Annotated in this window: 55 protein-coding genes, 1 tRNA gene and 1 pseudogene (2 of these 57 cut by a window edge); 31 read left to right on the forward strand and 26 right to left on the reverse strand. The window is 60.5% G+C overall.

Features of this window, described 5'->3' with window-relative positions; genetic code table 11:
- Positions 1–1492 carry the 5' portion of a xylulokinase gene (locus CLAC_RS08530; RefSeq protein ID WP_211255352.1) on the reverse strand. The gene continues 110 nt to the left of window position 1, outside the view, so 1492 of the gene's 1602 nt are visible here — the first part of the coding sequence; its start codon is at positions 1490–1492; the stop codon falls past the left edge of the window.
- Between the two features lie 21 nt (positions 1493–1513).
- Complete coding sequence (locus tag CLAC_RS08535) at positions 1514–2230, reverse strand: TetR/AcrR family transcriptional regulator (protein WP_053412548.1); 717 nt, start codon at positions 2228–2230, stop codon at positions 1514–1516.
- Between the two features lie 224 nt (positions 2231–2454).
- On the opposite strand from CLAC_RS08535, the gene CLAC_RS08540 reads away from it, so the two are divergent.
- From CLAC_RS08540 to CLAC_RS08555, 4 genes are read left to right on the forward strand one after another with little or no spacing between them, the layout of a single operon-like run.
- A complete protein-coding gene (locus tag CLAC_RS08540; RefSeq protein WP_053412549.1) occupies positions 2455–3912 on the forward strand; it encodes an aspartate aminotransferase family protein in 1458 nt (485 codons plus the stop codon).
- On the forward strand, positions 3909–5030 hold the full coding sequence (locus CLAC_RS08545; RefSeq protein WP_053412550.1) for a class II aldolase/adducin family protein: 1122 nt from the start codon (positions 3909–3911) through the stop codon (positions 5028–5030). Before CLAC_RS08540 ends, CLAC_RS08545 begins: the two co-directional genes overlap by 4 nt.
- Before the next feature lie 52 nt (positions 5031–5082).
- Positions 5083–6033 (forward strand): FAD-binding oxidoreductase, encoded by a 951-nt coding sequence (locus CLAC_RS08550; protein WP_053412551.1) that lies wholly within the window; start codon positions 5083–5085, stop codon positions 6031–6033.
- A 15-nt stretch (positions 6034–6048) separates the two neighbouring features.
- On the forward strand, positions 6049–7296 hold the full coding sequence (locus tag CLAC_RS08555; RefSeq protein WP_053412552.1) for a glutaminase: 1248 nt from the start codon (positions 6049–6051) through the stop codon (positions 7294–7296).
- Positions 7297–7338: 42 nt separating this feature from the next.
- Here the strand turns inward: CLAC_RS08555 and CLAC_RS08560 are convergent, their stop codons facing one another.
- Positions 7339–8103, reverse strand: coding sequence for a CPBP family intramembrane glutamic endopeptidase (locus CLAC_RS08560; RefSeq protein ID WP_053412553.1), 765 nt, complete (start codon positions 8101–8103; stop codon positions 7339–7341).
- Between the two features lie 189 nt (positions 8104–8292).
- Between CLAC_RS08560 and CLAC_RS08565 the strand changes: the two genes are divergently transcribed.
- Together CLAC_RS08565 and CLAC_RS08570 are read left to right on the forward strand one after the other, a co-directional pair.
- Positions 8293–9165, forward strand: a complete 873-nt coding sequence (locus CLAC_RS08565) for a patatin-like phospholipase family protein (RefSeq protein WP_053412554.1) — start codon at positions 8293–8295, stop codon at positions 9163–9165.
- Positions 9166–9271: 106 nt separating this feature from the next.
- Complete coding sequence (locus CLAC_RS08570; RefSeq protein ID WP_156324805.1) at positions 9272–10183, forward strand: hypothetical protein; 912 nt, start codon at positions 9272–9274, stop codon at positions 10181–10183.
- A 91-nt stretch (positions 10184–10274) separates the two neighbouring features.
- Here the strand turns inward: CLAC_RS08570 and CLAC_RS08575 are convergent, their stop codons facing one another.
- From CLAC_RS08575 to CLAC_RS08590, 4 genes are all read right to left on the reverse strand, one after another.
- Entirely contained in the window at positions 10275–10769 is a 495-nt protein-coding gene (locus CLAC_RS08575) for a 2'-5' RNA ligase family protein (RefSeq protein ID WP_053412556.1), read from the reverse strand.
- A 103-nt stretch (positions 10770–10872) separates the two neighbouring features.
- Positions 10873–11241 carry a hypothetical protein gene (locus CLAC_RS08580; protein WP_156324806.1) on the reverse strand — a complete coding sequence of 123 codons (369 nt, stop codon included), beginning with the start codon at positions 11239–11241 and terminating at the stop codon, positions 10873–10875.
- A 109-nt stretch (positions 11242–11350) separates the two neighbouring features.
- The gene (locus CLAC_RS12660; RefSeq protein ID WP_156324807.1) at positions 11351–11812 is read right to left on the reverse strand and encodes a hypothetical protein; all 462 of its coding nucleotides are present in this window, start codon (positions 11810–11812) and stop codon (positions 11351–11353) included.
- A gap of 96 nt (positions 11813–11908) precedes the next feature.
- A complete protein-coding gene (locus tag CLAC_RS08590) occupies positions 11909–13063 on the reverse strand; it encodes an alpha/beta hydrolase (protein WP_082313277.1) in 1155 nt (384 codons plus the stop codon).
- Between the two features lie 146 nt (positions 13064–13209).
- Between CLAC_RS08590 and CLAC_RS13045 the strand changes: the two are divergent.
- Together CLAC_RS13045 and CLAC_RS13050 are read left to right on the forward strand one after the other, a co-directional pair.
- Positions 13210–13641, forward strand: a pseudogene (locus tag CLAC_RS13045) (amidohydrolase family protein); the annotation flags it as partial.
- Between the two features lie 118 nt (positions 13642–13759).
- Positions 13760–14545: an amidohydrolase family protein gene (locus tag CLAC_RS13050; RefSeq protein WP_281175537.1), complete on the forward strand. Its 786-nt coding sequence runs from the start codon at positions 13760–13762 to the stop codon at positions 14543–14545.
- A gap of 54 nt (positions 14546–14599) precedes the next feature.
- Here CLAC_RS13050 and ychF read toward each other — a convergent pair whose 3' ends face one another.
- On the reverse strand, positions 14600–15679 hold the full coding sequence (gene ychF / locus CLAC_RS08600; RefSeq protein WP_053412560.1) for a redox-regulated ATPase YchF: 1080 nt from the start codon (positions 15677–15679) through the stop codon (positions 14600–14602).
- Positions 15680–15823: 144 nt separating this feature from the next.
- Between ychF and CLAC_RS08605 the strand changes: the two genes are divergently transcribed.
- The 4 genes from CLAC_RS08605 (at position 15824) to CLAC_RS08620 (ending at position 20241) form a co-directional block, all read left to right on the forward strand.
- The gene (locus CLAC_RS08605) at positions 15824–17299 is read left to right on the forward strand and encodes an AI-2E family transporter (protein ID WP_425388820.1); all 1476 of its coding nucleotides are present in this window, start codon (positions 15824–15826) and stop codon (positions 17297–17299) included.
- Positions 17300–17403: 104 nt separating this feature from the next.
- The gene (locus CLAC_RS08610; protein ID WP_156324808.1) at positions 17404–18537 is read left to right on the forward strand and encodes a DUF6542 domain-containing protein; all 1134 of its coding nucleotides are present in this window, start codon (positions 17404–17406) and stop codon (positions 18535–18537) included.
- A gap of 94 nt (positions 18538–18631) precedes the next feature.
- Positions 18632–19867 (forward strand): exodeoxyribonuclease VII large subunit, encoded by a 1236-nt coding sequence (gene xseA, locus CLAC_RS08615; RefSeq protein WP_053412563.1) that lies wholly within the window; start codon positions 18632–18634, stop codon positions 19865–19867.
- A gap of 95 nt (positions 19868–19962) precedes the next feature.
- Positions 19963–20241: an exodeoxyribonuclease VII small subunit gene (locus CLAC_RS08620; RefSeq protein ID WP_053412564.1), complete on the forward strand. Its 279-nt coding sequence runs from the start codon at positions 19963–19965 to the stop codon at positions 20239–20241.
- Here CLAC_RS08620 and CLAC_RS08625 read toward each other — a convergent pair.
- Positions 20222–20788, reverse strand: a complete 567-nt coding sequence (locus tag CLAC_RS08625) for a DUF4245 domain-containing protein (RefSeq protein ID WP_156324809.1) — start codon at positions 20786–20788, stop codon at positions 20222–20224. The genes CLAC_RS08620 and CLAC_RS08625 overlap by 20 nt on opposite strands.
- 274 nt (positions 20789–21062) lie before the next feature.
- Here CLAC_RS08625 and glpX point away from each other — a divergent pair, with 274 nt between their 5' ends.
- The 3 genes from glpX to CLAC_RS08640 all read left to right on the forward strand — a co-directional run bounded on the left by glpX (position 21063) and on the right by CLAC_RS08640 (position 25145).
- A complete protein-coding gene (glpX, locus tag CLAC_RS08630; protein ID WP_053412565.1) occupies positions 21063–22088 on the forward strand; it encodes a class II fructose-bisphosphatase in 1026 nt (341 codons plus the stop codon).
- Between the two features lie 131 nt (positions 22089–22219).
- Positions 22220–23620, forward strand: coding sequence for a class II fumarate hydratase (locus CLAC_RS08635; protein ID WP_053412566.1), 1401 nt, complete (start codon positions 22220–22222; stop codon positions 23618–23620).
- 229 nt (positions 23621–23849) lie between these two features.
- Complete coding sequence (locus CLAC_RS08640; protein WP_169750337.1) at positions 23850–25145, forward strand: TIGR01777 family oxidoreductase; 1296 nt, start codon at positions 23850–23852, stop codon at positions 25143–25145.
- Here the strand turns inward: CLAC_RS08640 and CLAC_RS12975 are convergent.
- Positions 25142–25294 (reverse strand): hypothetical protein, encoded by a 153-nt coding sequence (locus tag CLAC_RS12975; protein ID WP_342669452.1) that lies wholly within the window; start codon positions 25292–25294, stop codon positions 25142–25144. The two genes, CLAC_RS08640 and CLAC_RS12975, sit on opposite strands and share 4 nt — an antisense overlap.
- Here CLAC_RS12975 and CLAC_RS13090 point away from each other — a divergent pair.
- The 4 genes from CLAC_RS13090 (at position 25220) to CLAC_RS08660 (ending at position 31217) form a co-directional block, all read left to right on the forward strand.
- Positions 25220–26629, forward strand: coding sequence for a cryptochrome/photolyase family protein (locus CLAC_RS13090; RefSeq protein WP_342669469.1), 1410 nt, complete (start codon positions 25220–25222; stop codon positions 26627–26629). The two genes, CLAC_RS12975 and CLAC_RS13090, sit on opposite strands and share 75 nt — an antisense overlap.
- 100 nt (positions 26630–26729) lie before the next feature.
- A complete protein-coding gene (locus CLAC_RS08650; protein ID WP_053412569.1) occupies positions 26730–28865 on the forward strand; it encodes an MMPL family transporter in 2136 nt (711 codons plus the stop codon).
- 67 nt (positions 28866–28932) lie between these two features.
- Positions 28933–29622, forward strand: a complete 690-nt coding sequence (locus tag CLAC_RS08655; protein ID WP_053412570.1) for a TetR/AcrR family transcriptional regulator — start codon at positions 28933–28935, stop codon at positions 29620–29622.
- Positions 29619–31217 (forward strand): MDR family MFS transporter, encoded by a 1599-nt coding sequence (locus CLAC_RS08660; RefSeq protein ID WP_053412571.1) that lies wholly within the window; start codon positions 29619–29621, stop codon positions 31215–31217. Before CLAC_RS08655 ends, CLAC_RS08660 begins: the two co-directional genes overlap by 4 nt.
- A gap of 12 nt (positions 31218–31229) precedes the next feature.
- Here CLAC_RS08660 and CLAC_RS08665 read toward each other — a convergent pair whose 3' ends face one another.
- Positions 31230–31862: a GNAT family N-acetyltransferase gene (locus CLAC_RS08665; RefSeq protein WP_053412572.1), complete on the reverse strand. Its 633-nt coding sequence runs from the start codon at positions 31860–31862 to the stop codon at positions 31230–31232.
- Positions 31863–31925: 63 nt separating this feature from the next.
- Entirely contained in the window at positions 31926–32747 is an 822-nt protein-coding gene (locus CLAC_RS08670; RefSeq protein ID WP_053412573.1) for a LysR substrate-binding domain-containing protein, read from the reverse strand.
- Positions 32748–32787: 40 nt separating this feature from the next.
- Between CLAC_RS08670 and CLAC_RS08675 the strand changes: the two genes are divergently transcribed.
- The 5 genes from CLAC_RS08675 to metS all read left to right on the forward strand — a co-directional run bounded on the left by CLAC_RS08675 (position 32788) and on the right by metS (position 37881).
- The gene (locus tag CLAC_RS08675; RefSeq protein WP_245621846.1) at positions 32788–33195 is read left to right on the forward strand and encodes a DUF5997 family protein; all 408 of its coding nucleotides are present in this window, start codon (positions 32788–32790) and stop codon (positions 33193–33195) included.
- A gap of 66 nt (positions 33196–33261) precedes the next feature.
- Positions 33262–34074, forward strand: a complete 813-nt coding sequence (locus CLAC_RS08680; protein WP_053412575.1) for an alpha/beta fold hydrolase — start codon at positions 33262–33264, stop codon at positions 34072–34074.
- A 567-nt stretch (positions 34075–34641) separates the two neighbouring features.
- Positions 34642–35814, forward strand: coding sequence for an acyl-CoA dehydrogenase family protein (locus CLAC_RS08685; protein ID WP_053412576.1), 1173 nt, complete (start codon positions 34642–34644; stop codon positions 35812–35814).
- A 258-nt stretch (positions 35815–36072) separates the two neighbouring features.
- Positions 36073–37710, forward strand: a complete 1638-nt coding sequence (locus CLAC_RS08690) for a sodium-dependent transporter (RefSeq protein ID WP_053412577.1) — start codon at positions 36073–36075, stop codon at positions 37708–37710.
- A gap of 3 nt (positions 37711–37713) precedes the next feature.
- Positions 37714–37881 (forward strand): methionine/alanine import NSS transporter subunit MetS, encoded by a 168-nt coding sequence (gene metS, locus CLAC_RS08695; RefSeq protein WP_053412578.1) that lies wholly within the window; start codon positions 37714–37716, stop codon positions 37879–37881.
- Positions 37882–37888: 7 nt separating this feature from the next.
- Here the strand turns inward: metS and CLAC_RS08700 are convergent, their stop codons facing one another.
- Positions 37889–38665 (reverse strand): enoyl-CoA hydratase/isomerase family protein, encoded by a 777-nt coding sequence (locus CLAC_RS08700; protein ID WP_053412579.1) that lies wholly within the window; start codon positions 38663–38665, stop codon positions 37889–37891.
- Between the two features lie 79 nt (positions 38666–38744).
- Here CLAC_RS08700 and CLAC_RS08705 point away from each other — a divergent pair, with 79 nt between their 5' ends.
- A complete protein-coding gene (locus tag CLAC_RS08705; protein WP_053412580.1) occupies positions 38745–39278 on the forward strand; it encodes a GNAT family N-acetyltransferase in 534 nt (177 codons plus the stop codon).
- A 3-nt stretch (positions 39279–39281) separates the two neighbouring features.
- Here the strand turns inward: CLAC_RS08705 and CLAC_RS08710 are convergent, their stop codons facing one another.
- Positions 39282–40049 (reverse strand): anaerobic ribonucleoside-triphosphate reductase activating protein, encoded by a 768-nt coding sequence (locus CLAC_RS08710; RefSeq protein WP_053412581.1) that lies wholly within the window; start codon positions 40047–40049, stop codon positions 39282–39284.
- Positions 40042–41862: a ribonucleoside triphosphate reductase gene (locus CLAC_RS08715; RefSeq protein WP_053412582.1), complete on the reverse strand. Its 1821-nt coding sequence runs from the start codon at positions 41860–41862 to the stop codon at positions 40042–40044. The genes CLAC_RS08710 and CLAC_RS08715 overlap by 8 nt, the downstream gene beginning before the upstream one ends.
- A gap of 298 nt (positions 41863–42160) precedes the next feature.
- Here CLAC_RS08715 and CLAC_RS08720 point away from each other — a divergent pair, with 298 nt between their 5' ends.
- The gene (locus CLAC_RS08720) at positions 42161–43342 is read left to right on the forward strand and encodes an HNH endonuclease signature motif containing protein (RefSeq protein WP_245621847.1); all 1182 of its coding nucleotides are present in this window, start codon (positions 42161–42163) and stop codon (positions 43340–43342) included.
- A 68-nt stretch (positions 43343–43410) separates the two neighbouring features.
- Here CLAC_RS08720 and glyA read toward each other — a convergent pair whose 3' ends face one another.
- Entirely contained in the window at positions 43411–44712 is a 1302-nt protein-coding gene (glyA, locus tag CLAC_RS08725) for a serine hydroxymethyltransferase (protein ID WP_053412583.1), read from the reverse strand.
- A 147-nt stretch (positions 44713–44859) separates the two neighbouring features.
- Here glyA and coaA point away from each other — a divergent pair, with 147 nt between their 5' ends.
- The gene (gene coaA, locus CLAC_RS08730; protein ID WP_053412584.1) at positions 44860–45795 is read left to right on the forward strand and encodes a type I pantothenate kinase; all 936 of its coding nucleotides are present in this window, start codon (positions 44860–44862) and stop codon (positions 45793–45795) included.
- Between the two features lie 3 nt (positions 45796–45798).
- Here coaA and CLAC_RS08735 read toward each other — a convergent pair whose 3' ends face one another.
- The 4 genes from CLAC_RS08735 to mca form a co-directional block, all read right to left on the reverse strand.
- Positions 45799–46584 carry an isoprenyl transferase gene (locus CLAC_RS08735; RefSeq protein ID WP_053412585.1) on the reverse strand — a complete coding sequence of 262 codons (786 nt, stop codon included), beginning with the start codon at positions 46582–46584 and terminating at the stop codon, positions 45799–45801.
- Positions 46585–46644: 60 nt separating this feature from the next.
- Positions 46645–47736 carry a 3-deoxy-7-phosphoheptulonate synthase gene (locus CLAC_RS08740; protein ID WP_053412586.1) on the reverse strand — a complete coding sequence of 364 codons (1092 nt, stop codon included), beginning with the start codon at positions 47734–47736 and terminating at the stop codon, positions 46645–46647.
- A gap of 310 nt (positions 47737–48046) precedes the next feature.
- Positions 48047–48346: a hypothetical protein gene (locus CLAC_RS08745; RefSeq protein WP_053412587.1), complete on the reverse strand. Its 300-nt coding sequence runs from the start codon at positions 48344–48346 to the stop codon at positions 48047–48049.
- A 27-nt stretch (positions 48347–48373) separates the two neighbouring features.
- The gene (mca, locus tag CLAC_RS08750) at positions 48374–49228 is read right to left on the reverse strand and encodes a mycothiol conjugate amidase Mca (RefSeq protein ID WP_053412588.1); all 855 of its coding nucleotides are present in this window, start codon (positions 49226–49228) and stop codon (positions 48374–48376) included.
- 134 nt (positions 49229–49362) lie between these two features.
- Here mca and CLAC_RS08755 point away from each other — a divergent pair, with 134 nt between their 5' ends.
- Both CLAC_RS08755 and greA read left to right on the forward strand, forming a co-directional pair.
- The gene (locus CLAC_RS08755; protein WP_053412589.1) at positions 49363–49809 is read left to right on the forward strand and encodes a DUF4307 domain-containing protein; all 447 of its coding nucleotides are present in this window, start codon (positions 49363–49365) and stop codon (positions 49807–49809) included.
- 111 nt (positions 49810–49920) lie between these two features.
- A complete protein-coding gene (greA, locus tag CLAC_RS08760; protein WP_053412590.1) occupies positions 49921–50433 on the forward strand; it encodes a transcription elongation factor GreA in 513 nt (170 codons plus the stop codon).
- Position 50434: 1 nt separating this feature from the next.
- On the opposite strand, the gene CLAC_RS08765 is transcribed toward greA, so the two are convergent.
- The 3 genes from CLAC_RS08765 to CLAC_RS08770 form a co-directional block, all read right to left on the reverse strand.
- On the reverse strand, positions 50435–50782 hold the full coding sequence (locus CLAC_RS08765) for a hypothetical protein (protein WP_245621848.1): 348 nt from the start codon (positions 50780–50782) through the stop codon (positions 50435–50437).
- A complete protein-coding gene (locus tag CLAC_RS12985) occupies positions 50703–50930 on the reverse strand; it encodes a hypothetical protein (RefSeq protein ID WP_245621849.1) in 228 nt (75 codons plus the stop codon). The genes CLAC_RS08765 and CLAC_RS12985 overlap by 80 nt, the downstream gene beginning before the upstream one ends.
- Positions 50931–51008: 78 nt before the next feature.
- Entirely contained in the window at positions 51009–51836 is an 828-nt protein-coding gene (locus CLAC_RS08770) for a Bax inhibitor-1/YccA family protein (protein ID WP_053412592.1), read from the reverse strand.
- 135 nt (positions 51837–51971) lie between these two features.
- Between CLAC_RS08770 and CLAC_RS08775 the strand changes: the two genes are divergently transcribed.
- Both CLAC_RS08775 and CLAC_RS08780 read left to right on the forward strand, forming a co-directional pair.
- The gene (locus CLAC_RS08775; protein ID WP_053412593.1) at positions 51972–52298 is read left to right on the forward strand and encodes a hypothetical protein; all 327 of its coding nucleotides are present in this window, start codon (positions 51972–51974) and stop codon (positions 52296–52298) included.
- 56 nt (positions 52299–52354) lie between these two features.
- Entirely contained in the window at positions 52355–53935 is a 1581-nt protein-coding gene (locus tag CLAC_RS08780) for a succinic semialdehyde dehydrogenase (protein ID WP_053412594.1), read from the forward strand.
- Between the two features lie 57 nt (positions 53936–53992).
- Here the strand turns inward: CLAC_RS08780 and CLAC_RS08785 are convergent.
- From CLAC_RS08785 to CLAC_RS08795, 3 genes are all read right to left on the reverse strand, one after another.
- Positions 53993–54066: transfer RNA gene (locus tag CLAC_RS08785), tRNA-Leu, on the reverse strand.
- A gap of 60 nt (positions 54067–54126) precedes the next feature.
- A complete protein-coding gene (locus tag CLAC_RS08790) occupies positions 54127–55110 on the reverse strand; it encodes a Ppx/GppA phosphatase family protein (RefSeq protein ID WP_053412595.1) in 984 nt (327 codons plus the stop codon).
- Positions 55107–55381 carry the 3' portion of a DUF501 domain-containing protein gene (locus tag CLAC_RS08795; protein ID WP_053412596.1) on the reverse strand. Its footprint extends 265 nt past the window's final position, so only the last 275 of its 540 coding nucleotides appear in the window; its start codon lies off the right edge, out of view; its stop codon occupies positions 55107–55109. The genes CLAC_RS08790 and CLAC_RS08795 overlap by 4 nt, the downstream gene beginning before the upstream one ends.

Raw genomic sequence — 55381 nt, forward strand, 5'->3', positions numbered from 1 at the left:
ATTTCTCCACGGTAATGAGTTCGTCCGCGTCCTCCACCGATTCGATGAGCCCCATTCCGGTCGCCACCAGGATGGCCGCACCGACGGCTCCGACGTCCTGCGGAGTATCCACGACGTCGACTCCACGCTGAAGCACATCGGCGAGAATCTGGGCGGTGGTATCCGACAGGGCTCCGCCGCCCACGAAGCGCACGCGCTGGGAGGGCGTGACGTGGCGGTTTCGCTCATGTGCCTCCACGAACCATCGCATGTGTAGGCAGACGCCCTCGACGACCGCGCGAAGCATCTCAGTCTTTCCGGACTCCAGAGAGATATTGAAAAACGCGGCCCTGACCAACGGATCTTCAAAGGGGCTGCGATTGCCGTGCAGCCACGGGGCGAAGAGCACTCCCCCGCTGCCGGGCTCGGCTTTCGCGATGACATTCGAGAGGTAGTCGTAGAGGGATGCGTGGGCACTGTTAGTTCCCTGGGCGACATGGCGCTGATCTAGGAACACGTTGATCTCGTCAAGTGCGAGGTGGTCGCGCACCCATTCGAGGCATTTGCCGGCTGTCTCCAGCTCTGCGAAGTAGTTGAAAGTCTTGGGGTCCGCGCCCACAATCGCCGCCATCATCGAGGTCAGGTCTACGGTGTACTTGTCCGTCACCGTCGACACCCATCCGGACGTGCCCATGTAGACATGGGTCTCGCCGACTCCCACTGCGCCAGCGCCTACGCCGATCAGCGAGGCATCGCCGCCTCCCGCGTAGACGGGAATCTTCGCCTTGAGGCCTAGCTCCGCCGCCTGTTCCTTCCGGAGCTTGCCGACGATATCCCCTGACCTGACAATTGTGGGCATATGGTCGGCGTTGATGCCCAGCTTCTTCATGACGACTTCGTCGAAGGCCGGCTTATCAGTGTCTTTCGCGAGGAGCATCGTTGCGAAAGCCGAGTCCCGCGACATGACGAATTCGCCGGTCATGCGGGCAATCATTGATTCCTTGACATCCAGCCACTTGTGTGCGCGGCTGAAGGCTTCCGGGTCGTTTTCTCGGACCCAGTGGTACTTCCAGACCGGGTCCTTGACGCTCGCTGGGACGACTCCGGTGCGACGCAGGCAGGTGGCCGCTTTGAACAGATTGAGTCCCGCGAAGGTTGGGAACCCTCCGATGACTTTGTTCATCTGCGCTCGGGCGCGCTGGTCCATGTAGTTGAGCGAGCGGTGCACCGGCCGGGCGTCTTCGTCTACAAGCACGAGGGACTGCATTTGCGCGCAGAAACTAATTCCCGACAGGAGTTCTACCTCCTCGGGATTGCGCTCGGCGATCTTGCGAGTTGTTGAGACGATTGCGTCCCACCAGTCCTCGGGGTCCTGCTCCGCACCGCCGCCGGGCATGATATGGAGCTTGTAATTCGCCGAGACTGAATCAATCCGCTTTACCCTGTCGCCGATGGAAAAGAGGCAGGTCTTCACGCCAGTCGTACCCAGGTCGTAGGCCAATACATTAATCATCGCGGCTCGTCCTTGAGTCTCTTAACTAGATTGTTTAGTCGCATTGTCGGCTGCGATGGCGCTTCTGATAAACGCCATGGTTTCGCCTATCAGCGCTTCAGCGGGCTTGTCTCCGAGATAGAGCTTGTGGCGTTGCGCGAAGTAGTCGCTGGAAAACGAGTACTGGAAATGCATGAAGATGTCGTCGATCAGCCAGGCGATAGTCTCTGCAGAAATATCAGCCCTAACTTCGCCCGTCTCTTGAGCGCTCCTAGCCATGGCCACATAGGCCTGAGAGGTGAATCTCTCCAGCTCGTGCGCAACATCGCGCGGGACCATGTTGTTTCCCGGCGAGGTCAGAAGGTGGTACATACTGACCGCCTCCGGGTGCTCCTCGCTCGCCTGCACGGTGAGGTGCAGGAGCTGCTCAATCGTGTCGAAGATGCCTCCCGAGGCCTCGAGTTTCGGGGCAACGCTGGATTCAATCAGTTCGGCGCCGCGGGCCGTGACGTGGGAGAAAAGGTCCGCCTTGGTCGGAAAATACTTAAACAGTGCCCCGACACTGACCCCTGCTGCCTCGGCGATGCGATTCGTATTGGCCTTTTCATAGCCGTTGCCGGCGAACTCCGCTATCGCAGCCGATTCAATCCGCTGCTGCTTTTCGGCAGCCAGGTTGCGGAAACGCTCGGTCGCCCCCGGCCCCTCGGCACCGGATCTACGCACGACAGACGAGCGCTCCAGCAAGCCTTCTCGCTCCATACGCACTCTCCTTTTGAAGGACCCGACTAAGTGTCAAACAAACAGATACTGTGAGCCATGACTCACTTTTAACCGGATTTTAACATGGACCACAGCAATTCTTGTTAAAATTTCGCCATAGATGAGTCACCACTCACCTACTAGATCGAATATTCCAACGATGCAGGACCTTTCCTCTAAAGGTTAAGCCAGATTTGTACACAGCGTTCACAGGAGCCCCTCTCATGGACATCAACCGCCCCGGAACTGCACAAGTAATCCGCGAACTCGACGACTTGATTAAGCGACCGATTCATTCGATTTCGCCCGAGTACCTTAAAAAGGTCGAAACTGAGCACTTCGACGGCAAGTGCACTAAGTCCAAGGAAATGGTGGAACACGCAGGCAAGGTGATTCCTGGCGGGGTCCAGCACAACCTGGCGTTCAACCACCCGTTCCCCCTCGCATTCGACTCCGCGAAGGGCGCGAAGCTCTACGATGTCGACGGCAACAAGTACCTGGACTTTCTCCAGGCCGGCGGCCCGACGGTGCTGGGCTCAAACCCAGACTCGGTGCGCGAGAAGGTTGAGGAACTGCTCGATCACTGTGGCCCGTCGACGGGACTTCTTCACGAGTACGAGGTCAAGCTAGCACAGCTGATCGTCGACCTCGTTCCCAGCGTCGACAAGTTCCGCATGTTTAATTCCGGCTCCGAGGCTTGCTCCGCGGCAGCCCGCGTCGCCCGCCTGGCCACCGGCAACAAGCACATCCTCAAGATGGGTGGCGCTTACCACGGCTGGTCGGATCAGCTGGCCTTCGGCATCCGCATCCCGGGCTCGAAGTTCACCCAGTCCAAGGGCCTGCCGCTGTCGAACTTCGTGTTCACCGAGGAGTTCTTCCCCGGCGATCTGAAGGCTCTGGAGCGCAACTTAAAGCTCAACAAGCTCCGCGGTGGAACCGCAGCGATTTTCCTCGAGCCAGTCGGCCCCGAATCCGGCACCCGTCCAATCAGCGCCGAGTTCGTCCAGGGCGCCCGCGAGCTGGCCACCAAGTACGGCGCCCTGCTCGTATTCGACGAGGTTGTCACCGCATTCCGCCTCTCCCCGCACGGAGCCCAGCACCTCTACGGCGTCACCCCGGACCTCACTGTCTTTGGCAAGGTCATCGCGGGTGGATACCCCGGTGCCGGCGGCCTCGGCGGCCCGGACAAGTACATGCAGTACCTGGCCGCCGGCATCCACGGCGATACCAAGATCAAGAAGGCCCTGGTCGGCGGCACCATGGCCGCTACCCCGCTGTCGTCGCTGGCCGGCTACTACACGCTGAAGGAAATCGCCGAGACCGGAGCTTGCGAAAAGGCCTCCGCCATGGGCGACCGCCTTACCGACGGACTGCGCGAAATCATCGCGCGCCGCCGCCTGCCCTTCGTCGCGTTCAACCAGGGCTCCATCTGCCACCTCGAAACCGTCGGAACCATGCACTTTGCTCTCGATTGGTCCAAGCCGTGGGAGATTCCGGACGTTATCAAGCAGACCTCGGCCCGCAAGGCGGAGATGGAACACATGGGGGCCGCCTACATGGCGGAGGGAATTGTCACCCTGGCCGGTTCTCGCCTCTACACCTCTGCGGCCTACACCGAGGAACTCATCGACGAGGCCCTGACCCGCTTCGACCGCATCTTCGAGCACGTGGTGGAGCTATGAGTCAGAAATTCCGAGCCGAACGCACCAAGGTAATTGACCTTTCCCAGGACCTCATTAGGCGCGGCCTGGTGGTCCGCACCTGGGGAAACATCAGCCACCGAGTCCCAGCCGACGGCACCGGCCACAGCGACGACTTCGTCATCACACCGTCGGGCCGCACGTACGACACAATGATCGAGGCCGACCTCGCCCTCATCACTGCTCTGTCCCCGTCGCCGAGCCACGGCGGCAAGAAGTCCAAAAAGAACAAGCCGGAAAAGCACGGCCCCTTCAAGCCCTCGAGCGAGTATCCCATGCACGCACTGTGCTACCGGCTTCGCCCCGGCGCGAACGCGGTGGTCCACACCCACCAGCGCTACGCCTCCGCCCTCAGCCTGCTCGGGCGCGATGTCCCGCTTAACGACGACGAGGCTGCGGTAATCGGGCAGCGTTCCATCCCCACCTCGGCCTACGGGCTGCCTGGGACGAAGAAGCTGCACAGCGGCGTCGAGCACGTGTTGGAGTCCAATCCGGATGCAGATGTCGTTCTGCTCTCTGCCCATGGCGTATTCCTCTGCGGGGACACCGCCGAGCACGCCCTAGAGCTGGCCGAAAACGTCGAGGCTGCGGCCAAGCGCGTCTATCAGGAGCTCACGGGATCGGATCTGCATGACCCCACGATTGCTTCGGGTTATGCGGTGCGCAGCGAAAAAATCGACGGCACAACCGTTTTCTACGACGTCAATGGCGGCGTCGTAAAGCCCAGCGAGGAGGTGCGGGCCAGCCACGAGCAGATCTACGCTACGCGAGGCGACGTTAGCGCGATCCGCGAGTGCATCGACTCCGAGGTGCAGCACTTCCGCGGCAAGCAGCTTCGCCCCTACCTCGACGATTTCGCGCAGATTGTGGCGCCCGCGGCGGGGCCTGAGATCGGTAAGGCGAACGTTGTGCTCGGCGGCGCGCGGGCACTGTGCCTGGGAGCAACTGACGACGACGCGCTGGCGGTCGACTCGGTGCTGCGGAAAAACGCGCGCGCTGCACGAATCGCGCAGGTCAGCGGCGCGGACCCGATTGCGCATTGGGAATGCGTCCTGATGAACGTCGTCTATCGGCTGAAGTACTCGAAGCAGGCGGGATAAGAAGCAGGCGGGTTAAGCGAAAAGTTTGGCCGGGTCGCCACCACCGCGGAGATTGTCGCTGCAGTCTCGGCGGCCGAATAGGGGCGTCACCCGTGACTTCGTCCGTGAAATCAAAGTTGTGCTTGCCGACGGCACCCTGACGCGCCTCGGCCGCAAAACGGTCAAGGGTGTCGCAGGCCTAGACCTTTGCGGGCTTTTCGTCGGTTCCGAGGGAACATTGGGAGTCATCGTGGAGGCGACGCTCAGCCTCATCCCCCTGCCGAAGGCCCCGGTCACCGCGGTGGCAACGTTTCCGGATGAGACCGCGGCCGCGCTGACCGTCCGGCAGTACATGGGCGAGGGACGCCGCCCAAGCCTGATGGAGCTCATGGACGGAATGACCCTGAAGATGCTCAATGAATTCGGTGATTTCGGTCTGGAAGAGTCGGCCGGGGCGATGTTGATTATGCAGTCCGACTCGGCGACTCAGGTAGAGGACGTACGGGAGTTCGAGCGCGTCGCCAAGGAAAATGGCGCCCTCGACGCCGTCCACAGCGATGATCCGCGAGATTCCGAGGATTTGGTCGCCGCTCGACGTTCCGTGCAGCCGGCCTACGAGGTCTACTCCCGGGCCCACGGCGGCGGGCAGCTGCTCGACGACGTCTGCGTCCCGCGATCAAAGCTGCCGGATTTTTTCCGCCTACTCGATCAGCTGCGCGCGAGGACTTCCGTGACAGTGTCCATGGTGGCCCATGCCGGCGACGGCAACCTGCACCCTGCTGTGTTCTTCGACGCTTCCGACTCCGACTCCACCGCCGAGGCAGAGCGTATTTTCGGCGAAATCATGCAGCTCGGCATCGACCTGGGTGGCACCATCACCGGAGAACACGGTGTGGGGTCGCTGAAGAAGGAATGGCTGCCGAAGGAGCTGGACGAGGGCAGCCGTAGGCTGCATCGCAGCATCAAGGACGCGGTCGACCCCGCTGGAATTATGAACCCCGAGAAGATGCTCGCGGAGATTTAAGGTACAAAAGCTCCCATGAAGACTCCCATATCGGACTACCTCGTCGAGATTTTGGACGCCGTCCGCGCCGATGATTCCGGCGAGGTCGCCTCGTATATTCCCACCCTGGCCCAAGCTGACCCCGATCAGCTGGGCGTGGCCATGACGACGGTGTTCGGGCGCACCTATACCGCCGGCGACGCGGACACCGAGTTCACGATTCAGTCCATGTCCAAGCCTTTCGCGTTCGCTGCGGCTCTGTGGGAGCACGGCGAGGACGATGTCGAGAAAATCGTCGGCACGGAGCCTTCCGGCGAGGCTTTCAACGAGCTCTCCCTCGAGTCCGGCACACACCGTCCGAAGAATCCGATGATCAATGTCGGAGCCCTTGCCATCCACCAGATGATTGGCGACCCCGGGGACTCCTGGACGGTTCGCAGCGACAAGCTGGTGAAGTTCTTCTCCGCGCTGGCGGGCAGGCAGCTGCGCGTGGACGAGGATGCCTTCGAGTCCGAGATCGGCTCGGCGCACCGCAACCTTTCCATCGCGCACATGCTCGCGGCCTACAACATGATTGACACGAATCCAGAAGATGTGGTGCGCGGCTACACCGCGCAGTGCTCGATTCTGGTCTCTACCCGCGATATCGCCATGATGGCCGCGGTTCTCGCAGCCGGTGGCGTCAGCCCGGTCACGGGTGCGCAGGTCGTAGCCCGCCCAATTGTGCGCCAGGTCCTTTCTGTCATGGCCACTTCTGGAATGTATGACGAAGCCGGTGAATGGTTCACCGAGGTCGGCATCCCCGCCAAAAGCGGCGTCGCCGGCGGCATCCTGGGCGCCCTGCCCGGCCAGGTGGGGCTGGCCGCCTTTTCTCCCCGCCTCAATGACCACGGCAACAGCGTCCGCGGCACCGCCCTATTCCGCAGGCTTTCCAACGACATGGGTCTGCATCTTATGGATGCCCAAGCCATTGGCTCCCGCGCCCTGCGCGCCGTAGTTTCTGAAAAGGGCCGCTCTGTGATTCAGATTCAGGGGCCAATCAACTTCACTGCTGCCGAAATCGTGGTTAACCGTTTGGCGCAGACCCCTCCGTCGGAAAGCTCAGTGGTATTCGACGTCAGCCGGGTGGGAATGGTCAATGAAATCGGGCGCCGGATGATGCTCGAGGCGATGCGCAGGTTGAATCTGGATGGAAAGACAGTGTTGCTGTACGATCCAGAAAACTCCTTCCCGGACCCGGATATAGGCGGCGGGGTCAAACCGGAAATCTTATCCGAACTCTAGCCTTGTATAGTCGCGCCTGCTTTGGCGAAGAGGCGAAAAGAGTTACTCCTCTTTACGTCGCATTAGCACTGCAATCCATACTGCGCCCACAATCCCCAAAACAACTTGGGGCAGTAGCAGCGGTAGACGGTGCACAAGGTCGGAGTTGACTACACGCTCAACGTCAGCAACCAACACAATCCCGACGTTAATTGCCCAGTGCACGAGACCTGCGAGTATTCCCCTCTGCCACCAGGCTCCCAGCGCAATACGCCCCAAAAAGAGCGAGACCAAAATACAAACACCTGCGAATGCGATGAAGAATAGTGGGTTTGCGAGAACCTGCACATGCCATAGCGCCCAAATCCCGCCCGTTGCAATGGCCGCCGGTAACGGGTGCCAAACTCTCTCCAGGCTGGGTTGAAGGAAGCCTCGCCAACCGACTTCTTCACCAACTGCACCAATTAGCTGCGCTGCCAGGAAAACAATCAGCATTGCAAGATTGAAACCTGCCTCAGCCTGTTGCACCCCGAGTAAAACCGACAGCAGCCAGGTCAGGCCAACGTAGGCGGCAACTAACAAAACCACCGCCGCGAAACGGAGCCCAAAGCTTCGCAAGCTTAACGACGGACGGGGCAGCACTTCCCGGTTCTCGGAACCATAGAAGTACCAGGTAAAAAACAATCCTATGGCAGGCCCCAGCTGCGTCATCGCAGCATAACGATAATCGATGTCCAGCAACGCCTGAAGCAAGATTAGGACTACTGAAGCGGCGGAGGTGGCTGCCAGGAAAACAAGTATGGGATGCCACAGCGAAGCATTGCGCACCTGTAACCTCCCACTAACCAGTTATGGCGAAATGAACCGTAAGTATCTTAATCCATGTTGCTGGAGGCATAACTCAGAAGTTTATCCGCGGAGAATCCGCACTGCGTGTAACGTGAACCAACGCGAGGATTGAAACCGTGGCGACAGCTTCTCAAAGGCAGTAATCGTCGGATATAAGGAAGGCGACTCATGAACGTCAGTGACGTAGCACTGGTTCTCGAAGGTGGCGGAACCCGCAACAGTTACACCGCCCCGTTCATCGAGTGTCTGCTTCGCGACAATATCAACGTCGGCTGGGTCGGAGGCATTAGCGCCGGCTCAACTCACCTGGTTAATTACCTCTCCCGTGATATTGCTCGGACCGCGGAGAGTTTCGTGGAGTTCGTCGCGTCACCGCAAGCTGGAGGCCTTCGACCTATTCTTCGGGGCCGCGGCTACTTCGATGCCGAATACATCTACGAAACTGCCGGGCTCCCCGACGGCGCAATGCCCCTCGATTTTCAGACCTTCCAGGCGAATCCGACTCCCTACCGCATCGGAGCGGTTCGCGCTGATACGGGCGAGACTGTCTACTGGGGGCGAGACGATGTCACTGACTTTGACAAACTTATGAAATACACGCGCGCCAGCTCCACCATCCCTGGAATGATGCGCATGCCCGTTATCAACGGTGTTCCCTATATCGATGGAGCCATGGGCTCATCGGGAGGCATCGCAATTGACGCGGCGGAAGCAGACGGCTTTGAGAAATTCTTGATTGTCCTGACTAGGCCGAAGGGATTTCGGCGCACTGCGCCATCACGGCCGCAGGTATTGCGCCGAATCTTCCGCAAAACTCCTGAAGTCGCAGAGCTGATGATTACCCGCCACGAGCGATACAACGCATCCCTTGACCGAATCGCCGAGCTACAGCACGAGGGCAAAGCATATATTTTCTACGCAAACCAGATGAGCGTCAATAACCGAGAGCGTCGTTTGGCGAAGCTCAAGGCTAACTATGCGCTCGGCGCAGCGCAGACGGCTTCCGAGTGGCCGGCCGTCCAAGAATTCCTGCGAGGATAATAGCCTGTCTCTGCCTTTGCAGAGGAAGGAAGGCGCGGTTGATTTTTCACTTTGGCGGGCACTGCTTTGCATCAACATGTATCCTTTTCCATGCAAACGCAAAATCATGGCAACTTCCAAAGGGATGCGAGGGACTATGGAGCTCGGCCGTTTAGGGGCACAGAAGAAGCAAGCAACTGCAATTATCGCGGCACTCGGCATTGCTGCTCTCAGTGCCTGTGGCACCGGCGGCGACACAGGAGACAAGGGAGCTTCCCACGACGGCTCCGGAAGCGGCGATAATACCCCGGCTACCGCGGCAGCACCTGCCGCATCCGAAAAGGAACTGCTGCTAGTTAATGAAGTCCCCGGAATAACCTTCGACAAGCCTATTGACAAGAGCATTACTGATCTTGCGGCCGGCCCTTTGGCTGACAGCATGTCCATTGAGCCAAAGGAATGCTCAAAGTTCCAAGAGGCCAGTACTAGAATCTCGGACCTGACGGGAACTTTCGCCGAATTCAAAGACGAAAAGATTGTCGCCAGCGTCGCGCTGTCAAAGCAACCGGATTTGTACGACCAGTACGAGGATGCGACGGACGGCTGCTCCGAACTCAAGATGACGACGGATGGTAAGCAGGCAGCAGAGGAGGCAATGAAAGGCCAAGACATTCCGCCTGAGGCCAAAGACATCATCGACGGAATGGACTTCTCCGCCAACTACACAATGCGCTTGGAAAAATGGGATCCGAAGATTTCTGTTTCACCCGAAAAGGTTGCTGCCCACGAGACCTCTGGAACTGGCCAGATGAGCGGGGTGAACACTGAAATCTCCGGTTTCCGGATCATGGGTGTCGTCAATGGCGTAGTCATCATTGTTACGACAACACCTTTCGCTGATCTAGACAAGGTTGGTGACGCCGGGATTGCTGGTCAGACCGGAGCCGAGGGCATCACGCCCGACGCTAAGGAAGCAGCGAAGACCCACGCTGTCGAAGTTTTTGATGCGCAAGCAAAGAAGATTATGGCGGCGAAGTAGTGATATGGGTATTCCACATCGCCCGGACCTACTGTGGTAACGAGTACGTTGACCACGTCTAGACATTTCGAAATCTAGACTGCCCCCAGTGCTAAAAATCTATAAATTTCTGCGCCTTAGGGCTCCAAAATCCAACTTTCTCCGATTTCAAAACCTTGAAATGCGGAGACGTTACCTCGTCCAGTGCTTGGATGTAGCTCGACACTAATCCACGGGGAACGCGCAGTCCCATGGTCAAATGCGGAATCCAACGATCTCCGCGTCCGTCTGGGTTCAGGCGATTTAGCTCACGTGCCGCCGCCTCCAGCTCATCGCTAGCTTCCAGTAGCCACGCAATCGTCTGTTTACTCTTCGTTCCAAAAACTACAGTGCCAACACGATGAAGCTCCGCAGGCAGCAGCGGAGGCAAGATTTCTGCCGCCCTCTTCACGACGCACCCCTGCATTGTGGGCGCAAACGTGAGAGTGATGTGGGGTGTCTGGTTTTGTGTGGGGAAGCCACGCTGGGAAAGCTTGGCGAAAATCTCCCGCACCCGACGCTCCTGCTCGGGGACGAGGTACATCAAGATATTGTCGGGAGAAACCACGTTTATAGCCTAATTGCTGCAATTCACAGGACAAACAGTCCGCAATATTTCATTTGTCGACATTTGAATGAAACGTAGGAGTTACGAGGCAAATCTTCTCAGCTCAATTTGCAAGATGGTCTCTGCCTGTTGCCCATCCAATATTTCCCGGTCCCTCATGCGCAACGGCAAGTTGAATCTGTGCATCGATGTTGTCCGCATAAGACAGGATCGACTTCACTGTCTCCACCAACGTGACATTGATGGTATAGCTGAGCGAATCCACTGCATCTTCCCCTCCGCTAACCACCACAATCATGTCGGCACCTTCACGCCTGATGACAGAGCCGCCATCCAAGAGCGCACCATCCGTGCCAGCACGTAGTTTCTTCGCTAAAGCGCACCACAAGGATTTCAGAGCAGAATCTGTGCCATAGTTCTTGTCTTGAAACTCCTCGGTATATTCCAAGGTTTTTGCGGATTTGGGCAGCAACCTAACCCGTATGTCCACTTCATAGCACTCATGTTGATGTGCCTGGCGAGCTGAAATCTCGTTAGCACGCCAGATGTGACAGGGCCACGGGAAATGGATAAACGATGTGCTACTCAAATGATTTGCCCTCGATTGTCATAGTGGAGACTTCCCTTTCGATTGCATCATCAACAGCGCGTGAACTCACAATCATGCGGATAGCAGTATAAAAACTGCATGCCATAAACAACGCTGCATAGAACACAAAAAACCCAAAATCTCTCAAACCTAGGAGAATCGCAATGTCACGAGTTGAACCGAAGGCCAACAAAGCTCCCCCTCCTGCCACAGCAAACCAGCCGGTAGCACGGCGCCGATAAGCTCGCGTCACAGTTGAATCATGTGCCATTGAGCGCATACTTACCCAATACATCAGTGGAGGAAGAAGCCACCACCATAGCGAGTACTTCCGGCTCGCATTCCCACGTGCCTGACGAGAAGCCTCGGCTAATTCAATTGCTGCTTGTAGCAAGGGACCGACAACAATAAGCCATGACCCGGCAAAGGTTGTGAGCAGTATGAACAAGTCCATTAGCCAATTGTCCCACGACCTTATTTTGAAACGCGTGAAATCTACACACCGGTGTCTCTTACCGAGAGTTTCAGTATTGCCTTGAAAATTCCCAGCCTACGACTGGTCGTTGTTAACGCCCGCAAGGGGAGCCTCTTGCAGTTCCGGGACGAAAGGCGTCTGGTCTTTAATTGCTCGACGAACCATATCGCGATGCCCCTCACCCATTCGAACTTCGAAAGTGACATTAGTGCCATCGTTTGCCTGCAGTTGCTTGGCCGCCACGCTGATTTGTTCGTAGTTAATAATCTCGTCATCCTTACTACTGAAAATGACGACTGGAGTTTTCGGATGCATATTAACCATCGAATTCGCCAGCAAGTGCTCCAACAAGGGCTCGAGTTGCGGATTTTCCTTGAGAATTTCCTTTCCAGTAATCTTGTTCTCACTCTTGAAGGTGGTCAAACAGACACCAGAGGCGTAGTCGAGCACACTCTTTCCTGCATCATTGAGAAAATCGTCGGCTTTAATCGTGGCATTGAAGTTCATTGCTCCCTGCATGACGAAAGCGCTGTATGCAAGATTCTTCTCGTCAACTCCGGCAATCATCGCGTGTGCTTGTTCTGAGGAGACTTCAGTAGTGGGAACAAACGTGTCGCCCGGCGCAATTGCAAGAGTTTTTACCAGGCCACTGGGTACGTCCTCGGCAGAGGCAGCTGCTACGGCAGCGAATCCACCTTGGCTCCACCCCGTGTTATACCAAGTGTCCGCAAAGGAAAACTCGTCTCGGGTTGCGCGCACCATATCGTTGACGGATGCTGCCAACGAGTGACGGTCCATGTAGGTACCGTTGCCCATAGTCCCTAACCCTTCATAATCGGGTTGAATTACGGCAAAACCTTTTTCAAGCCATACCTGCAGATAGGTTTCAACGACCATAGTAAAAGCTTCGTGATCCGGATGGGTGTCGATAGCAAGCGAGGGAGCTGATTGCCTTGCAATACCGGTGGTACCGTGTGCCCAACTAAGCACCGGCCACCCTTCTGCGGGCGCATTCCCCTTCGGTAACGTGACGAGCCCTGTGACGGCAATAGGCTCACCATGAGCGTTACGCGCACCGTAGGTCACGCGCATTGTGGCAGCCCCATTGGGTGCTGAGATAATCCTGGAAGTATCTAGATTCTCCTTCTTTATGACCTTTCCTACCCATGCCTCATCGATCTCAACCGCACCAACGCGCTCTTTTTGAAACGCCAAGTTCCTAACCTCCATACCAGTGGTTTGTATAGTACATATATCTTCACCGTAACCGGATGGCTCCCGTCGTGCTTTCCTTTAGGCCGCTAAGAGGATTTGAAAGAGCGCAAGAAAGACTTCCCTGGAGATACCACGGAAATCCCTACGCAGAGAGGAACACTATGACTCGTCATGCACTAACCCGTGTCAACGTCATAACCGGTGATCGCGAAGGGACCGTCCTGACCGACCGCGCGGTCATCATCGATGGCACTACCATCGTCGATGTTGTCAGTACGGATCAGTTGCCCTCAGGAATCCAAACGACCAACCTTAAGGGGCACTTCGTGCTACCAGGGCTCATCAACGCCCACGCCCATTTATTCTCCGACGGAAAGCCCTTGCCGTCGATATCCGAGTCTCCTCTCATTGGGCGCCTTGTCAGCGCTGTCATCCACGGGCCCATCGGCCGTAGACTTCTGCGCACCAGGACGCGCACAAATGCCTTAACTCAGCTCCATACGGGCGTGACCACAGTACGCAGCTTGGGCGATTTCGGCGACGAAGTTCTCAAGATACGCGACGAGATAAACGAAGGAAAAACAACCGGACCGACACTTCTCGCATCCGGCCCATTGCTGGCTGCCACGGGCGGCCATGGCGCTCCGGACATTGCTCTGGTAGCAGACGACCCATGGGGGGGCTCGAGGCAATGCGCGGCGCAATATCGCTATGGGTGTCGATGTCATCAAGATTGCCGCCACTGGCGGCGTGACCGATGCTCGTTCCCTGGGCGAGGCAGGACGAGCGCAGTTGACCACCGAAGAGATGTCAGCCATCTGCGAAGAAGCACATAATGCCGACAAGGTGGTAGCAGCACATGTGCAGGGCGAGGTTGGTCTGATAGCTGCGCTGCGCGCTGGGGTCGACACAATTGAGCACGGCTGCCAGCTCAGCCCAGAGGCAATAGAGCTATTCCACGATAACCCGAAAGCGCTGCGGGGGCGCTCATTCTTGGTGCCTACGCTTTGCGCAGCGTTGCCTTTCGCCGAGCTAGACCAGTCGCAGACGGGTGTTTCCGACGTCGTGAAGGCAAACGGCGAGAAGATTTTTCAGGGCATGGTCGATGGACTGAGCTGTGCAATCGAACACGATGTGCCCCTCGGCATCGGCAACGACTCCTCCATGACATACGTCACTCACTATGATTTCTGGCGAGAACTGGAGGCGTGGACACTATACAGCGGACTCTCAAGGGCAGATGTGCTAAACGTAGCTACTCAAGGCAACGCCGATATGCTGGGGCTGACTTTAAAGGGGCGCCTCGAACCAGGCAAGGATGCCGACCTAGTGGTGGTCAAGAAATCGCCTCTGGAAGGCTTCGACACGCTCGCCTCACCTCGGATGGTTGTGGCTCGGGGCGAGATCATTAACCATCCTCAGGTGGAGCGTTTCGCCGAGGTTGACACCGACCTGGACGCTATCTTCGACAACCTCCGCAAAAACCGCGCGGCATGATGTCTGGGGCATGAGCCCCTTGCCGGGGCAGCGGCAACCGCGAAGACCCCGGCGCTAAACGTTAAACTTGAACTCCACCACGTCTCCGTCGTGCATGATGTAATCTTTGCCCTCCTGTCGAACCTTGCCGTGGGCCTTTGCTTCGACCAGTGAGCCGGCTTCCACCAGATCGTTATAGGAGACAATCTCGGCCTTGATGAAGCCGCGCTCAAAGTCAGTGTGAATGACACCGGCTGCCTGCGGTGCGGTCGCCCCCTTGCGAATCGTCCAGGCACGAGCCTCCTTCGGGCCAGCAGTCAGGTAGGTCTGCAGGCCCAGCGTACGGAAACCGGCACGGGCCAGGGCATGCAGTCCCGGCTCAGCCTGGCCAATCTCGGCCAACAGCTCATTGCGGGACTCCTCGTCCAGCTCCAGTAGGTCGGACTCGGCCTTCGCGTCGAGGAAGACGCAGTCCGCTGGCTCAATTGCCGAGGCCAGCTCGGCGCGGCGATCCTCGTCGGCAAGCACATCCTCGTCCGCATTGAAGACATAGAGGAACGGCTTCGCGGTTAGAAGGTGAAGCTCGCGTAGCGCGGAGAGCTTGACGTCATCGCCCGCGGCGAAGAGAGTGCGGCCTTCCTCAAGCACAGCCAAGGCCTTCTTCACCGCGTCGACCTCGGAGGCCTTCTCCTTGTCCTTCTTGGCTTCCTTCTCCAGACGCGGCAGCGCCTTTTCAATGGTCTGGATGTCGGCCAGGATCAGCTCGGTTTCGATGACACCGATGTCGGAGGCTGGGTCGACCTTGCCGTCGACGTGAATGACGTCGTCGTCGGCGAAGACTCGCACGACCTGGCAGATTGCATCGGCCTCGCGGATGTTGGCGAGAAACTTATTGCCCAGGCCTTCACCCTCGGAAGCACCCTTGACAATGCCCGCAATGTCGACGAAGGACACGGTAGCGGGAAGAATCCGCTCGGAGCCGAAGATCTCGGCGAGCTTATTCAGGCGCGGATCCGGAAGTTCAACAACACCGACATTCGGCTCGATGGTGGCGAACGGGTAGTTCGCAGCGAGCACATCGTTGCGCGTCAACGCGTTAAAGAGGGTTGACTTTCCGACATTGGGCAGACCGACGATTCCAAGAGTAAGAGTCACAATTCCCTATCTTACGGGCAGCGGTTTTATAACTGAACTTGCCCGCCCCTGCCTGGTGTTAGCAATAATAAAGAGGTGACAAATAGAACCAACGGAGAAAAAGACTGGACTGCGCAGAACGAGCGCGATGCCATCGACCAAGTGATGGGCTCTGAGCCACTGCGCGTAGAGCAATCCCTATCGATCCCCTCCGATGCGCATAAGTCCGAAACCACCCAACCCGATCTCCCCGAGGACGGCGAGCACCTCGACGAGTTAGTCAACGAGTCGAATTCCGAGTCGATTGACCGCGCCGACGTCATTGGCGAGGGCGCTCGCTGGTTCGCGGGCTGGTGCCTGCGCTTCCTGATTGTGTGCGCCGCCGCGTATGTGGCCGCAATCGCCCTGGGCAAGGTCTGGAGCGGTGTCCTACCAATCCTTCTAGCACTCATCGTTTCGACTGTTCTCGCCCCGCCAGCGCTGTTTCTCATGCGCCACAAGTGGCCCCGAGCCCTGGCGGCGCTGACGGTCATCCTCGGCGCTTTCGCGATTATCGGCGGAGTCATCGCTATTCTCGCCCCGACGGTGCAGTCGCAGATTCCGGAGCTGCGCAAGCAGTTCACCGACGGTATTAAGGAAGTGCAAAACCTCGTCCAGGGCCCGCCCTTCAATGTCAAGGATGAGCAGCTTCTGGACGCGCTCGACCAGGGCTCCAAGTGGCTCCAGCAGCGCTCGGGCGACATCGCCAACACCGTTTTCCAGGGCATTTCCGTGGTCTCGTCCGTCGCCGTGACCCTGGTAGTCATGCTGGTTCTGACCTTCTTCTTCATCAAGGACGGCCAGGACTTCCTCCCCTGGGTTCGCCGCCTCACCGGCCGTCGCCTGGGCTGGCACCTCACCGAAGTCCTCACCCGCTCGTGGAACACCTTGTCGGGCTACATCCGCGCCCAGGCTCTCGTCTCGCTTATCGACGCTATCTTCATCGGCATCGGCCTAGCTGTCCTGAACGTTCCGCTGGCTATGGTGCTCGCAGTCTTGACCTTCTTCGCTGGCTTCGTCCCGATTGTCGGTGCTTTCACCGCAGGCTTCATCGCTGTGGTGGTTGCCCTGGTCGCTAACGGCCTGACCACCGCAATCTTCGTTCTGTTGATTATCGTTGCGGTCCAGCAGATTGAGGGCAATATCCTCTCGCCGATGCTACAGTCCAAGGCTATGGATTTGCACGCCGCGATTGTGCTGCTTGCGGTCCTGGTCGGTGGCGGCATCTTCGGCATCATCGGCGCATTCCTTGCAGTTCCCGTGGCGGCCGTACTCGCGGTGTGGATGCGCTACCTCGGCGACCTGACCGACCTGCGCACCGGAGACAAAACCGCCAAGGATATCCACTTTGCAACGGATGCCGGTTCCATCTCAGGTGTCCAAATTGAGGCCGCGGGCAGGGCGATGCGCGACCGCCTCGCCGCTTTCCGACTCGGACATGGCAACGAGGATCGCTCGGCCGATTCAGTCGTGAAGGAAGACCAGCGCACCGCTGGCCAGGTTTCTCCGGACGCGGGCCCGACCAAGGCCCCGGAAGGAGCGGCGACGAAGGCTTTCCACAAGATTTCCGATGCTGTGACGGGCCCCTTTAGAAGGAAGTAGGGAGCGAACCGGCCACTCTGGTACCTCTCCTGCCTCGACACGGGCAAGGCGCTTGTAGCGGCCTTGCCCGTTTTTTGTTGCCAAAACAGGTAAAATCCCGATTCGTGTCGAACAAATCAGCAGCAAACAGAACGCTCAGCGGCTCCGTGCCGCTACTGCCCCGCGTCTCGATGCTGGTTCCGCCGCTGCTAATGATTCTGGCGGGCGTACTCGGTGTCATCTTTTCGATTCCGAGCGGCACCATCGGCACTGCTTACCTCGTAACCTTCGTCATCGCCGCAGTAGTCTCGGTTGTTCTCGTAGTTCCCCGCGGACTAGTCGTAACGGTCGCCCAGATTCCTATTCTGTACTCGATTATTACGGTACTCACCGCATGGTTCACAGGTTCTTTCGCAGATCCGGCAAATGGTGGTGCCACGGCCACGACGCCTTTAAAGGCGCGCCTGATTACCTCCGCTTACCCGATTATTCAGCACTTTCCGTGGCTAGCCTTCCTGATGCTGGTTTGTAGCGCCATCGCCATTTGGCGCTACCTCGAGCTGACTCGTAAGAATCAGAAGTTCGCCAATCAGCAGTCGAAGGAGGCGCGCAAGCGCCAGCATGACGACGAAGTCGCTCGTGAGTCCGCCTCCACCCTGCACCGCCGCCTGTCCGAATCTGACGAGCGCGTTCGCCGCTCTCGCGCGGAGGCGCGCAAGCCGGAGCCCCGTCGCGCTGCAGCGGATATCATCCGCGATGCCGAGGAGCGCAGAAAGCAGCGCGCAGAAACGACGCTTCGAAGCTCTCAGCAGCTCCACAGTCAGTCTGGCCAGACCTCGTCGCAGGCCTCGCACCGCAGCGCGTCCCGCCCGGTCAATCGATTGTCCTCCCGTCCCTCTCCCCAGCCGGAGTCTGGGTCTATGCATAGGGAACGGACTACGCCGAGGCCCCAGCGTCGCCCCATCCAGCGCCCCTACCCGTCCGGCACCGATTACTCCCGTCGGCAAGCGAACCGGCCTGAAAGCCCCACTCCGAACAGTGGGCGTGTCTGGGGCGAGCACACGATCACCGGCGCTGGTCCCAGCCGAGCCGACGAATGGCCTCCGAGGCAGGAGCGCCCCCGCCACTCGATGCGCGATTCCTCACGCCTCCGGCAGGATCTCCACGGCCGCGGGGGTTCCCACGCTTATCGACGGGACGAAGGTCACCGTCGCGAGTGGGGCGAGCGGTCCGACCGGGGGCGCAGGTACCGCGACTAAGTCCGGTTTTCTATCCACAGGGAACGATTGACCCCTGTGCATGAATTGTCTTTAGGTGCGCCTCCGGTCCGGGCAATCGTGTAAGTGTTGATTTATGTCAAAGCTGGAAACGTCAGCGGAATCGCCCATTCAGGTACGCCGTCTCAATCAACTGGTCAAGGACTACGTTGAGCGGCTCGGGCATATCTGGGTCGAGGGCGAGATTGCACAGGTCAATTCGAAGCCCAGCTGGAAGCTCTCATACATCACGCTGAGGGATACATCGGCGGAGTTTTCGGTATCTATAACGTGCTCCACCTCCGCGCTGCGGGAGCATCCCCTGAAAAATGGCGACCGTGTGGTGATGTACGGCAAGCCCGCCTTCTACGCCGGCAGAGCCCAGTTTTCGCTGTGGGCTACCGAGTGGCGCCCGGTTGGGTTGGGAATGCTGCTGGCCAGGCTGGAGCAGCTCAGAAAGGCTCTTGCTGCGGAGGGTCTTTTTGACCCGAGGTTGAAGAGGCCACTGCCGTTCCTCCCCCGTAAGGTCGGCCTGATTACCGGTCGAGGGTCTGCAGCTGAGCGAGATGTCCTCTCGGTTGCCAGGTCTCGCTGGCCAGAGGTGGAGTTCCGGGTGGTCAACACCATCGTGCAGGGCGCCAAAGCGGTTCCGGAGGTTCTGGAAGCACTGGAGGTTCTCGACAGTGACCCGGAGGTCGATGTCATCATTATCGCCCGCGGTGGCGGCAGCGTCGAAGACCTCCTCCCCTTCTCGGATGAGGCACTAATCAGGGCGGTCAGCCGCGCGTCCACGCCAGTCGTCTCGGCTATCGGACATGAGCCGGACAATCCGCTATTGGATAATGTTGCCGATCTTCGGGCGGCCACTCCGACTGATGCCGCAAAGAAGACGGTGCCCGATGCAGCGGAGGAGCGCCGCCTTATCGCCGAGTTGCGCCAGCGTTCTTCCGCGTCACTGCGCCGCTGGGTGGATCGGGAGGAATCGATGCTGAGGGACCTGACATCGCGCCCAGTGTTGCGTGATCCGAGCACGCCGATCAGGGTTCGCCAAGAGCTTGTGGACACTCAGGTGGAAAGAATGAGGTTCGTAGTCTCCAGGCACCTGGAGCGAGAGGAGTCCATGGTCGCAGGCCTGCGCGGAAAAGTCTCGGCGCTGGGCCCCGCAGCAACCCTCGCAAGGGGATACGCCGTGGTGCAGGTGCAACCCAGGGACCACTCTGGCGATCAAATTGTCACAACAATCGAGCAGTCCCCACCCGGGTCGCAGCTTCGCATTCGCGTTGGGGACGGCTCGATTACCGCAGCTGCGATGGCCACCCAGCCCGCAGAATAGGCCCTCCCCCTCCGGCGGAAATTAACCCGCGCGCCCTATCCAGCAGCGCGACAGCCCCCCCCCCTTTAACCCACACCAAATGTAAGGATGAAAAAATGAGCGACAACGTTTTCGGTTCCGGCCAATCTCCGCAGGAACTGCCTCCGGTGGAGCAACTTACCTACGAACAGGCACGCGATAGCCTGGTCGAAACCGTCAAGCTACTGGAGCTCGGCCAGATGAGCTTGGACGAGTCACTAGCCCTGTGGGAACGCGGCGAGGCGCTTGCCCGGCGCTGTGAGGAGCACCTCGCTGGAGCTCGGGCCAAAGTAGAGGCCGCTTTGGCCAGCCGCGAGCGCGAGGGCGAGAGCGATTCTACTTCGCAGTCTTCTTAGGGGTTGCTTCCTGAAGGGCCTTGGCCAGCTGCGAAAACTCCTCGTCGCTGGCAGTGCCTTCGACAAGAGCACGGGAGTCCCCGAGGTCGCCGACCCATACGCGGCGCACATTGTCCTCGGTAGGAACGAACTTCTTCCACTCGACTCCGCTGACGTTTGTGGAGCCGTCGGCACGGCGTGGCTTTTCGTCAGCAGGAAGTTCGTCAGCTGGGGCATCGGTCTGCGTCACCTGGGCGAAGGCTCCACTTGCCGTGACGAAACCGACGATTGTCGACTGATGTCCAGCAGCCATGCCCGCGCGGGTGGAATTGGCGGTCCATCCCTCAGGTACTTCGGGAAGGCGGACCGGGTACGGAACGCGGCGCGATTCCATGTCGAGGAACGCGTTCGCATCGACTTCGCGGACGGGGCCGTTTTCCGGCTTTCCGGGATTGAAGCTGCAAAGGCCTGTGAAACCGATGGTCACGGCGACGCCGACGAACATCACCACGAGGGTGAGAATCATGTCCCGGCTGTCCTGCAAAATCCTGGGTTTTTCGTTTGCCACGTCGCTTAGTATGCCAAACCCGACGCTGAAACGACGAAGTGCAGGAGCCGTCGGCAAGCGAAACCAACCTGATTGCAGAAGTGATACCGGCTCTGGGTGTGGCAGTGCGCGGGTATTTCTCCCCCACAAGTGAGTCGCTCCCACCCCCAAATCCTTAAAAAGTGGAACACTGGAAAACAGATGTGGGCACGGGCACCCCACCGCTGGTGGCCTCGTTGACTCAAACATCGCCATTTCGCTATCTCGAATCCCAAAGACGGAAGGCCAGAAGTTAATGAACGCCTCTAATCCTGAAGCACCAGATCGCAACCTAGCGATGGAGCTGGTCCGCGTTACTGAGTCCGCAGCGCTGGCGGCGGGCCAGTGGGTCGGTCGCGGCCAGAAGGAAAAGGGTGACGGCGCTGCCGTCGACGCCATGCGACAGCTGATTAACACGGTCACCATGAACGGCGTGGTCGTCATCGGCGAGGGCGAGAAGGACGAAGCTCCGATGCTGTTCAACGGCGAGAAGGTCGGCAACGGGCACGGCCCGGCAGTCGATATCGCCGTCGATCCGATTGATGGCACCACCCTAATGGCAGAGGGCCGCCCGAACTCCATCGCGGTTCTCGCTGCGGCTGACCGTGGCTCTATGTACGACCCCTCCGCTGTGTTCTACATGGACAAGATTGCCGTTGGCCCCGAGGCTGCCGGCAAGATCGACATTGAGGCTCCGGTCGAGCACAACATCAAGGCTGTTGCTAAGGCCAAGGGTCTGCGCCCTGAGGATGTCACCGTGGTCGTTCTCGATCGCCCGCGCCACGCGGACATGATTCGTGACATTCGCGAGGCTGGCGCAAAGGTCCGCCTCATCGGTGACGGCGACGTCGCAGGCGCTGTCGCTGCCGCTCAGGACACCAACTCGGTCGACATCATGATGGGTGTCGGCGGCACTCCGGAAGGCGTCATCACCGCATGCGCCATGAAGTGTATGGGTGGCGAGATTCAGGGCAAGCTGCACCCACGCGACGAGGCCGAGATTAAGAAGGCTCTCGATGCCGGCCACGACCTGTCCCGCATCCTGACTACCGACGATTTGGTTTCTTCCGACAACTGCTACTTCGTGGCAACCGGTGTCACCAACGGTGACATGCTGCGCGGCGTTGCCTACCGCGGCAATGGCGCCTGGACGCGCTCCCTGGTTATGCGCTCGAAGTCCGGCACGATTCGCCGTATCGAGGCTTTCCACTCTCTGGAGAAGCTGCGCAAGTACGCCACCATCGACTACGGCTCGGGCGAAATGCCGAACATCGACCTGTAAGGAATATCGAATTTCGGCACTTAGTACCCGGAATTACCCCTTAAGTGGTGCCCTAGTGGCACCACTTTTCTTTAAAACTGATTCATACTTGAAAGAGTATTGAGTAGTTCCCCTATCGAAAGAGGCAACGAATGACAGAGCAGCAGTTCCGCATCGAGCATGACACCATGGGCGAGGTTAAGGTCCCGGTTGACGCTCTTTGGCGCGCACAGACCCAGCGCGCAGTCGAGAACTTCCCCATCTCCGGCCGCCCGCTGGAGGCCGCTCAAATTCGCGCAATGGGCCTTCTGAAGGCCGCCTGCGCCATCGTAAATAAGGACCGCGGCCTGCTGCCGGCGCAGCAGGCGGACGCCATCGTCGCAGCTGCTAAGGAAATCGCCGACGGCGCCCACGACGCTGAGTTCCCAATCGACGTCTTCCAGACCGGCTCGGGTACCTCCTCGAACATGAACACCAACGAGGTCATCGCATCCATCGCGAAGGCCAACGGCGTTGAGGTCCACCCGAACGACCACGTCAACATGGGCCAGTCCTCCAACGACACCTTCCCGACCGCCACCCACGTCGCCGCTACTGAGGCAGCCGTTAAGGACTTGATTCCGGGTCTGAAGGTTCTGCAGGAGTCCCTGGCTAAGAAGGCTGCGGAGTGGAAGACCGTCGTCAAGTCCGGCCGCACCCACCTGATGGACGCTGTCCCGGTCACCCTGGGCCAGGAGTTCTCCGGCTACGCACGCCAGATTGAGGCGGGCATCGAGCGCATCGAGGCAACCTTGCCCCGCCTGGGCGAACTGCCGATTGGAGGTACTGCTGTCGGCACCGGCCTGAACACCCCGGCTGACTTCGGTGCGAAGGTCACCGCAGAGCTGGTTAAGCTGACCGGCGTCGAAGAGCTGAAGGAGGCCAAGAACCACTTCGAGGCTCAGGCTAACCGCGACGGTCTCGTCGAGTTCTCCGGCGCTATGCGCGCTGTTGCTGTTTCCCTGAACAAGATCGCCAACGACATCCGTTGGATGGGCTCTGGCCCGCTGACCGGCCTCGGCGAAATTCACCTTCCGGACCTGCAGCCGGGCTCCTCCATCATGCCGGGCAAGGTCAACCCGGTTCTGTGTGAGACCGCTACTCAGGTTGCAGCTCAGGTCTTGGGTAACGACGCAGCTGTCGCTTTCGCCGGCGCTAACGGCGCCTTCGAGCTAAACGTCTTCATCCCGGTCATGGCCCGCAACGTCCTGGAGTCCTCGAAGCTGCTGGCAAACACCGCCCGCGTCTTCGCTGAGAAGCTGGTCGACGGCATCGAGCCGAACGAGGAGCGCATGCGCACCCTCGCCGAGTCCTCGCCGTCCATCGTGACCCCGCTGAACTCCGCCATCGGTTACGAGGCTGCAGCTAAGGTCGCTAAGACCGCTCTGAAGGAGGGCAAGACCATCCGCCAGACCGTCATCGACATGGGCTTTGTCGACGGCGAGAAGCTGACCGAGGAAGAGCTGGACCGCCGCCTGAACGTCCTCGACATGGCAAACACTGACCGCGACTAGTTCGTTTCGGTCTGAAGGTGTAAAGAACACCTTCGTTTGAAGGCCCCGAAGCCACACTTCGTTGAAAGGCTCCGGGGTCTTTTATTTTTACTGCTCATAAGCCAAGTCTTTTGGAGAGTGATTCCCCATTCCCACCTTCCGCCACACGATCGGCTTCCCCCGTCCCCGCGTCGCCGAGTGGTTCTCCCGCCCGGGTGCCGTCACCCGCCTGACCCCGGGCCTAGTTCCGATGTCGGCCGAATCCGAGGCTTCCTCCCTCGCCGACGGCACTACGGTCTTCTCCATACCCGCACGCCTGAAGTGGATCGCGCGCCACAACCCGACCGGCTTCCGCCCAGGCGAGCGCTTCGTCGACGAGGTCGCAAGCGAGCCCTTCCGCCAGCTCACCGGTTGGAGGCACACTCACGTTCTCGAAGAGACTCCGCTTGCTGACGGCAACACGGCCACGGTCTTAGACGACACGGTGGAAACCAAGGTTCCGGTGCCCGGGCTGGGCTCAATATTCGCCTACCGGGCGACGAAGATAGCCGGTGACCTTGCGGCCGTCGATAGGCTTGTGCAGTATGTGGGACACGCGCCGGAGCCTGTCAGGGTGGCGGTGAGTGGAGCGACGGGGACTGTCGGCACGCAGCTGCGGGCGCTTTTGACCACGGCGGGCCACGAGGTGATTTCGCTGGTGCGCTCCCGCGAGCAGGTGGGGCCCGGCGCGCGCTATTGGGACACGGAGGCTCCGGCGGCGGACCTTTTAGAGGGCCTCGACGCGGTCGTCCACCTGGCCGGAGCTCCAATTGCAGGGCGATTTACGGATGCGCACCTGGAGAAGGTCAGGCATTCCCGCGTCGAGCCGACGCGGGCTTTGGCGGAGCTGATTGCCGCGACGGACAGTGTGAAAGTTGCGGTGGGAGCTTCTGCGGTGGGGTTCTACGGCGCTGATCGCGGCCAGGAGGTGCTCACGGAGCAGGCTGCGCCGGGGCCGGAGTCGCAGCGATTCGACGGTACCCCGGCGACGGATAATCTCGCCGCGATTGTGCGCGACTGGGAGGACGCGTGGGAGCCTGCACGAGCCGCGGGCAAACGCGTGGTCAATGTGCGCACTGGCCTTGTTCTTGCTGGTGGCGGGGGCCTACTGCCGCTGCTGGCCGGCGTGGTTTTCACTGGGCTTGGGGGCAAGCTGGGTTCCGGAGAGCAGTGGTTCCCCTGGATTGCACTGGATGACCTGCTGGATATCTATCACCGCGCACTGGTCGACCCGGCGTTGGATGGCCCTGTCAACGCGGTGGCGCCGCTGACATCCGGGGTGAACAACGCGGAGTTTACGAAGGTTCTCGGCAAGGTACTGCACCGCCCGACGGCCATTCCTGTACCTGCATTCGGTCCCGTGGTGTTCCTGGGCAAGCGCGGCGCGGAGGAGCTGGCGCTGGCCAATCAGCGGGTCGACGCCGCAGCCCTACAGCAGGCTGGTCACCGGTTCCGCTTCACCTCACTTGCCGACGCCCTCCGCCACGAGCTGCTGAAGGAGTCTTAGTCATTCCTGTTTCGACGCAATCCCCGACTGTTGTTTGTCTGGACGGCGCGCTGCGCCTCGCCGACAACGCGGCCCTGCGCGCGGCGCTCGTCAGTGCTGGTGCCGGTGCTAGCGCCGGTGCTGACGCCGGCTCCATCGTCCTGGTTCACACGGCAGACCCCAGCCTGTATTCGCCCGCGAGGTTGGTGGCGCTCGCCGCGGCGGTCGATGATTTGCGCCAGCGTACGCAGGGGCGAGTGGTGTCGCTGCTCGGCGAGCCCTCGATAGTCCTGCCGCCGCTGGTAAAGGATCTGGAGGCAGTGCGCGTGGTGGTGCAGCGGGCCTTTGAACCGACTGTTGCCCAGCGCCAAGAGGCTCTCTCGGAGGCGCTGCAGCCCCTCGGCGCTCAGCTGGAGCTCCACGGCGGCGCCTACGCAGTAGATCCGGGAACGATTGTCTCCGGGGCAAAGACCCCGTACAAGGTGTTCACGCCTTTTTCGAAGGCGTGGAAGGTGGCGGCTGCTTCGAACGTCGCCGCTTCAGCTACTGCTGAGGGGGCTGCCGAGCAGATCGCGCAGTCGCTGTCCTCAGCGCTCCTCGACTCCGAATCGCTCTACTGCGACAATCCCCTAGCCCCACTGGCGGAGAAAGCCGCGGAGGATCTGCCTCCGGCTACGCTTTCTGCCGCGCGTGGCATCAACGAGACGGAGGCCTGGCGCCGCTGGTCCGAGTTCGTCGCCGACGGCCTAACAGGCTACGAAACCGACCGCGACCGCCCAGACTTCGACGGCACCTCTCGCATGTCCGCGCAGCTGGCCTTCGGCACAATTCACCCGTCTGCCCTACTGGCGGACATTTCGTCGCGGGTCGAGACCCGCACGCTCACCGCCGAGAATGCCGATAAGTTCATCTCTGAGCTGGCTTGGCGTGAGTTCTACGCCGATCAGCTCTTCCACCGCCCGGAAGTAGCCACCGATAACGCGGACAGGCGTTTCGACCACTACCGCTGGCACGAGTCCGAAAGCGACCTTTCCGACTGGCGCAACGGGGTCACCGGCTTTCCCATCGTGGACGCCGGGATGCGACAGCTGGCGCAGACCGGGTGGATGCACAATCGGGTTCGAATGATTGTGGCGAGCTTCCTAGTCAAGGATCTGCACCTGCGCTGGCAGGACGGGGCCAAGGTCTTTCGCCAGCGCCTTCTGGACTACTCCCCTGCGTCCAATCAGCTCTCCTGGCAGTGGTGCGCGGGAAGCGGCTTCGATGCCTCACCGTTCTTCCGCGTTTTCAATCCCGCGCGCCAGGGCCGCAAATTCGACCCACACGGCGATTACGTGCGCCACTGGGTTCCTGAGCTTGCCGAGGTGCCCGGTGCGAAAGTCCACGACATCCCGGATAATCCTGGAATGCGGCCACCGTCCTACCCCGCCCCGATGGTCCACCACGACAGCGAGCGCAAGGAGGCTTTGCGCCGGTTTGAGCAGGTCAAGGGGTTCGAGCGTTAACTCATCCCCCACCTAGACAGAGTGCAAACTTGAACACTGTGTCACCCCGGTGGCGACACTTGCTTTCCGGTCATGCCCCACCTGCTGAAACAATAGATTTATGCCAGAAAATAGCCTCGCAACTCGACATGTCACTTCCAGGGGATGGGCCTGGACGATTATCGCCATCGCTCTAGCGGCTTTCGCCGCTTTCACGGCCGTGGCTAGCGGAGTGACTAACGAGTCCTCCGCGCCCGCGACGCTTCCCCCATCGTCGGAGTCGTACAAGGTCCGCGAGGCAGCCAAGGAGTTTCCCGGAGGCGATGATCTCAGCGCCATCGTCGTCTTCTCACGTGAGGATGGTTCCGCCCTCACACCGGAAGACCGCAAGGCCGCTGCCGATGCGCTTGAGGCCATGGTGGCGACGCCGTTGCCGACGTCGGCACGCGAGCAACTGGGCGAGGGCGCGCAGGACAGTATCAGGCAGGTCTCCCCTGTGATTCCGCTTGCCGACGAAATCTCCCAGGCCGTGGTTTCCATTGACGGGGATATTAATGGATCGGGGCTTGGGGACACGGTCAAGGTGCTGCGCAACGCAGGGCAGGACAAACTTCCAGACGGCCTTAAGATGCAGGTCACGGGCCCGGCGGGCTTCTCTGCGGACACCGCGGCGGCGTTCGACGGGGCGAATTTCGCACTGCTCGGCATCTCGGCGCTAGTCGTGGCGGTTTTGCTGATTTTCACCTATCGCTCCCCTATCCTGTGGCTGGTGCCGCTCGCGGTTGTAGCGTTGGCGGATCGGTTGGCGGCGTCGGCGCTGGAGGTCATTGCAGCGAATACGCCACTGGTGTTCGACGCGTCGACCGCCGGCATCATGAGCGTTTTGGTGTTTGGTGCAGGCACGAACTACGCGCTGCTGCTGATTAGCCGCTACCGCGAAGAGCTGCACCGGTACGCCGATTCCAGGAAGGCGCTCGCGGTGGCGCTGCGGGCCTCCGTCGCGGCGATTGTATCGTCGAACTTGACAGTGGTGCTCTCGCTGCTAGCCCTGATAGCCGCAGTTGTTCCTGCGTATGCAAGCCTGGGAATCTCGCTGGCTATCGGTTTGCTGATTGCGTTGGTGTTCGCACTGCTGGTTCTTCCAGCGGCACTGTCTGTGTGCGGTCTGGGATTGTTCTGGCCCAAGGTTCCGACCGTCGGGGACAACGCCGATAAGGACGGTGCAGGCAGCGAAGGTGGCGAAGAAGACGAAGGCGGATGGTATCGCATCGCCCGGGCTGTGGCCGCGCGACCGGTCGCCTTCCTTACGACGATGGTGATCATCCTCGTGGCGCTCGCCTCGGGTCTTTTCGGCGCCAAGGTCGGCCTGTCCACCACCGAGCAGTTCCGTACCGAGTCGGAGGCGGCCGACGGCGTTGCGACGATTGCTCAGTACGTCTCGCCGGGTGCCGCGTCGCCGCTGAACGTGATAGCACCTGCTGAGGACCAAGGCACGGTACTGAAGGCCATCGCCGGCCTCAACGGCGTCGAGGTCCAGGGTCCGCCCCAGAAGTCCGAAGATGGAAAGCTCGCCAGACTTACCGTTATCGCCGACGCGGCACCGGCCACCCCGGAGTCGTACGATCAGGTCCGTTCATTGAGGCAGGCCGTGCAGGATGCGGCCCCCGGCTCGATGGTCGGCGGGCTGACCGCGGAGACGCTCGACACCCGCGAGGCTACCGCCCGTGATACGGCTGTGGTCATGCCCATGATCATCGGCATCGTGCTGATTCTGCTGGTGCTGATCCTGCGGGCGTTGGTCGCCCCGGTTCTGCTTCTGCTCGCCACGACAATGTCCGCACTGGCAGCGCTTGGCGCGGGTGCGCTGGTGTCGCAGTACGTCTTCGGTTTCCCAGCCCTGGACGTGTCGGTGCCGCTGTACTCGCTGATCTTCCTGGTGGCCCTCGGCATCGACTACACCGTGTTCCTGGTCCTGCGCGCTAAGGAAGAGGCCGCAGGCGCCGGAACCCGAGTGGGTATGACGCGGGCTGTAGGGCTTACCGGCGGCGTAATTACCTCCGCCGGCATTGTCCTAGCGGCGGTCTTCGCCGTCCTTGGTGTTCTGCCGTTAATTACGCTCGGCCAGATCGGCATCGTCGTGGGCCTCGGCATCGTGATTGATACCTTCCTCGTCCGCACGCTCGTCGTCCCCGCACTGTTCGCCATCGTGGGCGAGAAGATGTGGTGGCCTTCCAGCTCTCCTAAGGATCGGTCCTAGGCGAGCAACTAGCCCAGTTGACTCATCAACTTGCTAACTTATTGCACACAGTGTAAAACTACACCTTGTGCAAATTGATGAACATTCCTATCCTCCATCGGGAGCAACTCAGCAGCCCGATGTCGGCCTACGCGAGCTCAAGCGGCTGAGAACTCACCGCGACCTCGCCGACGCCGCCACATCGCTCGTCCTCGAGCGCGGCTACGACGCCGTCAGCGTCGAAGACATCTGCGAAGTCGCAAAAATTAGCCGACGAACCTTCTTCAATTACTTCGAATCCAAAGACCAGTCCGTCTTCGGAAATGGAATCATCAGGTTCAATAACGAAGACGAGGAGCTCTTCCTCTCCGGCGACCATGACAATCCCGTCGCCGCGATGCTCGACCAAATCGAGGCTAAGAATCGGGAGAAGTTCCTCCGGCAGATGGCCCTGGAAGGAACTGCGGAGTTTCACCGAGAAATCCGCCGGCGAATCCAGGAGATTCTGCGCAAAGAGCCGAAGCTATCCGCCGTGGTGATTTCGAACTTCAGCAAGTCCATGCGTCTCGTCCGCTCCGCATTCGAAGGTTACTTCACCGCGCACCCGCAGTCGCGCCAATCCCCGGAGCTCCCCCTCGAACAAGAGGTCACGCTTTCCGTCGGCTTCATCCGCGAGTGCGTTCTGTACTCCTCCATGCACCTGGACATCTTTAAAACCGACACCCCGCTTCACGACGCCGCCCGCGTCGTCACCACGTTCATGAGGAGGATGCCATGACCACAGCCACCAAGTCCGCAGCGGCCGAAAGCAAGGCCATCGCCGACGAAAATAGCTCCCGTCTCGGTATCATTTTCCTGGCGCTCATTCTGACGATGTTGATGAGCTCGCTCGGACAAATGATCTTCTCCACTGCGCTGCCGACGATTGTCGGCGAGCTCGGCGGGGTCGACCACATGTCCTGGGTCATTTCAGCCTTCCTACTGGCGCAGACTATCGCTATGCCGATTGTCGGCAAGCTCGGAGATATGCTCGGCCGTAAGAACCTTTTCCTAATGGGAATTGTGCTGTTCATGCTGGGCTCAATTCTTGGCGCGATTGCACAGTCGATGACCCTGCTCATTGTCGCCCGCGCTTTTCAAGGATTTGCTGGTGGAACGCTTATGGTGTCGTCCCAGGCCATCCTCGCCGAAGTCGTGCCCGCACGTCAGCGAGGAAAATTCATGGGCATTATCGGAGCCGTGTTCGGCTTTAGCTCGGTTCTCGGCCCCGTCCTCGGTGGCTGGTTCACCGATGGCCCTGGCTGGCGATGGGGCCTGTGGATTAACGTTCCGCTCGGCCTCATAGCGCTCACTACCGCAGCGGTATTCCTGAAACTTCCACGTCGCCACGGCGCCGGTCGCTTCGACTACCTCGGCGCTACTCTTCTCACAATTGCGGCCTCGACGCTGATTCTCACCACCACATGGGGCGGCACCCAGTACGAGTGGACTTCCACGACGATTCTCACTCTTATCGCAGTTTCCGCCGTGGCATGGGTGCTGTTCGTCTTTGCCGAGCGACGTACATCCAACCCCCTGATTCCGATGAACCTGTTCAAGACCCGCAATTTCATGTTGACGACGTCGGCAGGCCTCATCCTGGGTATTGCGATGTTCGGCACGATGGCCTACATCCCCACCTATTTACAGATGGTGCACTCAATGTCGCCGACAGCTGCGGGCCTGATGATGACCCCCATGATGGTTGGCATGCTCCTGACCTCAATTTCGGTCGGCCAGATTATCTCGCGCACGGGCAAATACCGTCTCTACCCTGTAGTCGGCTTGCTCATTATGGCAGTTGCTCTATACCTGCTGTCGACCCTGCAGTCCTCCACCCCACTGTGGCAGACAGGCGTGTACCTCTTTGTCATGGGCTTCGGGCTGGGAACCGGTATGCAGGTTCTGGTCCTGGTTGTCCAGAACTCCTTCCCCGTGGCGATGGTGGGCACTGCGACCGCAGCGAATAATTTCTTCCGCCAGATTGGCGGCGCGGTGGGATCATCGATTGTGGGATCGATTTTCATCCACCGCATGCAGGACCTCGCCGGGCAGCGCATCCCGGCCGCCCTCGAACAGATAAAGGCAGCCTCCCCGCAAGCCGCAGCCGAATTCGCGAGAAGCGCCGGCCCTGACGGGTTTTCGATGAAGTCTCTGGGTTCGCTGACTCCGAGTGTCCTGGAATCCCTTCCGGCACCAATCCACGAAGCACTGATTAGCAGCTACAACGATGGACTGACTCCGATTTTTTTGATGCTGGCGCCAGTCCTAGTACTGGCTGCGGCAGTCGTCTTCTTCGTCCGCGAAGATCCGCTGAAGGATACGGTGGAGTAGAAACTGCCCTTTTTATGCACCTACCTGGCCGTCGGCGCGGTCGAGCTTGTCCAGGATCGGACGGTTCGGCTCGCCGGCGGCCTCAGCTTCTTCCTGGGCGCGCTTCAGCGCGCGCTCCTCTGGCTTTTCCAGCAGCTTCTCCAGGATGATGACGTCACGCCATTGCCCCGCCATTGGCCCATAAGTCATCTTGGCCATGTGGTGGTAGATGCCAACCTCGCGGAAGCCCAACTTCCGATGCAGCTTCAGCGATCCAACGTTTTCCGGGAATACCCACGAGTGAATAGACCAACGCCCCTGCTCGGTCGCGTCATCAATCAGTTTGCCCAGAAGCGTGCCGGCCAGCCCCATGCCCTGGCCGTCCGGGTGGACGTAAATCGAGTCCTCTATAACGCCGTCGAAAATTGCTCGCTTAGAAACCGGCGCAGCCGAGGCCCAGGCCAGGATTTTGTCCGGGTTCTCATCATCGACCGCAACATAGCAGAGGTCGACATGCTTCAGAGCGATGAAGTCCTCCCACTCAGGAGCCGAATGCTCCCAGGACGCATGCCCCGTATCCAGGCCAATCTCGTAAATCTCCTGAATCTGTGGGTAGTCTTCTTCGCGCATCATCCGGATAGTGAAACCGCGCTTCTTTTCAGCCATACCTACAGTCTTACGAAAATTTTTCCGCGCGTCGAATGAATCCCCAAATTAGCTGTAAAAAAGTTACTTCCTTCGGCCCGACTTGCGCCCAGCCCTACTCGGCCTGCCCGCCTTACCAGGCTTGCGCGCCCCGCCTTGCCCACCATTTCGCTTGCCGACGGCCCCCGCCCTACGCGCCTGCTTCGCCAACGTCTTTTCGCGGGCACTCAACTTCTTCGGCTTCGAATCTTCAGCAGCTTTGCCCATCTGTGTCCGGGTAGATCCCTCTCGCCGCCCCTGGACGATACCGACGAACTCCTGCCGCAGCTCATCGTCGGCCTCCTTCGGCCACACCAACCACACGGACGTCTTCGACATCGGTTGTGCACCTTCGGCATGTTCCTGAGAATCCACGTCCACAAGGTTCGCGCTTAGGATCGCCTTTTTAGACAGAGCCTTCAATATTGTGCGCGGCCCCACTACCACTCCGGCACCCGTCGCGGCGACGGGCAGCATTTGCCGCAGCTGGCCCGGATCCGTGGAGGTGAGCAGGACCGTTTCGTCGGCAAGCAGGCCTACAGCAATCGACTCGGAGAGCGAGAATACGTGCTCCTTTTCGAAGGCGACGCCCCAGGCCTCGTCGTAGAGGCGAATGCGGTGGAACGACTCCGGCAGCACGGTGGAGGTACCCGTGGCCGATTCCAGCCGCAGAATTGCCATGTCCGCGGCACCTTCCTCGAGGGCGCCCATCGGATTATCCAGCGACTCGGTGGTAAGGCGTGCGGGGATGCGCTGCATAAAACGGCGGAACCACTTCTCCGGGCTGGTGCCCGTGGCGAAAGCGATTCGCAACCGGACCGAACCGGAGGCTTCGGAAGCATCAGTGGTGGATTCAGGAGTCGGCATACTCCGCAAGACTACTCGCTTGGGTGCTAGCGTGGATTCCATGAAACCCCTAACCGCAGCCAAGAAGCTTGGCATTTTCCTCCCGGCAACCCCCGAGGAATTCCGCAACGGTGAGATTTCGCACGCGCAGTTCAATGAACTGCAGTCCAACCCGCCAGAATGGCTCACGAAGCTGCGCCGCAACGGTCCTCACCCGCGTCCGGAGGTCGCCCGCAAGCTGGGCATCACCATCACCGCTTTAAAGAAGAACGATATGGACAAGCCCTTGACCACCGAGGACATCAAGAATCTGCTGGAGCAGATGCCGGAGTGGCTCGCGGCGGCCCGCGAGTCCCTGGCCCAGCAGCGCACCGAGGCCGCAGAGGCCGAGGCGAAGAAGGACGAGGGCCCGGGCAAGGCCGCCGCCGATGCGGCGAAGGCCGCGCAGGAACCCGTTCAGGAGCCCTAAGCCCCAAAGGTCTCTGCAGCTACTCGCCCCGGGGCGGATTACATCAGTACACCAGGAGGATTCACCATGGTCGATGACACCCGAAGCACCAATTCCGTAGCAATCGAGTACACAGCGCACGCGATTAACCATAGGGAAGGCGGGACGGTCGTACTGCTCGGATCGCTGGGTACTACTCAGGACATGTGGGAGCCGCAGGTCGCGGCCCTCGGCGAGAAGTACCAGGTCATCACCCCGGATACCCGCGGGCACGGAGACTCTCCGATTCCGGAGGGCGAATGGACCATGAGCGACCTGGCCGCCGATGTCATCGCCGTTTTAGACGAGGAGGGCGTGGGTACGGCGCACTTCGTCGGACTCTCCCTCGGCGGTGCAATCGCCCAGACGATTGCACTGGAGTATCCGGGGCGCGTGGCTAGCCTGACACTGTCGTCCACCGCGCCAAAGTTCGGCACGCCGGGGGCTTGGAAAGACAAGGCCGAGCTAGTCGGACGTGAGGGCACCCAGGCACTCGCCGACGGCGTAGTCCACAACTGGTTCACCGACGGCTGCTTCGAGACCAACCCGGATCTGCCCGCCCGGTTCACCCAGATGGTGATTGATTGCCCAGATGCCGGCTACGCCGGCTGCTGCGGAGCGCTGGCCGCATTCGACTCCCGCGAGCGTCTGGCCGAGATCACCGCTCCCACTCTGGTCATCGCAGGCAAGCAGGATACCTCCACGCCCCTGGATGTCGTCACCTCGCTTCACGACGGAATCCCCGGTTCCTCAATGGTCGTCGTGTCCCCCGCGAAGCATCTGCTCAGCGCGGAAACTCCCGGCTATTACACGGCCGCGCTCCTGACGCACATTGATGCTGTGGAGGCGACGGCCGGCTAGCCGCTCTTTAACGTCGGAAGCGAAGCGCAATCCACATAAAGCAAAGCGGCGCGCTGATTTGCCCATCCCCGGTACTGGGAGAGTAAGTCAGCGCGCCGTCTTTTCGAGTGCAATTGGAGGTTGCTATGACTGCAGTGAGAAACCGGGAGAATCAAGGGAACCGGCTTTTCACCTGACGCTCATAGTAGCGCCCACCTGCGACGTTGGGAATAAGAAAACGTCTATGTTTCTTAAATCACCCCCGCCAATACGCGCTTGCCATCGCCAAAACAGGCTGCATATTTCGAATAGACCCATTGCACAATCGCAAACATGCGAGACCATCGCCACTGGCCACAACCCATTTAAAGATAGGATTGCCTAACCTTTCCGTCCGACACGAAGGCAGACCGACCACACCCAACAAAGATAGGACCACGGGGGTACCGACAGTCAGAAAAGCTCACCAGGGAACGACAGCCAAATAAAAGAAAAGTTGTAAATAAATTAGTGTTCCGCATCACATTGGTGCATAATGAGTCCCAACGTCATAAATTCCAAACTCTCATCAGACATAAGGAGCACGCCATGAAGGACTTTCTGCCCCGCACTCACTTCGAAGAAGAGCACAACATGTTCCGCGACATGGTTCGCGGCTTCGTAGACAAGGAAATCACGCCGAACGTAGAGCGCTGGCACGAGGCCGGAATGCCGGACCGCGAGGTATTCAAGAAGGCCGGCGAGCTCGGCCTGATTGGCATGTCCACCCCGGAGGCCTACGGCGGCGGCGGAGAGATGGACTTCCGCTACAACCAGGTCCTCAACGAGGAGCTCGCCAACGCTGACTGCGGCTCCATCGTCGTCTCCTTCGGAACCCTAAACGACCTGGTCGCACCGTACCTGGCCAAGTTCGGCAACGAAGAGCAGAAGCAGAAGTACCTGGCCGGCATGAACGCCGGCGACCTGATCGGCTGCCTCGCCATGACCGAGCCGGGCGCGGGCTCCGACCTCGCCGGCATGCGCACCTTCGCCAAGAAGGACGGCGATGACTGGATTCTAAACGGCACCAAGATCTTCATCTCCAACGGTATGCTCTCCGATTTCGCCCTGGTTGCCGCCATCACCGACCCATCCAAGGGCCGCGCTGGCGTCTCCATGTTCATCGTCGACACCGGCCTGGAGGGCTACACCAAGTCCGGCCCGCTGAAGAAGGTCGGCCTGAAGGCTCAGGACACCGCCGAGCTGAACTTCGACAACGTCCGCGTTCCGGGCGCAAACCTGCTGGGCGAAGAGGGCGCAGCGTTCGGCTACCTGCGCACCAACCTGGCCCACGAGCGCCTGACCCTGGCCGTCGGCTCGGTCGCAACCTCCCGTCGCGCATGGACCTTGGCTTACAAGTACGCCCAGGAGCGCGAGACCTTCGGTCGCCCGATCATCCAGCACCAGGTCCACGGTCACTACCTCGCCGACATCGCCACCCGCATCACCGCCCTGCAGGCGTTTGTTGACCAGGCCGTTATGGCCCACAACGACGGCAAGCTGGATGAGACCGGCGCTTCCATGGCCAAGTACTGGACCACCGAGGAGCAGCAGGACATCGTCACCCGATGCCTGCAGATGTTCGGCGGCTACGGCTTCATGCTCGAGTACCCGATCTCCACCCATTACCTCGACTCCAAGGTGCAGACCATCTACGGCGGCACCAATGAGATCATGAAGGAAATCATCTTCCGCCGCATCGCCAAGGGCGGCGCGGAGTAAACACCGCACGCCCAATCGGCAAATAGGCCCCACTGCATGCCACAGTGGGGCCTATTTTTTATGCATTTTCGCGGCGCGGGCAAGGATTCGTCGTAAAGCGAAGGGAACTAGCGGGGCGAGCGAAAAGTAACTACTCCCCTTCAAGAATTACCCCCGAGAAGTCTAACTAGGAAATGAGATACCCATCTCATATACTAAGATTCATTCACTTAAAGTGATTCAATTCACCTAGTCAATTTTTAAGGATTGGACCAGCAGATGAGCACCAAATCCACCACCTCTAAGCCTCAGGGAAGGGAGGTGTTCTCCTCCCGCGCCGCGTTCCTCTTCGCAGCAATCGGCTCGGCAGTCGGGCTCGGAAACATCTGGCGCTTCCCCTACGTCGCGTACGATTCCGGCGGCGGCGCCTTCCTTATCCCTTACATGGTCGCGCTGCTGACCGCGGGTATCCCCCTTCTATTCCTCGACTTCGCCATTGGCCACCGCTTCCGTGGCTCGGCACCTAAGGCGCTGCGCCGCATCAAGCCGTGGGCAGAGCCGGTCGGCTGGATTCAGGTCGGAATCGCCTTCTTTATTACCGTTTACTATGCCGTCATCATTGCATGGTCCTTCATCTACGCATGGAAGTCCATTGGTAAGGGCTGGGGCGACAGCCCCGATAAGCACTTCATGGAGGACTTCCTGCAGGCGGACACCGCCAGCGTGCTCTCCTTGGACTTCGTCCCCTCTATCGCGATTGTGCTGCTAATTGTGTGGGTGCTGGTCATCGGCATCCTGGCCGCCGGCGTGGACAAGGGTATCGGCAAGGTGTCGGTAATTTTCATCCCGCTGCTGGCCGTACTGTTCCTCGTCGTTGTGGTCTACTCAGTAACCCTCCCGGGCGCAGCCAAGGGCCTGGACGCGTTTTTCACCCCAAACTGGTCCGCTCTGAGCGACTCCGGCGTGTGGATCGCCGCCTACGGCCAAATCTTCTTCTCCCTGTCCGTCGCATTCGGCATCATGCTGACCTACGCCTCCTACCTGAAGCCGCGCACCAACCTGACCGGCTCCGGCCTGGTCACCGCGTTCGCAAACTCCTCATTCGAGGTCCTCGCCGGCATTGGCGTCTTCGCGACGCTGGGCTTTATGGCAACACAGGCCGGCAAGGGAGTCGACGAGGTCGCAACCTCCGGTATCGGCCTTGCCTTCATCGCCTTCCCGACGGTCATTTCCGAGATGCCGGGCTTCATCGGCTCAATCTTCGGCCTGCTGTTCTTCCTGTCCCTGGCGATCGCGGGCGTGACCTCGCTGATGTCCCTGCTCGAGGTCGTCGTCTCCGCGGTGAAGGACAAGCTAAACCTCGGCCGCGTCCAGGCCACTCTGACCGTCGGCGGTTCCATGGCAGTCATCTCGATGGTTCTCTTCCCTACCACCAGCGGCCTGGCGACCCTCGATATCGTCGATAAGTTCACCAACAACATCGGTATTGTCCTCGTCGCGCTACTGACCATCGTTGCTGTCGAGTGGATTCTGCGCCGCACCGACGAGTTCGCGCTGCACCTCAACGCGGTGTCCTCGTTCAAGGTCGGCACGGTCTGGCGTATCTGTGTCTCCAACGTCACCCCGGTTATCCTGGCGTTCATCCTCTTCCAGGAACTGGTTGGTCTACTGAAGGAGAACTACGAAGGCTACTCCGACGCGCAAATCAACATCTTCGGATGGGGCGTGATGGGCGTGATCATCATTGGTTCCCTACTGCTGTCGATCGCCCCGTGGCGCGGCCAGCACCGCCTGTCCGGTCCGCCCGGCTCCGACTTCGGTGTCACGCCGAACTACCAGCAGACCACCCATATCCCCCGCAAGCACGACCCGGCCGCCCCTGCAGCCGAGGCCCTGGCCGAGACCAAGGAGGCCTAAGCCATGTCAGGTATCGCAATCGTCATGATGGTGTTGTTCATGCTGGTCATCTGGGGCGGCCTAGCGGCGGCCCTGGTCAACCTGGCAAAGAACCCGGACGAGGTCTCCGGTGAGCTGGGTGACCACCCGGAGCTCACCAACGAGGTCCTGGTCGCCCAGGAAGAGCAGTAAGTACCGACTACTTACCGGAAAACAGCGGTGGTCGCTTTTCAAGGAACGCGGCCACCGCTTCCTTGTGGTCTGCGGAGACCGCCAGGCGCGCCTGGGCATCTGCCTCCGCGTCAGCCGCGGCGAGGGTCTCCCGGCGCAGCAGCGCCTTAATTTCCTTCAGTGCCGCAGTCGGCCCAGCCGCCAACTGCGCCGCCAGAGCCCGCGCGTCGGCCACTGGATTGTCGCTAACCTGAGTCACCAGGCCCAGCTCCAAGGCCTCGGCAGCGGAGATTTTGCGGTCGAGGAACAGGATTTCGCGGGCCTTCGCGTCACTGACGATGCGCGGCAGCAGCGCAGACATGCCGCAGTCGGTGGCAAGTCCGATCGACGGGAAAGCCGCCTTGAACGAGGCCCCCTGCCCCGCGATGCGGAAGTCGCAGTGCAGGGCAAGCGACCACCCTGCCCCCGCGGACGCTCCCTCGATTGCTGCAATCACCGGAACATCAACGGCGACCAGCTCGGCAATCATCGGGTTGTACTCCTCCACGACCTTGCCCATTCCGGCGCCGGCCTGAAGATCCGCGATATGCTCCTTCAAGTCCTGTCCGGTGCAAAATGCCTTAGGCCCGCCAAGAAGCAGGACCGCACGCACGTCGTCAAGCTGGGCGCGCTGGAACGCCTCCTTCAGCTCGGCGCGGAGCTGCTTGTTCAGCGAATTGTAGGCCTCGGGCCGATTGATGGTGACGGTGAGGACCCCGTCGGCGAACTCGGTTGCGACAGTAGTAACTGTAGAATCAGTGCTCATACCTCGGGAGACTATCGCAGCGCGCCCCGCCCCACCTGCCTTTTGCACACAACGCGCGGGTGCGGGTAAACACGAATCTATGAGTGCCGAGACCCCCACCACAGCAAACTCCAACAATCCGCGGCCCGCTACCGAGGCCGATGTCGAGCAGATCGTGGAGCTTGTGCGCGACCTCGCCGCCTACGAGAAGGAGCCCGACGCAGTCAAACTCACGCCGCAGCGCCTGCGCGAGCAGCTCTTCGGCGACAACCCCGCCATCTTCTGCCACGTCATCGACGCGGCTGGTTCGCGCGACAACTCCGCTCCGCGCCTCGATGGCATCGCCCTGTGGTTTTTGAATTACTCCACCTGGGAGGGCACACACGGCATCTACCTGGAAGACCTCTACGTCCGCCCCGCCGCCCGCGGTACCGGCAAGGGCAAGGCGCTTCTGCAAAAACTCGCGGCCATCGCGTGCGAGCGTGGCTACTCGCGCGTCGAGTGGTGCGTGCTGAAGTGGAACCAGCCGTCAATCGACTTCTACAAGTCGCTCGGCGCGTTCCCCATGGATCAATGGGACACCTTCCGCCTCACCGGCGATGCGCTCACGCAGTTCGGCGCGCCCACCGCTTAACTCCTACCTCACCAGCACCCCTGGGAACTCGCCCCGCGCCACCTCTATTGCCGCCGTGATTTCGCGCTGCCGCTCAGGCTTTACGACGTCCGCCGCCGCGACAAATTCCGGCGCCGTGCCCTGATCACGACTGCGCTGCACGGCCCAGGTGCGCACACCCGCGCGGGAAAGTTGCTTGGCGAGATCGCCCAGGGTGCGCAGCTGTTCCGAGCAGTCGAAGACGGTGGTGCGTACCTCGAAGTCCCTGCCGTCCGGACTGTCGTCGACCCAGGCTTGCAGCAGTTCAAGGCTCTCCCACGCATGCTTGGCAGCTGCAGCACCGGCTACATCGCTAACTGCCCCAATGGCCTCACCGTAGGCGCAGTCCGCGGCCTTAATATCGAGGCCAACCCAATCCACCACCCCCGCATCGAGGATTTCCCGCAGCGCAGACGGGTACATCCCGTTGGTGTGCAGGCCCACTGCATAGCCCATCTCGCGAATCTCCTGCATGGCGTCGGCAAGCCTACGGTGCCGGGTGGGTTCGCCGCCGGAGAAGACGAAGCCGTCGAGAAGCCCTACCCTGCGTCGGGCGAGCCCCATGACCTCCTCCCAGGCGATGAGCCCCGCGCGGGCGGAGGTGATGTCGCGCAGCTGCGGGTTCTGGCAGTAGGGGCAGTTCCAGGAGCAGCCCTGCGTGAAGACGGTTGCGACCAAGTGGCCCGGCCAGTCCACCATCGAGAAGGGGGTCAGTCCCGCGATTGCAATGGGGCTGGTACCGGGCTCAGGCATGGGCGGGCTCGCTGGTACTCGGCGCAGTAGGCAGCTTCGGCGCATCAAATGTAGTGCGCTGGAGGTACTCCCCCTTCTTACCGATGTTGAAGCTGGACACCGGACGGAAGTAGCCCATCACGCGAGTCCACACCTCTGAGTCTTCCCCGCAGGTCGGGCAGTGGAAATGCTCGCCGGAGACGTAGCCGTGGGTCGGGCAGATGGAAAACGTCGGCGTGACCGTGAGATACGGCAGGCGATGGGTCGCAAGCGCGCGGCGAACTAGAGCCTTGCAGGAGGCGCCGTCGGAAAGCGAGGCCCCCAGGTAGAGGTGCAGCACGGTGCCGCCGGTGTAGAGAGTCTGCAACTCGTCCTGGGAGTCCAGCGCCTCGAAGGGGTCGTCCGTGTAGTCGACGGGCAGCTGAGTGGAGTTGGTGTAGTAGGGATTTTCCTCCGTGCCAGCCTGCACAATGTCCGGGAACTGGGCGCGGTCAGTCTTCGCGAACCTGTAGGTCGCGCCCTCGGCCGGTGTGGCCTCCAGGTTGTACATGTGGCCGGTGGTCTCCTGGATTTCCACCAGACGGGCTCGGATGTGGTCGAGGACTCGGTGTGCCATCGCCTCGCCGTCGACGCTGGCCAGGTCGAAAGCATCGGAGGTGAAGTTACGGACCATCTCGTTGCCGCCGTTGACGCCGATTGTGGAGAAGTGATTGTCAAAAGACTCCATCCAGCGCTTCGAATACGGGTACAGTCCGGCCTCCATAAACTGATCCACCGCGGCGCGGCGGCGCTCCAAGGTATCGGAGGCCAGGTCAATCAGGCCGTCCAGCTCGGCGATTAGCCCGTCGAAGTCGCCCTTGTGCAGGTAGCCGAGTCTGGCAAGGTTGATGGTCACCACACCGATGGAACCGGTCTGCTCCGCCGAGCCAAACAGGCCATTGCCGCGCTTTTCCAACTCACGCAGGTCCAACTGCAGCCTGCAGCACATCGAACGAATTTGGCCCGGATTGAGATCCGAGTTGATGAAGTTCTGGAAATACGGCAGCCCATACTTCGCGGTCATGGTGAAGATGTCGTCGGCAAGCGGGCTGTCCCAGGCGAAGTCTTCAGTGATGTTGTAGGTGGGGATGGGGAAAGTGAAGACGCGGCCGTCGGTGTCGCCGGCGCTCATCACGTCAATGAAGGCGCGGTTGATCACGGCCATCTCGGCAGCGAGGTCGCCGTAGGTGAAGTCGCAGACCTCCTCGCCGATAAGTGGATACTGGTCGGCGAGGTCCTCCGGGCAGGTGATGTCGAAGGTCAGGTTGGTAAACGGGGTCTGCGAGCCCCAACGGCTCGAGGCGTTGAGGGAGAAAACCATCTCCTGTATGCACTGGCGAACCTCGTCGAAGGTCATGTGGTCCAGGCGCACGAACGGGGCCATGTAGGTATCGAAGGAGGAAAACGCCTGCGCACCGGCCCACTCGTTCTGCAGCGTGCCCAGGAAATTGACGATCTGCCCGCATGCCGACGACATGTGCCTCGGCGGCGCCGAGTTCACTGCGTTGGCGACACCGGAGAAGCCCTGCTCCAGCAGCTGGCGCAGCGACCATCCGGCGCAGTAGCCGCCGAGAACGTCGAGGTCATGGATATGAATAGCACCTTGCTTGTGTGCTTCGGCTGCCTGGGCCGTGAAGACTTCGCTGAGCCAGTAGTTGGCAATCACCTTTCCAGCCACGTTGAGAACGAGGCCGCCGTAGGAGAAGTCCTGGTTGGCGTTGGCGTTCACACGCCAGTCGCTGCGGTCCAAGTATTCGCTAACACTCGCAATGGGGTCAACTGTAATACCGCTCATAATCGCTGACCGTACTCCCCCAAATCACAGGCGTGTAAGTCCCCGCGATGGTGAGAAATATCACCGCTGGCCACCAGATACGGAAGGTTGGGGAGACTCTCGATCTACATCTAGTGGCTCGCTGGGGCGGCCCCTCCGGATTCACACCCGTATGTTGTGTTCTATTCGTCACTACCTACATACGGACTTTTTCGGCCGGTTCCCTCAAAAGTCCGCCTGTTGACAGCCGAGCCCATCTATCCCCAGCTGGTGTTTCTCCCCTGGAGGCCTCGCGCTAGCTGGCGCTAGATTCAGCAGCATGTCACTTCTCGGAACCATCGCCTCCCTGGCTACGCGTGGGATGAACCTGTTGGAGGAACTCCACTCCGCACGCCCTACCGGCCGCGAGGCGACGACTGAGCTTGCCGAAAAACTGGGGGTTGACCCCAACCGGCTCAAATCCCTCCTGCGCGTCGCCGACCACTATCTCTCCCCCGCAGAGTCCGCCGCCGACACGCAAGCCCGTATGGAGGCCACCGCCCTCGCCCGGAAGTACCAACTAAGCCTCGACAAGTGCGTCCTCATCGACAAGCGAAGCCGCCAAGCCAACAACGAAGACATCCACGACGAACTGCGGTTGTCCTTCGTCGAGGCGGCCAAGAACGCCACATACGAGCAGCTAGACACCCACATGCGGCACACCCTCGCCGAGCTCAATTCCGAAGCCGAGCCGCCCCAGCACATCCGCGCCCGCTTCTCCCGGAAAATCGACATCCAGGGGATGAAGCATCTCCACATCACGGGGCCGGCGCAGATGCTCGACAACCTCATCGCACCGTTGACGGTTCGCGCCGCGGAAATCCGGAAGGCCCATCCGGAATTCACCCACGACCGCTGCACAGGCCAAGCCCTCACGGAGAGACTGCAACTTGCGCAGCCGGCAACCGCCGTCGATAAGCTCGATGAGATGCGCTACCAGCCCGCCATCATCATCACTGCGCAGGACATCGCGGATTACAGCCCACGATATGCCACCACCACCAACGGTTCTGCGCTTCCTCCCGAGGTGTTCATCAACTCTCTACTCGCCGACACCGGCTGGGCCGTGCTTTACGACGAAAACAACCGCCTAACGGGCTTATTCCCGATACATAATCCGCGGCTGGCAACGCAAGAGCAACGCATTGCCATGCTGATTGATAACCCAATCTGCTCATGGCCCGGCTGTACCCGTCCCGCTCACTCCGGGCAAGCGCACCACCTGGTAGCGCACAAGCACGGCGGCGCTACCTCGCTTGAGAATATGACGATGGTCTGTCGCGAGCACAACGCCCTCAACGATGACGACAGGCAGGGAATCCACGGCCACCTGGAGAGAATCCCTACATCCGGATATGTTCAATGGAGGCCCCCAAGCAAGCACGAACCTCCGCAATTCAATACGGCATTCGTGACCGCGATGGGCGGAAGATCGTACGCCGCCTACAGATCGGGCAGCTAGTTTTACGCGCAGAAAACCCGTCCTAGCAATTGGGCTAGAACGGGATTTTCGTGCTGCGTTCAGATCGGTTACAGGATGTTCCAGTCCTCGAGACCGTCGTAAAGCGGGAACTCCTGGGCAATCTTGGAAACACGAGCGCGCAGCGACTCAACATCCGCGTTCTTACCGTTTGCCAGCGCGGTACCGATGATGTCAGCAACCTCAGTGAAGGCCTTCTCGTCCAGGCCGCGAGTGGCCAGGGCCGGGGTACCGATACGCAGGCCGGAAGTTACCATCGGCGGGCGGGGGTCAAACGGAACAGCATTGCGGTTGACGGTGATGCCAACCTCGTGCAGCAGATCCTCCGCCTCCTGGCCGTTCATCTCGGAGTTACGCAGGTCCACCAGCACCAGGTGGACATCGGTGCCACCGGTCAGGACGTCTACACCGGCAGCGGTGCAATCTGCGGCAGTGAGTCGCTCGGCGAGGATGCGAGCGCCAGCGAGGGTGCGCTCTTGGCGCTCCTTGAACTCTTCGGTGCCGGCAATCTTCAGGGCCGCGGCCTTACCTGCGATGGCATGCATCAGCGGTCCGCCCTGCTGGCCCGGGAACACAGCCGAGTTGATCTTCTTCGCGTACTCCTGCTTGGCCAGAATCATGCCGGAGCGCGGACCACCCAGGGTCTTATGGACGGTGGTGGAGACAACGTCGGAGTGCGGCACCGGAGACGGGTGCAGGCCGGCAGCGACGAGACCTGCAAAGTGGGCCATGTCGGTCCAGAGCTTGGCACCAACCTCATCGGCTATAGAACGGAAGGCCTCGAAGTCCAGGTGGCGCGGGTACGCCGACCAGCCCGCGATGAGAACATCCGGCTTTTCAACCAGCGCCTGCTCGCGGACCTTGTCCATGTCGATGCGCATGGTGTCCTTGTCGACTCCGTATGCGGCGACGTGGTAGAGCTTGCCGGAGAAGTTCAGCTTCATGCCGTGGGTCAGGTGTCCGCCGTGAGCCAGGTCGAGGCCCATAATCTTGTCGCCGGCGTTAATCAGCGAGTGCAGGACAGCAGCGTTGGCTTGTGCTCCCGCGTGTGGCTGCACGTTGGCGAACTCCGCACCGAAGAGTTCCTTGGCACGGTTGCGGGCCAGGTCTTCGACGGCGTCAACGAATTCGCAGCCGCCGTAGTAACGACGACCGGGGTAGCCTTCTGCATATTTGTTGGTGAGTACGGAGCCCTGAGCCTGCAGGACAGCGCGGGGAACAAAGTTTTCGCTGGCGATCATTTCCAGCGTGTCGCGCTGGCGAGAGAGTTCCCCATCCATCGCCTTGGCGAGTTCGGGATCAAGTTCACGCAGCGACTGGTAGCGGACATCGTTATTGGTAGACCCGGTCATGAGTAGGTTTTCGACCTTTCAATAAAACTTCAATGTCACAGGACATGCTAGCCCCTGGCCCGGAAAACCCCTAAAGCACCGCCCCGCCGCACTCCCCCAACACGCCCTATTTGCAGTTACCCCTATGACACTTGGCACAATAAAAGTATGACGCGCGCTACATCTCCCAGCCCTTACCTTGAATTCAAGCGTGAGCAGTGGCGCGAAATGCGTAAAAATATGCCGCTGGTTCTGTCCGCGCAGGAGGCTGAGCGGCTCTCCGGTATCGGCGAAAACATTGACCTTCAGGAGGTCGCGGACGTCTATCTTCCGCTTTCGCGTCTAATTCACATGCGGGTGGCTGCTCACCGGGAGCTCAATGCGACGACTTCCAGCTTCCTCGGGGAAGGCCCCGAGCGTGGCATGCGGGTTCCCTTCATTATTGGTGTGGCCGGTTCGGTTGCGGTCGGCAAGTCCACGACTGCCCGTCTGTTGCAAGTTCTACTCGAGCGCTGGGATACAAATCCCCGGGTGGACCTGGTGACCACCGACGGTTTCCTCTATCCTTCCGCGGAGCTCCACGCCCGCGGAATCATGCAGCGAAAGGGATACCCGGAGTCCTATGACCAGCGTGCGCTCATGAAATTCGTCACCGCGGTCAAGTCCGGCGCGCGCCACGTCAAGGCCCCGGTGTATTCGCACACACTCTACGACCGCGTCCCTGACGAGTTCATTGAGGTCGACCAGCCAGACATTCTCATCCTCGAGGGCCTGAACGTTCTCCAGACCGGCCCGACCCTGATGGTTTCTGACCTCTTCGACTTCAGCGTCTACGTCGATGCTTCCCGCGCCGACATCGAGCGCTGGTACATCGACCGTTTCCTCCGCCTGCGCCAGACCGCCTTCCGGGCTCCCGGCGCGCACTTCGCCGAGTACGCCACGCTTGACGACGCTGCCGCCGCCGAAGAGGCTCGCCGTATCTGGCAGCAGGTCAACCTGCCGAACCTCACCGAAAACATCCTGCCGACGCGCGTGCGTGCCTCTCTGGTTCTGACGAAGTCACGCGATCATAAGGTCAGCCGCGTGCGGATGCGCAAGCTCTAGGGTTTACTTGCCAAAACGCCGGGAGCGCTGAGAGTAGTCGCGCAGTGCGCGCAGGAAGTCGATTCTGCGGAATTCCGGCCAGTAGGTGTCGGTGAACCAAATCTCGGAGTACGCCGACTGCCAGAGCAGGAAACCGGATAGGCGCTGCTCGCCGGAAGTCCGTATGACGAGGTCTGGGTCTGGTTGTCCGGATGTATACAGCCTGCGGGAGATCGCGTCGGTGGTAATGAGCTGTTCGATTTCTGCAGCGTCCGCGCCGTCAGCCGCCGCCTCCCGGACGATTTTGCGAACCGCGTCCACAATCTCCTGGCGGCCGCCGTAACCGACGGCAATATTGACCTGAATTCCCGCATTCTCGGAGGTCAGTTCCTCGTCGCTGCGCAGACGTCGCGCCATCGAATCCGGCAATAGCTCCAGGTGTCCGACCATTCGCAGGCGCACGTCGTAAGGCGAATGGGCCAGCTCGTCGACGACATCGGCGATGATGTCGAACAGGAGGTTCAGCTCCTCCGGCTCCCGGCCGAGGTTTTCCGTCGACAGCAGGTAGATGGTGACCAGGTCAATCTCCTGCTCAGCGCACCACCCGACAAACTCTGCAATCTTGCGAGATCCCACGCGGTGCCCGTGGCTGACATCCGTGAATCCAGCTTCGCGCGCCCAGCGCCGATTGCCGTCGGCCATGACAGCGACGTGCTTCGGGCGGGGCTTTCCCTCCAACTCCTGCGCGAGCTTGCGCTCGTAAATCGGGTACGCAAGTCGCCGGAGGGAGGATGGCTGGACGTCTTTCACAGTTGTAACAATACCCAATGGCCTACGGCGGGCTTCGCTTTAGTGGGATTTGTCGTCGCTCTACATACGGGCTTTACGACGCGCGGCAACTGCGTCGGCAAGCTTACGCAGCAGCGCGTCGGTGGTACCCCAGTCCATGCAGGCGTCGGTGACGGACTTGCCGTAGACGAGCCCGTTGCGGCCGTCGGTGATTTTCTGCGCTCCGGCCTCGATAAAGGATTCCATCATGATGCCGGTGATGCGGTCGTCCCCACCGGAGATCATGTCGGCAATTTCGCCGACCACTTCCGCCTGGCGCACCTCTGACTTCCCGGAGTTAGCGTGCGAGGCATCGACCATGATACTGACCGCCTGGTCGGCCTTTTCCAGGCGCTGCGCGGCGTCGGCAAGCGAGGCGTCGTCCCAGTTCGGGCCGGCGGTGCCGCCGCGCAAGATGATGTGGCAGTTCTGGTTGCCTGCGGTCTCGACGACGGATGCACGACCCTGGTCGTTCATGCCGAAAAAGAAGTGCGGGTTGGCGGCGGAGACCAGTGAGTCAACGGCGACCTGAACGTTGCCGTCGGTGCCGTTTTTGAAGCCAATCGGCATGGAAAGTCCGGATGCTAGCTGGCGGTGCACCTGCGACTCGGTAGTACGGGCGCCGATAGCTCCCCAGGAGACTGCGTCGGCGATGTACTGCGGGCTGTTCGGCTCGAGGAACTCGGCGCCTGCGGGCAGGCCGGTGCGCAAAACCTCGATGAGCACCTCACGGGCCATGTGCAGGCCCTTGTTGATCTTGTAGGAGCCATCGAGGTCCGGGTCGTTGATGAGCCCCTTCCAGCCGACGGTCGTGCGCGGCTTTTCGAAGTAGACGCGCATAACGACGAGCAGATCCTCGGCGAGCTCGTCGGCCGTGGCCTTCAGGCGGCGCGCGTAATCGATGGCGGCCTCCGGGTCATGAATGGAGCAAGGGCCGACGACGACTATAAGGCGGTCATCTTCACCGGAGACGACGCGGGCGACGTCCAGGCGAGATCGCTCAACTTCGCTAACCAAGTCCGGAGTCAGCGGCTGTTTTTCCATGACCTCCTCCGGGGAGGGGAGGTCATGGAAGGCTACGACGCGGCGATTCGCGGTCGATGCGGGGGCTTCGAGGGAGGTGGGAGGAGTCATGAGGGGGTGAGGCCTTTCTTTCCTAAAGAGCGTTCTGTTGCGGGGTTTTCACTGTGGTGGGGCGAACGGGGATTCTAGATACGACAAAAGGCAGCCGCCCCGTGGTGGGGCTGCTGCCTTCGGCTCCGGTATTTGGGGGTGATGTGACGATGTCACCCCGTGAGACTAGGTCTGTCTAGTCACCGGAGCCTTCGCAAAATAAAATCGCCACATACGCATAGATGGAATCCTACAACGAAATAATTATTCCCGCAATTCGAACTGCCAATCCCACTATGTGGACACCTCCCAGGTGCCCGCGATCCGCGGCCTACTCCGCTTCCCGACGCGCCTCTTCCTCGGCCATCGCTCGGTCAACCGCGGCCGAGTCAAACGGATCCATACCGTGAGCCTCGGCGAACTTGCGGCGCGCCGCCATCCGCTTTGCGCGACGGGATAAGTCCCAGCCCAGAGCCAGGATGATGATGAGCAAGATAACGATAATCAGCAGCCCGACCGGCGAGGCCTTGCCGAAATCCGCACCCATAGGTCCGGATGGGTTCTGGGCCAGGATTACATCGGCGCCGATCACGTGTGCATTGGCGGCTAGGGCGCTGAAACTTTCAATCATGCCCCCTAGCTTAGCCACTATCGTCGACTACTCCGCATTCGGATCGATTCCGGCAAAAAGGTCCGTTTCCGGCAGCGATACCTGAACGCGAGTGCGCGCCAGTTCGAACTCCTCGGTCGGCCAGACTTCCTGCTGAATGGCCGTCGGCACCGCGAAGAAGGGACCATTCGGGTCAATCTGCGTGGCGTGCGCCCGGAGGGCATCGTCGCGCTGCGGGAAGTACTCGGCACACTCAACCTGCGTGGTCACGCGGGTCATAATGTCGCCCTTCTCCTTGGCCCAGCGACGAAACGCCTCCCCCAGCGGGCTTTCCATATCACGGTCGGCGTAGTACTTCTCCAGAAACATCAGACGGGCCTTGATAAAGCCGTGCGTATAGTAGAGCTTCTTTATCTCCCAGGGCTTTCCCAACTCCGGGTACTTCTCCTGCCCGGTCTCGAGCCACGCTCGCATGGAGATAATATGCGTCATGATGTGGTCAGGATGGGGATAGCCACCATTTTCGTCGTAGGCAATCAGGACGTGCGGCCTAAATTCCCGAATGGAGCGAATCAGGGGCTTCACTGCTTCTTCGACAGGCTGGCGAGCAAAGACCCCGTCGGCAAGCACCGGCACCGGGCGACCAGAGGGCAGCCCCGAGTCGACGAAACCCAGCCACTCGTGCTCGACACCGAGAATGCGGGCAGCCTCCGCCATCTCGCGGACGCGCACCTCGGCGATATTATCGCGAACCTCGGGGCGGTCCATGGCAGGATTGAGAATGCTTCCAGCCTCACCCCCGGTGCAAGTGACCACCTTTACCCGGTACCCCTCGTCGACATAGCGAGCCATGGTCGCCGCCCCCTTGCTCGACTCGTCGTCGGGGTGTGCATGAACTGCCATAAGACGGAGAGCCACGACGCCACATCCCTTCCTTTAACTCCACTTGCTTCAAAAGCAATAGTGCCACATCACATAACTTGTTTACATGTCAACAGTTTAGCATGTTTCAGCGAAACTCGGATAGGGTTACAATCATGGCTGAAAGTTCGGAGCGAAATGGCGCGTCGCTCAAGCAGCAGCGCTACGGCGACACCAACCGCAATATGCCCGCGAAACTGATCGTTATTGGCATCGTCGGCATGCTCATTATCGCCGCTGCCTATATTTTCGTACAGATGAATCGGGTGACCACGCCCGATGTATCCGCCACCCAGGCCGGCTGGAGCCGCACCGAGGGCAAGGAGGATGAGGAATTCATCTTCACCCTCGACGTGACGCGCGAAAAGCCGGAGATGTACAGCTACTGCATCATCTACGCACTGAACTACGACCGGGCCGAGGTCGGTCGCCGCGACGTCTTTGTTCCGGGCGGAGGCCCCAAGACCGTCCGCATGGATGTGCCCATCGCAACCCGTGAAACCGCAGTTGCGGGCGATGTTTACGGCTGCTCTACCGAGATTCCGAGCTTTTTGAAAAAATAGTTTTCACATTTAGCCCGCGCCCATTTATCATGTCGGCCCCTCATGGTGCTATTCTGTGACGCGTCCGTCGGCCCCACTGCGGGGCCGCTTTTGCATATATCAGGAGGAACCATGACTGAGGCTCAGAACAACAGCCCATGGCTCACCCAGGAGTCCTACGACAAGCTCAGGAACGAGCTCGAAGCGCTTTACGAAAACCGCCCGGTCATCGCGGCCGAGATCAATGAGCGCCGCGAAGAGGGCGACCTGAAGGAAAACGCCGGCTACGACGCAGCCCGTGAGCAGCAGGGCCAGGAAGAGGCACGCATCCGCTACCTCGAGGATCTGCTCCAGCGCGCCACCGTCGGCGAGATTCCGCAGGAGTCCGGCGTGGCACTGGTCGGCACCGTCGTCCACGTCTACTACGACGGCGACGAAGACGATACCGAGACCTTCCTGATTGGTACCCGCGGCGCGGATTCCTCCAACCCGAACCTGGAGACCTACTCCACCGACTCCCCACTGGGCAAGGCCATCATCGGCGCCAACGAGGGCGAGACCCGCACCTACGTCTCCCCGACCGGCGACGAGGTCTCCGTCACCCTGATCAAGGCGGAGCCGTACAACCCGGAGATGGACGGCTAAATTAAGCCCCTAGCTCCCCGGCGCCTCTAGCCAGGCGACGATTTCGGGCCACAGCGCCCGATTCGCGGACCGATAGAATCCCATGTGGCCTATCGGTCCTCTTTTTGTGCCCGGACCTGCGAGTCCACCTCACCCACTGCTCCATCACCCCAACCGGAACCGACTTGCCCATCCCCAGCGCCTCAATCGGCACGTACCCGAGCAGCCTGGACGCTATCGGCATCACAACTTTGAACACAGCCCAAATCTTTGCCCGCTCAGCCGCCGTGCTAATCAGCCGGGTAATCCCCGCGTGGCTTGCGATCATCACCATCGCATCGACGGGCTCCGCACCCTGCGTGGCAATCATGCCGTGCGCCCCCACAGAGTGCCCCACCGCCAGATGCCTCGCCTGCGGGAAACGCTCCTTTAGGGCCGCCGTCGCCGCAGACGATGGCGGCGGGCTCGAGGCGAACCTCGGAGGTGTAGCCGGTGTCGGTGGCGGTGCTGTCGGTCATTATTTCAACTTAAACAACAAAGCGCCGAGCCACCCGGGAAAACGGGCAACTCGGCGCTAGGTTTTTGCCTAGATCAGATTAGTCCCTGAAGTAGGACAGCAGGCGCAGGATCTCGATGTAGAGCCAGACCAGGGTCACGGCCAGGCCGAGGGCGACGCCCCAGGCGTAGTTGGCCGGGGCACCTGCGCGAACCAGCTTGTCCGCCTGATCGAAGTCGAGCAGGAAGCTGAAAGCGGCCAGGCCGATGCAGACCAGGGAGAAGATGATGGACAGGGCACCGCCGTCACGCAGCGGGAAGCCCAGGCCGAAGAAGGACAGCAACAGGTTGCCCACCATCAGGACCAGCACGCCAATCAGCGCGGAGGTCATGAAACGGGTGAACTTCGGGGTCACGCGGATGGCGCCCGACTTGTAAACCCAGAGCATTCCGGCGAATACGCCCAAGGTCGCCAGCACAGCCTGGACGATTAGGGCACCGGCGTTCACGCCCTGAATTGGAGCGGTGAAGATGAAGCTGGCGCCACCGACGAACAGGCCCTCGAAGGCGGCGTAGGTCAACGTGATTGGGGCGGAGCCAAACTTCTTACCAAAGGTGGAAACCAGCACGGTGATGAGGCCGCCGATAGCGCCGACCATGGTCAGAATCATCGCCAGAGAGCTGGAGACGCTCACGGCGATAAAGAAGTTGATTGCCGCCAGAACAATGATGGTGGCCAGAGTGATGCCGGTCTTCGACACAACATCGTCCACCGTCATCGGACGGTAGCCGGCGGGAGCCTGAGACTGGTACTGATCAACGCCGTAGCCGGAGCCCATCTGCTCCTGACCATAGGCGTGCATGCCCGCCTGGCCGCGGGCGACGGTCTTAGTGAGTGAGCTGAACGCAGGATTGCTACTTTCGCGCACGTCGTCCTCATTTCATTTCTAAATTTTCTGCTTTCAAACGGTTCTAACGAACGCGCGCTGAATATTGTTCCAAACCTCGCCAAACGGTTATTATCAGGGTAGTTTTTCTGCTCGACGATGTAGGAGGTTGGACAGATGCCTGACAGCTACGATGCAGACACGACCGGCGATTTCGACGAGACCACGCTTGACGGTTCCGAGGGACTCGACGGCGATTTCCTCACCGGCGACGGAGAAAACTACGTCATGGATCCGCCGGACCGCTGGAGGGGCGCGGAACCTCACGACACCCTGCGTAAGCGCTTGGCGGAAGAAAAGCCGGACATCGATGCCGATGACGACCTCGACTACGACCCCGAAATGCGCTACGGCGACATCGATGGGCAGGACCCCTTCGAGTTTGGCAACGACGGCCCCCGCGACCCGGATCGCAATCGCCGAATGGGCTGGACCACTTACTAAAACTTTTTAGTTACAAACCGTCACTTCGCCGCAGTTCGAGCAGTAGTATCTGGGGCATGACTGCAAGTACTGCTGAATCTATCGCTACTCTTCGCAATCCTCTCGACTCGGATTTGGTGAAGCGACTGCTCGAGCGAGTCACTATCGCCGACATGTCCTCCACTGCGACCATCTCAGCGCCTTTCGACGGCCAGCCCCTGGCAGAAATCCCAGTGGGCACCAGCAGCGATGTCGACGAGGCTTTCAAGCGAGCCCGCGCGGCGCAGAAGGTCTGGGCTCGCGTCTCTCCGGCCCAGCGTCGCGAAGTGCTGCATCACTTCCACGATCTCCTCTTCACCCACGACGAGTTGATCCTCGACGTTATCCAGGCGGAGACCGGTAAGAACCGCGCCAGCGCCCACGAAGAGCTGATTCACACCGCTATTACCGCCCGCTACTACGGCAACCGCGGCGAGGAGCTGCTTGCGCCGAAGAAGGCTCACGGCGCAGTCCCGGTTCTCTCGCAGACCACCGTCTACCACCACCCGAAAGGCGTGGTCGGTGTCATCTCCCCGTGGAACTACCCTCTCACACTCGCCATTTCCGACGCCATCGCAGCGATCATGGCCGGCAACGCCATCGTGCTCAAGCCGGACAGCACCACCCCGTTTACCGCTCTCCTCGCAGTCGACCTGCTCTACCGCGCGGGTCTGCCCAAGGATCTCTTCCAGGTTGTCCCCGGTCCCGGTCGCGTCGTCGGCCAGGCGATTATCTCCCAGTGCGACTACCTCATGTTCACCGGCTCCTCGGCCACCGGCAAGTCGCTGGCCGCACAGTGCGGCGAACGCCTCATTGGCTTCTCCGCCGAGCTGGGTGGAAAGAACCCACTAATCGTTGCCGAGGATGCCAACGTGAAGTCGGCCGTCGAAGGCGCGCGCATCGCTTCCTTCACCAACTCCGGTCACCTCTGCGTGTCCATCGAGCGCATCTACGTCACCGACGCGGTGTGGGACGAGTTCGTCCCGGCCTTCGCCGACCGCGCCAAGGCAATGTCCATCGGCCCGGGCTACGAGTGGGAAACCGAGATGGGATGCCTACAGTCCAAGGGCCAGTTCGACATCGTCAAGACCATGGTCGATGAGGCCATCGAAGCAGGAGCTACCGTCCTGGCCGGCGGCCGTGCCCGACCGGACCTCGGTCCCCTCTTCTATGAACCGACCATCCTCACCGACGTCCCCGAGGGAGTGTCCCTGCTGACCGAGGAAGTCTTCGGCCCCGTAGTTGTTGTGCACCGTGTCGCAAGTGTCGACGAGGCGATCGCCAAGGCCAACGACACCCGCTACGGCCTCAACGCATCGCTGTGGACCACCCCCTCCCGCGCGAAGGAGCTCGCTCCGCGCATCGAGGCCGGCTCCGTCAACGTCAACGACGGTTTCGCCGCATCCTTCGCATCTGTGGATGCCCCGATGGGCGGTTTCAAGGAGTCCGGTGTGGGGCGTCGTCAAGCGGCGGACGGACTGCTCAAGTACACCGACGCTCAGACGGTCACGGTCCAGCGAATCACGCCGATTTCGTTCCCGTACATGCCGCGTGAGCGCTACGCGAAGGTGTTTAACACCGCGCTGAAGCTGGGCAAGAAGTTCCGAATCCTGACCTAGCCACAGACGGAGCACACGAAAAACCAGGTAGAAAATGACTTCTACCTGGTCTTTTTGTGCCCCCAGTCGGACTCGAACCGACACTTGGCGGATTTTAAGTCCGCTGCCTCTGCCAATTGGGCTATGGGGGCTGATCGCCTCAGCACGCTGGCCCATTAAAAAACTCGGGGCCACCGAAGCACACGTTTAGGTTAATGGGGAATATGCGTATCCACCAAACCCGCGACAATCCCGTCGAGAATATCCTTCTCGCTGATGTAGAACTCCAGCGGATTCTCGGCCGAGTCTCCGAGAGTCTGCGTGAACAGATCCATCAGCCCATCGACGATGACGGCGCCGCCGGCGAACACGTCAGCTCGCCCAGGGTGCATCACCGGGTTTTCCGCGAGGGAGTGCGAGTCGGCGTGCACCACGGAAGCAGTCAGCGCGCGTAGCGCATTAAAGCGCAGGACGGACAGGTGAATCGCGGCCGGGTCGTAGGTCTCCAGGCCCTGCGCCAGCGCCGAAAGCGTGGTGAACGTCCCCGCACAGCCCACGATGGTCTTTGTCTTCTCTACGGGCACGACCCGCCGGATCTTCTCGCACAGCTGGGCGACATAGGCCCGCGCCTGCTGGGTCTCCGCATCGGTAGCCGGGTTGGACTTCAGGTACCGTTCGGTCAGACGAACGCTGCCCATCGCCACCGACTGGCTGCCCAGCACAGTGCCGTCGTGCTTCCCGACGATAACCTCGGTGGAGCCGCCACCGACATCGATCACGCAGAAAGGTTCTGGCTGGTCGTGGAGGTCATCCACAGCGCCCCGGAAAGAAAGCGAGGCCTCCTCGTCCCCGGAGATTACCTCCGCCTCGACACCCCAGGGGGCAAGGATTTCGCGGGTCATGGAGAAAAACTCCTCGCGATTGGCGGCATCGCGGGTAGCGGAAGTCGCGACCATTCGCACAGCAGCAACGCCTTCGGAAGCCATCAGCTCAGCGTACTTGGTCAGCGCAAGACGGACGCGCTCCAGAGCTTGCGGGGCCAGCCGCCCCGTGGCATCGACGCCCTCTCCGAGACGGACAATCTCCATTACACGGTGGAGCTCCGTAATCTCGAGAACCCCGTCGACCTCCGTGACATCGCTGACCAGCAGCCGAATCGAGTTCGTTCCGCAGTCCACTGCGGCCAGTGTGGTCACTGCCCGTCCACCTCCGGGTAGGAAATGCCCAGCTCATCCAGTGTTGGCCAATCCGCGGGAATCGCGGTTCCCCGCAGCTTTTCATTGGCAGCGGCAAGCGCCACGGCCTCGGTACCCAGGCGGAAGTGCTCCGGCCCCTTCGACAGGGCGTAGGCAATGAGCACATGCAGGCACTTGACGCGCGTCGGCATGCCGCCGCCGGAGAAGTCGGTGCCGAGGTCTTCCATCTCGTTTCGCTCGGCGAGGAAAGCCTCATGCGCGCGCAGGTAGT

Origin of the sequence: Corynebacterium lactis RW2-5 (assembly GCF_001274895.1) — a bacterium.
Lineage (GTDB): Bacteria > Actinomycetota > Actinomycetes > Mycobacteriales > Mycobacteriaceae > Corynebacterium > Corynebacterium lactis.

What these genes read in the sequence shown, in the direction of transcription:
- CLAC_RS08665 (WP_053412572.1), bottom strand. Translation starts at nt 31,862, where the DNA reads ATGGCTGAAAAGAAGCGCGGTTTCACTATCCGGATGATGCGCGAAGAA.
- glpX (WP_053412565.1), top strand. Translation starts at nt 21,063, where the DNA reads ATGAACGCCTCTAATCCTGAAGCACCAGATCGCAACCTAGCGATGGAG.
- CLAC_RS08710 (WP_053412581.1), bottom strand. Translation starts at nt 40,049, where the DNA reads ATGCCTGAGCCCGGTACCAGCCCCATTGCAATCGCGGGACTGACCCCC.
- CLAC_RS08605 (WP_425388820.1), top strand. Translation starts at nt 15,824, where the DNA reads ATGGGCTCTGAGCCACTGCGCGTAGAGCAATCCCTATCGATCCCCTCC.
- CLAC_RS08690 (WP_053412577.1), top strand. Translation starts at nt 36,073, where the DNA reads ATGAGCACCAAATCCACCACCTCTAAGCCTCAGGGAAGGGAGGTGTTC.
- CLAC_RS08570 (WP_156324805.1), top strand. Translation starts at nt 9,272, where the DNA reads ATGGCAACTTCCAAAGGGATGCGAGGGACTATGGAGCTCGGCCGTTTA.
- xseA (WP_053412563.1), top strand. Translation starts at nt 18,632, where the DNA reads ATGTCAAAGCTGGAAACGTCAGCGGAATCGCCCATTCAGGTACGCCGT.
- CLAC_RS08620 (WP_053412564.1), top strand. Translation starts at nt 19,963, where the DNA reads ATGAGCGACAACGTTTTCGGTTCCGGCCAATCTCCGCAGGAACTGCCT.
- CLAC_RS08700 (WP_053412579.1), bottom strand. Translation starts at nt 38,665, where the DNA reads ATGAGCACTGATTCTACAGTTACTACTGTCGCAACCGAGTTCGCCGAC.
- CLAC_RS08535 (WP_053412548.1), bottom strand. Translation starts at nt 2,230, where the DNA reads ATGGAGCGAGAAGGCTTGCTGGAGCGCTCGTCTGTCGTGCGTAGATCC.
- CLAC_RS08780 (WP_053412594.1), top strand. Translation starts at nt 52,355, where the DNA reads ATGACTGCAAGTACTGCTGAATCTATCGCTACTCTTCGCAATCCTCTC.
- CLAC_RS08565 (WP_053412554.1), top strand. Translation starts at nt 8,293, where the DNA reads ATGAACGTCAGTGACGTAGCACTGGTTCTCGAAGGTGGCGGAACCCGC.
- mca (WP_053412588.1), bottom strand. Translation starts at nt 49,228, where the DNA reads ATGGCAGTTCATGCACACCCCGACGACGAGTCGAGCAAGGGGGCGGCG.
- CLAC_RS08640 (WP_169750337.1), top strand. Translation starts at nt 23,850, where the DNA reads ATGTCGGCCGAATCCGAGGCTTCCTCCCTCGCCGACGGCACTACGGTC.
- CLAC_RS08670 (WP_053412573.1), bottom strand. Translation starts at nt 32,747, where the DNA reads ATGCCGACTCCTGAATCCACCACTGATGCTTCCGAAGCCTCCGGTTCG.
- CLAC_RS08650 (WP_053412569.1), top strand. Translation starts at nt 26,730, where the DNA reads ATGCCAGAAAATAGCCTCGCAACTCGACATGTCACTTCCAGGGGATGG.
- glyA (WP_053412583.1), bottom strand. Translation starts at nt 44,712, where the DNA reads ATGACCGGGTCTACCAATAACGATGTCCGCTACCAGTCGCTGCGTGAA.
- coaA (WP_053412584.1), top strand. Translation starts at nt 44,860, where the DNA reads ATGACGCGCGCTACATCTCCCAGCCCTTACCTTGAATTCAAGCGTGAG.
- CLAC_RS08745 (WP_053412587.1), bottom strand. Translation starts at nt 48,346, where the DNA reads ATGATTGAAAGTTTCAGCGCCCTAGCCGCCAATGCACACGTGATCGGC.
- CLAC_RS08555 (WP_053412552.1), top strand. Translation starts at nt 6,049, where the DNA reads ATGAAGACTCCCATATCGGACTACCTCGTCGAGATTTTGGACGCCGTC.
- metS (WP_053412578.1), top strand. Translation starts at nt 37,714, where the DNA reads ATGTCAGGTATCGCAATCGTCATGATGGTGTTGTTCATGCTGGTCATC.
- CLAC_RS08590 (WP_082313277.1), bottom strand. Translation starts at nt 13,063, where the DNA reads ATGGAGGTTAGGAACTTGGCGTTTCAAAAAGAGCGCGTTGGTGCGGTT.
- CLAC_RS08705 (WP_053412580.1), top strand. Translation starts at nt 38,745, where the DNA reads ATGAGTGCCGAGACCCCCACCACAGCAAACTCCAACAATCCGCGGCCC.
- CLAC_RS08775 (WP_053412593.1), top strand. Translation starts at nt 51,972, where the DNA reads ATGCCTGACAGCTACGATGCAGACACGACCGGCGATTTCGACGAGACC.
- CLAC_RS12660 (WP_156324807.1), bottom strand. Translation starts at nt 11,812, where the DNA reads ATGGACTTGTTCATACTGCTCACAACCTTTGCCGGGTCATGGCTTATT.
- CLAC_RS08715 (WP_053412582.1), bottom strand. Translation starts at nt 41,862, where the DNA reads ATGAGCGGTATTACAGTTGACCCCATTGCGAGTGTTAGCGAATACTTG.
- CLAC_RS08720 (WP_245621847.1), top strand. Translation starts at nt 42,161, where the DNA reads ATGTCACTTCTCGGAACCATCGCCTCCCTGGCTACGCGTGGGATGAAC.
- CLAC_RS08740 (WP_053412586.1), bottom strand. Translation starts at nt 47,736, where the DNA reads ATGACTCCTCCCACCTCCCTCGAAGCCCCCGCATCGACCGCGAATCGC.
- CLAC_RS08755 (WP_053412589.1), top strand. Translation starts at nt 49,363, where the DNA reads ATGGCTGAAAGTTCGGAGCGAAATGGCGCGTCGCTCAAGCAGCAGCGC.
- CLAC_RS08675 (WP_245621846.1), top strand. Translation starts at nt 32,788, where the DNA reads ATGAAACCCCTAACCGCAGCCAAGAAGCTTGGCATTTTCCTCCCGGCA.
- CLAC_RS12985 (WP_245621849.1), bottom strand. Translation starts at nt 50,930, where the DNA reads ATGACCGACAGCACCGCCACCGACACCGGCTACACCTCCGAGGTTCGC.
- CLAC_RS08680 (WP_053412575.1), top strand. Translation starts at nt 33,262, where the DNA reads ATGGTCGATGACACCCGAAGCACCAATTCCGTAGCAATCGAGTACACA.
- CLAC_RS08660 (WP_053412571.1), top strand. Translation starts at nt 29,619, where the DNA reads ATGACCACAGCCACCAAGTCCGCAGCGGCCGAAAGCAAGGCCATCGCC.
- CLAC_RS08545 (WP_053412550.1), top strand. Translation starts at nt 3,909, where the DNA reads ATGAGTCAGAAATTCCGAGCCGAACGCACCAAGGTAATTGACCTTTCC.
- greA (WP_053412590.1), top strand. Translation starts at nt 49,921, where the DNA reads ATGACTGAGGCTCAGAACAACAGCCCATGGCTCACCCAGGAGTCCTAC.
- CLAC_RS08635 (WP_053412566.1), top strand. Translation starts at nt 22,220, where the DNA reads ATGACAGAGCAGCAGTTCCGCATCGAGCATGACACCATGGGCGAGGTT.
- CLAC_RS08540 (WP_053412549.1), top strand. Translation starts at nt 2,455, where the DNA reads ATGGACATCAACCGCCCCGGAACTGCACAAGTAATCCGCGAACTCGAC.
- CLAC_RS08765 (WP_245621848.1), bottom strand. Translation starts at nt 50,782, where the DNA reads ATGATTGCCACGCAGGGTGCGGAGCCCGTCGATGCGATGGTGATGATC.
- CLAC_RS08685 (WP_053412576.1), top strand. Translation starts at nt 34,642, where the DNA reads ATGAAGGACTTTCTGCCCCGCACTCACTTCGAAGAAGAGCACAACATG.
- CLAC_RS13050 (WP_281175537.1), top strand. Translation starts at nt 13,760, where the DNA reads ATGGGTGTCGATGTCATCAAGATTGCCGCCACTGGCGGCGTGACCGAT.